The sequence below is a fragment of the Stenotrophomonas sp. STEN022 genome (assembly GCF_056760155.1).
Genome location: NZ_JBRREG010000019.1, coordinates 1 through 54302, shown reverse-complemented (window position 1 = coordinate 54302; position 54302 = coordinate 1). Strand labels below are relative to the sequence as shown.

Here is a 54302-nt window from a genome sequence, read left to right as displayed (position 1 = left end):
GGGCTATTTGTGTTTTCTTTGAGTCCCCCGCCGGCCTCCTCGCCGCCCCGCCCGCTCCCTCCCCGCGCCCGGCCCCCCCCCCCCCCCCCCACTACAGGTTACGCATCAGGACTTCATGCGTTCCCAGAAGCCCTTTACGCCGTCGATGAAGGTCGCCGACTTCGGCGAGTGCTTGCGCGCTTCTTCGCCGATGAACGTAGCTTCAAACTGCTCCAGCAACTTGCGCTGCTCGGCCGTCAGGTTGACCGGGGTTTCCACCACGACGCGGCAATACAGGTCGCCTTCGGTGCGGCTGCGCACCGACTTGACGCCCTTGCCGCGCAGACGGAACAGCTTGCCGGTCTGGGTCTCGGCCGGGATGCGGATTTCCGCTTCGCCGCCCAGGGTTGCGACGCGGATAGCGTCGCCCAGCGCGGCCTGCGAGATACGCACCGGCACTTCGCAGTGCAGGTCGTCACCATCACGGGTGAAGATGGCATGCTCACGCACGCGCACTTCCACATACAGGTCACCCGCCGGTGCGCCGGCCGGGCCGGCTTCGCCCTCGCCCTGCAGGCGGATGCGGTCGCCGGTATCAACGCCTGCCGGTACCTTGACCGACAACACCTTGTCTTCCTCGACACGGCCATTGCCATGGCAGGTCTTGCACGGCTTGCTGATGATCTGACCGCGACCATCGCAGTTGTGGCAGGCCTGCTGCATGGCGAAGATGCCGCGCTGCACGCGTACCTGGCCGCGACCACCACAGACATTGCAGGTCTCGACCTTGCGGTCTTCCGAGCCACTGCCGTCGCAATCACCGCACTCGGCCAGGGTCGGAATCTCGATGCGGCGTTCAACGCCGGCCACCGCCTCTTCCAGGTCCAGCTCCATCACGTAGCCGATGTCGGCACCGCGACGCGGCTGACGCGGACCGCCGCCACCTCCGCCAAAGATATTGCCGAAGATGTCGCCGAAAATATCGTTCATGTCCGGACCACCCGGACCACCACCACCGCCCATGCCGTGCTCGAACGCAGCGTGGCCGTGGGCGTCGTACATGCGCCGCTTATTGCCGTCGGACAGGGTTTCGTACGCCTCCTTGCACTCCTTGAAGGCAGCTTCAGCAGCAGCATCGCCCGGGTTGCGGTCCGGGTGGTGCTTCATCGCGCAACGGCGATAGGCCTTCTTCAGCTCTTCATCGGTGGCGGTGCGGGCTACGCCCAGTACTTCGTAATAATCGCGTTTCATTGGCACATGAGGTTCTGTAATCGGGGTTGGAAATCAGGGACGGAAAGCCTGGTATTGCAGATACCGGAAGGGGATCCGGAAGCCGGAACAGTTGTTCCGAATCCCGAATCCCCAGGTACAACACCGGCCTTGCTTACTTCTTGTCGTCCTTGACTTCGGTGAACTCAGCGTCCACCACGTCGTCATTAGACTGGGCACCGGCATCGCCGCCCGGAGCCGGACCGCCCTGCTCACCAGCCGAAGCGGCGGCAAACAGCGCCTGACCGGCTTCTTCCAGCGACTTCGACTTGGCTTCGATCTGCGCCTTGTCGTCACCCTTCATCGCGGTTTCCAGATCGGCCAGTGCGGCTTCAACCTTGCCGATCACGTCGCCGCCAACCTTGCTGCCATGCTCGGTGATGGCGCTGCGAGTGGCATGGATCAGACCGTCAGCCTGGTTGCGGGCCTGGACCAGCTCCTGGAACTTCTTGTCTTCTTCGCGGTTGGCTTCCGCGTCGGCGACCATGCGTGCGATCTCTTCCTCGGACAGACCCGAACCGGCCTTGATCTCGACCTTCTGTTCCTTGTTGGTCTTCTTGTCCTTGGCCGACACGTGCAGGATGCCGTTGGCGTCGATGTCGAAGGACACCTCGACCTGCGGCATGCCGCGCGGTGCCGGCTCGATGCCGGACAGGTCGAACTTGGCCAGCGACTTGTTGTAACGGGCCTGCTCGCGCTCACCCTGCAGCACGTGCACGGTCACGGCCGACTGGTTGTCCTCGGCGGTCGAGAAGGTCTGCGAGGCCTTGGTCGGGATGGTGGTGTTCTTCTCGATGATCTTGGTGAACACGCCACCCATGGTCTCGATACCCAGCGACAGCGGGGTCACGTCCAGCAGCAGCACGTCCTTGACGTCGCCGCCCAGCACGCCGCCCTGGATCGCAGCACCCAGTGCCACGGCTTCGTCCGGGTTGACGTCCTTGCGCGGTTCCTTGCCGAAGAACTCGGTAACAGCCTGCTGCACCTTCGGCATGCGGGTCTGGCCACCGACCAGGATCACTTCGCTGATGTCGCTCGAACGCAGGCCGGCGTCATTCAACGCAACGCGGCACGGCTCGATCGACTTCTTGATCAGCTCTTCGACCAGGCTTTCCAGCTTGGCGCGGGTCAGCTTGATGTTCAGGTGCTTCGGACCGGAAGCGTCTGCAGTGACGTACGGCAGGTTCACTTCGGTCTGCTGCGCGGACGACAGCTCGATCTTGGCGCGCTCGGCGGCGTCCTTCAGGCGCTGCAGGGCCAACGGGTCCTTGCGCAGGTCGATGCCCTGGTCCTTCTGGAACTCTTCAACCAGGTATTCGATGACGCGGTTGTCGAAATCTTCGCCGCCCAAGAAGGTGTCACCGTTGGTGGCCAGCACTTCGAACTGCTTCTCGCCGTCGACGTTGGCGATCTCGATGATGGACACGTCGAAGGTGCCGCCGCCCAGATCGTAGACAACGATCTTGCGATCCTTGTTGTCACCCTTGTCCAGGCCATAGGCCAGGGCAGCAGCGGTCGGCTCGTTGATGATGCGCTTGACGTCCAGACCGGCGATGCGGCCTGCGTCCTTGGTCGCCTGGCGCTGGCTGTCGTTGAAGTAGGCCGGCACGGTGATGACCGCTTCGGTGACCTTTTCACCGAGGAAGTCCTCGGCGGTCTTCTTCATCTTTTCCAGCACGCGGGCGGAGATTTCCTGCGGTGCCATCTTCTTGGCATCGCTGGTCTGTACCCATGCGTCGCCGTTGTCATGCGCCAGGATGGCGTACGGCACGTGGGCGATGTCCTTCTGCACTTCGGCGTCGGTGAACTTGCGGCCGATCAGGCGCTTCACCGCGTAGAAGGTGTTCTTCGGGTTGGTGACGGCCTGACGCTTGGCCGAGGCACCCACCAACACTTCGCCGTCCTTGGTGTAGGCGACGATGGAGGGCGTGGTGCGATCGCCTTCCGAGTTTTCAATGACGCGGGCCTTGCCGCCGTCCATGATCGCCACGCACGAGTTGGTGGTGCCGAGGTCGATACCAATGATCTTGCCCATGGGGGACTCCTGAGATTCGTTTGCCGGCAGCCGCCGGGGATGAATGGGATATGGGGAAGGACCTGATGACATTCAAGTCATCCCCGGAACACTGTTTGCCGGCGACCGCGCCCGGTTTAGGCAGCGGCCAGCCAGCGCGGCCGATCAGTCGGCCTGGGCCACAACAACCAACGCCGGCCGCAGCAGGCGTTCGTTGAGCAGGTAGCCCTTCTGGAACACGGTCACCACCGCGCCCGGGGCCACGCCCGCCGGCGCCGGCACCTGGCTGATGGCCTGGTGGTGCTCCGGATTGAAGGCCTGGCCGGCCGGGTCCAGCAGGACCAGACCGTTGTCAGCGGCTACTTTGAGTAGTTGCTTGTAGGTCAGTTCCATACCTTCGCGCAGCGGATTGGGCTCGCTGCCAGCGGCAGCCAGACCCGCATCGAGGCTGTCGAACACCGGCAGCAGGTCGCCAAGCAGCTTCTCGTTGGCGAACTTGCGGGCCTGGTCGATGTCACGGGCCACGCGCTTGCGCTGGTTCTCCAGGTCGGCGCGTTCACGCAGCGATTCGGCCTTGACCTGCTCCAGCTCGGCACGCAGCGCCTCGATCTGATCGTGCTGCGCATCGTCACCGCCCATGGCGGCGTTCTCGGGGTCGAATTCAGTGTGCTCTTGGTTCATTTCCGGTTCCTTGGCGGATGTTCTGCCGCCTACCCCGACCCGTATGTGGGCTGTACCGAGAGTTTCAAGGCTCCGGCTCACTCCATGAGACGCTTTGTTCCTAATCTGTGCCGGTCACCGTCTGTCCTACATTGACCTATCCAGCCCGCATGCTAGTTTTGCGCGGCCCCTAGACCTGCCCGCCATGCTCAGACATCTATCGATCAAGGATTTTGCCGTTGTCCGCGCCACCGAACTGGAGTTCGGGCCAGGCATGACTGTTGTTTCCGGCGAGACCGGCGCCGGCAAGTCATTGATGGTGGACGCATTGGGCTTCCTGTCCGGCCTGCGCGCCGACTCCGGCGTGGTCCGCCACGGCGCCAGCCGCGCCGAGCTGTCAGCCGAATTCAGCCTGGACGACGGCGCCCCGGCACGCAGCTGGCTGCGCGACAACGAGCTGGACGACGAGGAGCAATGCCAACTGCGGCGGGTGATCCGCGCCGACGGCGGCTCCCGCGCCTTCATCAATGGCCGCCCGGTGCCGGTGTCGCAACTATCTGAACTGGCGGGCTTCCTGGTCGAGATCCACGGCCAGCACGACCAACAGGCGCTGCTGTCGCGCCCCAGCCAGCTGGCCCTGCTCGATGCCTTCGCCCGCAACGAGGCCGAACGCGGCGCCGTGCGCAACGCCAGCACCCAGTGGCAGGCATTGCTGGATGAGCGCGATGCGCTGTCGCAGCAAGGCGACGTCTCCGACCGGATCGGCTTTCTTGAGCACCAGCTCGGCGAGCTGCAGCGCGAAGACCTGGAGCCGGCAGCCATCGCGGCGCTTGGCGCCAGCCACCGCCGTCAGGCCCATTCCACCGCATTGATCGAAGCCTGCCAGCGTGCCGGCGGCCTGCTCAATGGCGATGAAGACGGTCCGTCCCTGCTCTCGCTGCTGCAGCAGGTGCGAAACGAGCTGGGCAGGGTCAGCCAGCACGACGCCCGCCTGGGCGAGGTCGACGCCATGCTCGATGCCGCCGGCATCCAGCTGCACGAGGCGCTGGCCCAGCTGGACCGGGTCCAGGACGACCTTGACAGCGACCCGGAAGCCTTCGAGGACATCGAGCGTCGGCTGAGCCGCCTGCACGACCTGGCCCGCAAGCACCGCGTGCCGATGGAAGAGCTGGCCGCCACCCGCGACCGCCTCGAAGCCGAGCTGGAGCAGCTGCGCGGCGCCGACGAGCGCCTGGCCAAGCTGGCCGGCGAGATCGACAAGGCCGCTGCCCGCTGGCAAACCGTGGCAGCGACGCTTTCCAGCAGCCGCCGAGCGGCCGCCGCCTCCCTTTCCGATACCACCACCGCACTGATCGGCGAGCTGGGCATGGGCGGCGGCCAATTCCTGATCGAACTGGAGCCACAGGCACAGCTGCGCCCCGACCCGAATGGCGCCGAGCGGGTCGAATTCCTGGTCGCTGCCAACGCCGGCCAGCCGGCCCGCGCCCTGCGCAAAGTGGCCTCGGGCGGTGAGCTGTCGCGCATCTCGCTGGCCATCGAAGTCGCCGCACTGGGCATGGACGCCGTGCCGACCATGGTTTTCGACGAAGTGGATTCAGGCATTGGCGGCGCGATTGCCGACATCGTCGGCAAGAAGCTGCGCGCCCTGGGCGAGCGTCGTCAGGTCTTGTGCGTGACCCATTTGCCGCAGGTCGCCTCCAAGGGCCATTCCCATTACCGGGTCAGCAAGGCACCGGTGGAAGGCATGACCCAGAGCGCGGTTGAGCTGCTGGATGCCAAGGGCCGCGAGGAAGAGCTGGCGCGCATGCTGGGCGGTGCTGAAGTCAGCAAGGAAGCACGGGCGGCGGCGCGGAAGTTGCTGACGGAGGCCTGAGGCTCTGGCTCTGGCTCTGGCTCTGGCTCTGGCTTTGGCTTTGGCTCTGGCTTTGGCTTTGGCCGCAGCTGTGGCTCTAAAGCCCCTCTCCCGCCTGCGGGAGAGGGGTTGGGGTGAGGGTAGCTCTTGGCTCTTAAGGCTCCGCTCCAAAAGCACCCCTCCCAGCCCCCCTTCGCTGCGCGAAAGGGAGGGGGTGGATACCAAAGCGGAAACGCCGCCTGGTGAGGCCCTTGCCGAGCATGGCTCGGCACTACAACGGACCTGACAGTGCCTTGGGAAAGCCCCTGCCGAGCATGGCTCGGCACTACATCCCAACCCTTAGCCTTTGGCATAGGGCCAGACACAAACAAAAACACCGGCCACTGGCCGGTGTTTTCAATTCAACAGCAACAGCCCGAAGGCCGCGCCGCCAAAGCCTTATTTACGCTTTTTACGCACGTAGAGCACCAACGAGTGCTCTTCCAGCTCAAAACCGTGCTCCGCCGCGATCTTCCGTTGCAGCTCCTCGATTTCCGGGCTTTCGAATTCGATGATTTTGCCCGAGTCCACATCGACCATATGGTCGTGGTGGCCGCCGCGGTCCAGCTCGTAAACCGCCTGGCCGCCTTCAAAATTGTGCTTGAGGACCAGCCCAGCCGCCTCGAACTGGGTCAGCACACGGTAAACCGTGGCCAGCCCGATCTCATCGCCGCAATCAAGCAACTGGCGGTAGATGTCCTCGGCGGTGAGGTGGTGGTGTTGGGGGGTGTTCTGTTCAAGCAGGGCAAGGATGCGCATCCGCGGATGCGTTACCTTCAGGCCGACTTTGCGCAGGTCATTGGATTCCATAGCCATCGTGTTCATTGGCGGTTTAACGCCAGTTATCTCCGGTCAGATCGCGCTGGGTGCCGGGGAGTGTATCATCGACCTGATTTCCTCAACTGCCCTACCTAATGCGCAACCTCCTGTTGATCGCCGTTGTCGCCCTGTCCACTACTGGCTGCGGCATCATCTACAAGCAGCCCATCTATCAGGGCAACCTGATCCGTGAACAGTCCGTGGCGCAGTTGCAGGTCGGCCAAAGCAAGCAGCAGGTCAACGCGCTGCTGGGCACGCCGTCCATCGCTGACCCGTTCCACGCCCAGCGCTGGGACTACACCGCCAGCCAGCGCGTGAACCGTCTGGGCAAGACCGAAGTGAAGAACTTCGTCGTGTTCTTCGAGAACGACCTGGTTACCCGCTGGGAAGGTGAGTACTTCCCGACCCAGGATGCCGATCTGGCCCGTAACAGCGTGCGTCAGTTCGGCCGCAACCTGGCCAAGGACAAGAAGAAGGGCCGCTGATCCAGCGCCCCCTTCGCAGGGTCAATCGCCGCCGCGCGCCCGCCGGCGGCGATTTTCTTTGGGGTCAGCCAGCAAGGGGCGTAGCAGCTCCACCCGGTCACCGTCCTGCAGCAACTGCTGCGGACGCGCCAGCACGCCGTGCACCGCCATTGCCGCCGCCTCGGCAGCGCCATCCAGCTCCGCCGAGGCCACCGCATCAGCGACCGTGCAGCCCTCCGGCAGCTCAAGCTGCCGCAGCTGGTAACGGTCCGGCCAGGCCAGTACCACCTCTACCCGCATCACTCAGGCTTCCTGATCGGCCACACGCACGAAGTCGTTGACCATGCGATCGGCCAAACCCTGGAAGCCCAACGCCAGAGCCGGCCCGAGCAGGCGCGAGGTCGGCTCGAACTCCAGCTCCAAGGTGACCTTGCAGGCACTTTCGGACAGGGCATGGAACTCCCAGCGGCCGTGCAGGCGTTTGAACGGGCCTTCGCGCAGCTTCATATCGATGCTGTGCGGACGCTGCAAGGTGTTTTCGGTCATGAACCAGGTACGGAACGAACCCAGCCCTAGATCCAGCCGGGCAACCAGTCGCTCCTCGCCCTGCTCCAGGATTTCCGCTTTGTCACACCAGCGGAACCGGCCAGGATAGGCGGCGACATCATTGACCAGGTTGAACATGCGCTCGGCGGAGTGTTCGACCAGCGCGCTGCGACGAATGGTAGTCATGGCAATACAGAAAGTGTTCGGGGAGCCCCCGAATCGGAGACAATACGGAAATGAGCACGAAACACAGCAAGGATAAAGCAAAGAACGGGACGGCCGACAAAACCATCTCGTTGAACAAGCGCGCGCGCCACGAATACCACCTGGAAGAGCGGGTCGAAGCAGGCCTGGTGCTGCAGGGCTGGGAGGTCAAGGCCATCCGTGCCGGTCGCGGCAACATGACCGACGCCTACGCCTATGTGAAGGATGGCGAGATCTACCTGATCGGCGCGCAGATCACGCCGCTGATCCAGGCCTCCACCCACACCATTCCGGAAGACCGCCGCCAGCGCAAACTGCTGCTGCACCGTCGCGAGATCGACAAACTGATCGGCCGGGTCGAGCGCGATGGCTACACACTGGTGCCAACCGCGATGTACTGGAGCAAGAACAAGATCAAGATCGAGATCGCGCTGGCCAAGGGCAAGCAGAATCACGACAAGCGCGACACCGCCAAGGAACGCGACTGGGCCCGCGAAAAGCAGCGCGCGATGCGTGCCCACAACCGCAACGCCTGATGTCGACACAGCGCGCGGTGCAGGCAGCCAGCGCGCAGGATGTGCAGGCGCTTTGTGCAAAGCTGCTGGCCTTCAATCGCAAGGCCAGCGGCAATAGTTTCGATGAGCTGCCACTGCAGCTGGCCAGCCATGACCGGGACGGAACCCTGCGCGGCGGATTGTTCGGCGACGTCTGCGCAGGCTGGCTCGCCATCCATGTGCTGTGGGTCGATCCGGAGCTGCGCGACCAAGGATTGGGTAGCCAGTTGCTGCTGGAAGCCGAACATCAGGCCAAGGCCGCAGGCGCACACAGCGTGGTGCTGGACACCTTCGACTGGCAGGCGGAGGGCTTTTATCTGCGCCACGGCTACGAAGTTTTCGGCCGCCTGCCAGACTTTCCGCCCGGCCATGAGCGCATCTACCTCCGCAAGACGCTTTAACCCATCAAGATCCGGCGCAGATCCCGGCGTTGCGTGCCGGGCGATTGCAAGCTCGCATACAGCACACTCAGACTGACCACTTCACTCAGCTCAGCAGCTTTGCGCTCATCACCAGCCAACCACTGCCGCGCGTCCTCGGCAGCTTCAGGCGTCAGCAAGGCAAGAATCACAGCATCGTCCAGACCATCAACCTGCAACTGCAGCGCGCGTGAGAACCGCAGCACCCGCACTGTATGAACCAACAACTGAGCCAAGCCCAAGGCCATCGCGACGATAGCTACCCGCTCCACCCCGGCAGGGGCAAGCCCGGACCAAGACGACTGCAGCAACAGCAGCAACACAGCCGCCAATAGATAGACGCCCAGCCAGCGTCGACGCACTTGCCGCACCCAGCCTAGCAACCCGCCACAAAGCAGCAACACCAACGGCGCAAGCTGCAGCCAATGGCTGCGTCCAAGCCACACCGTGATCAACACCACAACTGTCAGCACCAGATACAACATGACGGGCGCCAACGCGCGCCGCCGAAACCCGGCCCCAACGCCACCCGCCAACAATCGCAGGCTGCGCAAACCGCACTGCTGCATGACGGCCCTCACTTTCACGAACTTGATGGCGGGCATGGTCCAGCGACAAACGTCGCAGAAAGGTCGGCGCGGCGTTAAGCCTCACTCGACACCTTCAAATTGATGCGACGTCGCAGCCGCAAGTATTGTGCAGATAACTGGCTAGGCTGCGGCCCCACCAAGGAGCGCTTTGACGATGGATCGCTGGTATACCGCAACACTTCTGTCGCTGATCGTTCACCAGATAGACGCTGCGTACTGGCACGAATGGGACATGTTCCATGTGCCCGGCAGCATTCAAGGCTTCCTGCTGTTCAACGCGCTGGCAGTTGGCCTGCTGCTCCACGGCTATCGACAGGTCATTCTCAGCACGCCACAAGCAAGACGCTACGCCCAGTTCTGCGGCGGCATTGGTGTTCTCACCGCCCTGCTCCATGCCGGCTTTGCCGCCGTAGGAAACCAGCAGTTCGGCCTGCCGCTATCCATCGCGACCATCGCCGCCTGTCTGGTAAGCGGCACCGGCCTTTTGCTAAAGACCCGCCACAACCCCAATTCACACGGGTGACTGTTCAGGGTTTTCCTTGTAGCATTCGTTTCGTCAGCGAGACTGTGGTCAGAACATCGTCTACAGCCCTCATGAATCAACGTCTTACCGGGGGTGCACTGTCGCCGACAGGCTGACTACCAGCCCCGATAAAAAGACAGAAAAACGAAGCCCGCCAAGCACTTACGCCCGGCGGGCTTTTTCGTTCCAGAGGACCAACAGGGCATGCTTGGGCATGTATTGGCAGCGTTTGGTCAGTTTCTTGGTCAGCTTTTGAAGATGACTAACAACCAATGTCAGCCCATAGACACTCTGCTGAATGGGAGTCTGATACCCCACTCCTCACCCACACACTATCCCATTGGACAGACCAACTCAGATGGGAAAGTTTCGCACTTCGGTCCTGCACCGACATCTACACAGCCAGTCCCTCCCGGCGAGTTGAAACACATGTCCCAATCAATCCCACCCTCACCCCAGCCACCAGGAGGAATACCGCCACCGCCACCGCCGCTAGGATTCCGCTGAGTACCGGGTACAGGTTGAACACATACGGTCCCTGCCAGGCAAAGGACCTTGCCATCTTCCTTGCTGCCGTCGTGCCAAGTCACCTTCACAATCGAATTCGGCGGCAGGGACAATACCCCATGAAGTGATCGATACTCTCCCGCTAATGCGGTCAAACCCGCGATACGGTCGCCACTCGCGCTATAGATTGTATTTTCCTTAGCCGCGGGCACCATGTTGTACGGAAAAATCGGGAATCGATACTTACAGTGGCAGCAATTGCAACTCCCGCAAACAAAATGGCCGCCCCAAAAAAATAGTGACTTCGCCTGCGATTTTTCATTCAAATCCCTTTGATTATTTAGACGAACCATTGACATTATTTACGATAAATTCTATCGCCTGATCAAGCTTTACCTGTTCGCCGCGAGGAATAAACTCCCCCCTAATAAAATCTTCATAGGAGGAATAACTGCACTTCCCTGTGTTAAGACATAGAGAATCCATAATCAACGAAGACGGGCCGCAGTTCAGGCCCATACGGCAAGCTACAACTCCCCACGCATACGCCCCAACACCAGGACCTGAAACTGCCTGATACGCCCCTAGCGCACCACTATCCTCGACTCGCGCCATAAGCTCGCCGGTCTCAAACAATGCTTTCGCATCTTTACCGGCAATGGCTAAATCAGCCACTTTTTTTACGTTATCAGGGTTAGGCGTCTCGAAGGAGCGTGTCATCAAACGAGCATTGGCAGTCAAACTTCCGCTCTGAGCAGCTCTCATCAACCATTCTTGATAGTCCAGGCCTGAGAATGAACCAGCATTAGAAACTGCCCTGCATCGTTCCGAAACTCTTTTCGCAAGATTCTCAACAGCTGCTCGCTGGCTCTCATTTGCGGTTGCCAGTGACTCTATCCCCTCCACGTACTTTTCGGGTGATGCAGCGTAGCCAGCACACCTCTCGTAGATTTCTGACAACCCCAACTGAGCAACAGTATCGCCCTGCTCAGCAGCTCCTTTAAGGCGATGAAACTCCATCAAGAAGTCTTCGCCGCCACGCCAGCCCCCCTGCCGACCTTCCTGCCCCGGACTCCTATCATTCGCAACAACAGCTGCGCTTCTAGCGGCGCTCTCAGTAGTAGCGCTATTCAAGCCCGCATCTTTTCCAGGCCACTGCCACCAAATTCCAACTGCAAGCGCGACACCTAGAACACAAACCCCAATAAGTTCTTTTTTCATAGTCACCCCTTCCTAGTTGACATACCGCCACACTAAAGCGCGCACTACCACTGAAACAGCAAAACATTTCTATCAATTGTCAGCTTGTTCGTCTGGAACAATCAGTTTGTTCGTCTGGAACAACCTAGACGTGGAACAAGGCAAAGAACGCAAGGAAAGCTGGCACGAATCGAAAACATCACGAGTTTTTCGACTATAACGCGAAAATCCGGTCAGATGCGCCGGGCGTGCGTCGATAATGGCGCACTTCCGCCCAAGAAGGAATGCCTCAGTAGACAGCTCCGCCGTCTCGGCTACCAGCCTGTCCCAATGTCGCTTGGCTTGGTGACGGCCTCCCAAATCTTGAGCCGATCTAAGGTAGAAAAATCGGCGTATTTGGGGCTGTCCGAAATGCCTCGGCGAACTGCGCTGGCGCGGCATTTCCCAGAGACGAATGCGGACGGAAATGATTGTAATCGGTTCTCCAGTTTTCGATCTTCTGGCGGGCGTCGTCAAGGGACAGGAACCAGTGCACGTTCAGACATTCGTCGCGGAATGAACCATTGAATGATTCGACGAACGCATTATCGGTCGGCTTGCCAGGGCGCGAAAAATCGATCGTGACACCGTGATCGTAAGCCCATTTATCCAGCACGATACTAATGAATTCAGGCCCATTATCAGCCTGAACCCGGCGCGGTGAACCGCGTTCCTGCCGCAGGTGTTCCAGCGTTTCGACAACATCTTCGCCGCGCAGGCTCTGCCCCATGACAATGGCCAGGCATTCCCGACTGAAGTTGTCGACCACGGTCAGCGAGCGGAAACGGCGTCCATCGAAGAGTGCATCGCTGACGAAGTCCATGCTCCAGCTCTGGTTGGGTGCAGTGAGTGTTGGTCGATCCAATCGATCCGCCGCGGCCCTGCGCCGGCGAGGCCGCTTTGAGCGTAGGTTGAGCCCTGCCAGCTTGTACAGCCGATGCACGCGCTTGCGATTGATCGGCCAGCCTTCGCGACGCAGCAGGATATGGATGCGCTGATAGCCGTAACGCACCCGCGTCTGGGCTATCTCCTCGATGCGCCGGGTCAATGGCGCATCCAGAATTCTGCGCACCGGTTTTGTACACCAGCCCAGAACGGGCCTGGCCCATCACACCGCGTGCCCGCCGCTGGCTGATTCCGTATGCACGCTGCAGAAAGCCGATGAGCGTATGTCGCTGCACCGGCCTCAGAGCTTTTTTTGAATGACGTCCTGTAGCATCACTTTGTCCAGGCTCAGATCCGCGACCAGCTGCTTGAGCTTGCGGTTCTCCTCCTCGAGCTGCCGCAGCCGGCGCAGCTCGGACACGCCCAGCCCGCCGTACTTCTTCTTCCAGTTGTAGAACGTGGCCTCGGAAATTCCCATCTTCCGGCACGTCTCGCCGACCGATGTACCGCCCTCAACCTGGCGTAGGGCGAACGCAATCTACTCTTCGGTGAACTTCGACTTCTTCATGGCAAAACCACCTCTCTGCTTGGGGTTAGTTTCGCCGAATTTCTCTACTTTTGAATGGCTCAAAAAGCTGGGAGGTGGTCAGGACAGAGGAATTGGATCGGCACGATGACGGAAGCAGTGACTGTTCAGGCTTTTCCCTGTAGGATCCAATCCGTCAGCGAGGTCTTTAGTCAGCTTTTGGTCAATCCGGGGCTAAAAACCGTTACAAATCAACGCTTAACCGGGGGTGCACTGGTTTCGACGGGGGTTGTGAAGTCGCTTGGCGCATGCCGAGGGGGTAGCTTTCCTCGTAAATCCAGCTGCAAAACTCTAGTTGCCAACGACGACAACTACGCTCTCGCCGCTTAAGGCGTAAGCCCCGAACCCACTTGTGCCCGTGCTCGTGGATGTAGGGTCATTATCACGGAACCGGCTGTGACGGCTGCCTGTCAGTCATGGCTTAACCAAAACAGGCTGGTCCTGGGGTGCGCTTTGCACACCGTGCTGCCACGGGACGAGACCCAACGGTGAGCTAAGCATGTAGTGCCGGGGATGGAGTGCCTTCGGACGGCGGTTCAATTCCGCCCACCTCCACCATTAGATGGGCCGTCAAGGTCCCGATCAGGCCGGAAACCCAACAGCAACAAGGGTTTCCGGCCTTTTTTGTGTCCGAGCCTGTGCGACGGCGGGGGTAGGGAATCCACAGAATCGATACCCCTTATCGACCCTGGCTACCAAAGAGGCACTGTCGCCGGGCTATGCACCCGCTGGCATGCCATTCAACCGGCGCCCAAACAAGAAAAGCCACCAAAGGTGGCTCTCCGTTTCTACCGACTATTCCATCAACCCGGTGCGGGTGGTTGCGTCGTGCCGTAAGGCTTACAACCAGTGAGACCACACACGTACCAAACTCCACCGATCTGGATCGTGAAGGCTGCTGCCGTTCCTGCAATTCCCAAGAGGCTCAAGCCCAGAAGCAAGCAAGCAATCTTCCTGCGAGACTTCAACATGGTGCTGTCCTTGTCATTGCGCCAGTTCCTTACTGGCAGGCCGAGATTAGCCCAGCTTCCCCGGATCTTTGCAAGTTACTCATCAATCAAAGGTGCCTAACGTCCTGAGTGCCTTTCTCTGGCCCTCGGCCGCACAACATCGTTCGATGCGGCTGCAGGTTGGAGTGTCGACCAGAGTCGCAATCGGCTACAGAGCAGGATTGTCTACTCCCCACAACTCAATGCCAGTCCAAAGACGGCGCCCACTCAGCTTCACTGGAGAGCGACGTTGGTTTGGATGCCTCACCTGCAGGCGCGCGCATCATTTCTGTGCTGGACAATGCCGGCACTGAGCTTGCGCCACCAGCTTTCCGGGTAGGGATGCAGCCATTTGCGAGGTAAGGGTTTGCCGAACCGGGATTTGCGAAGCACACGCTCTTTGAGCCATTCGATCTCAAATCCGACCCACTCCGGCGCAGGAAGCGCTCCCATGTTGAATGAAACAGCAGGACGCACTTCGTTCCAGAAGATGGCCTCCAGTTCGGCAAGCGAGTACTTGGACTCCGCGCAGGCGCGAGCGACATCTGCGAGAAAGATCGACGGATCGGTGTCCATCCAGAAATTCTGCATGTGATCCCACACCGGAGCGCGGTCCTGAATGTCCTCGTGTGGCGGCCTCATGCCAGCAAGCTACCAGATAGCAGAACCCTTGGTCCCGATCATGCGACCCACCCCAAACAGGCTGGATGATGGGCTCTTCCGTGGGTACGGCTTTGTCCGAGGGTAGCCGGGTCCGGCCAACACATTGACAAACAACGGGACCGAGCAAGCTGCGTTCACCCTCGTATGCTGCTTCCGGGCCACCGTTGTCATAGCTGGTGCCCAGCATCTGCAGTTTGATTGAGTCACGCCATCCGGCCCGTATCCAGCAGCTGCGCTACCCGCATCAAACTATCAGGTTGATTCCCGTCGAAGCCATCAGAACCAATCGCAAGGAGATAGAAGTGGAAATTTCCGTTCGTCCTGCCACTGCTGCTGACATGGAACCCGTCGCCTCGCTCTTTGATCACTACCGGCAGTTCTATGGTCAAGTTTCCAATCCCGGCTTGGCCCGGGAGTTCATTGGCGCCCGTCTGCGGGAGGGATCCTCCCTGATCCTGGTTGCGGCTGATTACACCTGCAGTCTTCTCGGCTTCACCCAACTCTATCCGCTGTTCGACTCCGTTGATGCTACGAAAAGCTACGTTCTCTACGACCTGTTCGTGTCTCCAGACGCTCGCCGCCTGGGCGTGGCCAGAAAACTGATGGTTGCTGCGGTTTCTGTTGCGAAGGGGCTTGGTGCTGGACGCATTGAGTTGCAGACCGCGAAGGACAACATTCCAGCGCAAAGACTCTATGAGGCTCTCGGGTGGGCGCGGGATAACGACTTCTACATCTACGCCATCACGCCGTAAGACAACATCGACCTTGGTTGCACAGGCGAGCCGCCCGGGATCAATCCATCCCCACGACGCTGATGTCGATATCGACGCCGGCGCATGATTGGCAATGCAAGCCCCCAGGGCGCCCTTCCAGCCCCTCGACAACGGCTTTGTCAGATAAATCCTAGGTCAAGTAAGGTGTATCCCTCATTGAGGTAGTGGTATCCCCGACAGCACCATTACAGGCTATTGGCTGGCAGTCATAACAGCAGGTGCTGTATGGACTACGAGAAAATGCGCGATCACTTCGACGTTCTGGCACAGCAGGTCGTGCAGGACGCTACCGCGCTTGGCGAATACGAGCGCAAACAGAAGCTGCTGGAGATGCACCAGCTTGTCGATCGGATTGTCGAAGTGGTGCCGGACGATGATGAGCAGGCCGACGTCCTGTGCAGGCTGGAAGATCTGGTCTACCGCGCCAACAGCGCCATCAATGCCGCCGAGCAACTTGAGAACCTCAGGAAGAAATGCGCGCTGGCCTATGGCTGGTCATCGCTGCCGGACTGAGCGTCGCGCTGACCGCTACGGGATTGCGCCAGCTACGGCGCGCGGCCCCTACACCTGCAAAGGATCCACTACGCATTCAGCCTCCAACTCCGGCACCATAGCCATTGAGGCCGCCTCCTGGCGCGCACTGGATGCAGCACGGTCAGCTTGGCCGTGCTGCCATACCCACCGTCATGGATTACGGCAATGGCAGCCCAACGCGGTTCCCAGCATTCCCCTACCCGGCTGATGAAAGCCGTCGCCAACGTGTTGTTGGCAGCCTGTGCGGCCTGGCCTGCATTCGCCAGCGCCGCGCCAACACCCGAGCGGCAAGCCACCACACCCAAACTTGAAGGCAGCCAGCTCACGATGCTGGACGCCGCATTGGCGGGCTTGCCAGCCCAGCGCCCCGGCGTCACCGACATCTACGTGCTCGGCGTGGCCGGTGATGCCGACGAAGACGTGTTCCCCAATGAAGTGGCCTACCTGCGGCAACTGTCAGCAACACGCTGGGGTGCCGAAGGCCGCATGATCAGCCTGGTCAACCAGCCTGCCCTGGGCCATGGTGGCCCGCCGCAGGTTCTGGCTACCGCCGACAGCATCGGCCATGCCCTCAATGGACTCGGGCAGAAGCTGGACCCAAATGAAGACGTGTTGTTCCTCTACCTGACCAGCCACGGCCTGCATGACAACAGCGTCTACCTGCACACCGGCCGCGACCAGGAGGACTATCTGGCGCCGGCACAGCTCGCGCGGATGCTGGATCTAGCCCAGATCGGCAATGCGGTGATCGTGGTCTCGGCCTGTTTCTCTGGCGCCTTCGTCCCAGCGCTGATGTCTCCGCAGCGCATGGTAATCACTGCCGCACGCAAGGACCGTCCATCCTTCGGCTGCGGCAATACCGATAGCGCCACCTGGTTTGGCCGCGCCTTCCTGGTCGAGGCCCTGAACGCCACCAATGACTTCGCCCACGCCTACACACTGGCTGCAGGCAGCGTCCGCCGCCGCGAAAAGGAGCAAGGCGAGCTCCCCTCCGAACCGCAGTTCAAGAACGGCAAGACGGTGGCTACCGTGCTCGAACAGTGGCGTGCAGGCTTGCCGGACACACCTGCCGTGCCCTATCCCTTCGTTTACCAGCGCCCAACCGGGGCCAAGACCGTCACGCCCAAGAGCAAGCCCGTCAGCAACAATCGCAAGGATTGAGTTCGTCCCACGGACGCTAGATGAAGCCGCCGGTGCTACCCATTCAGGATGGCAAGCGCCGCCGCCCGGCTTCTGCGAAAATATGGCATGACTGACTTCTCTTCCCTGCCGCTGTCGCCGGCACTCGCTCCTGGCATCGACGCGCTGGGCTATACCTCGATGACGCCGGTACAGGCGCTGGCGCTGCCGCCGATCCTGGAAGGCCGCGACGTGATCGCGCAGGCCCCGACCGGCAGCGGCAAGACCGCCGCCTTCGGCCTTGGCCTGCTCAACCGGCTCGACCTGTCCGTCAGCCGCACCCAGGCGCTGGTGCTGTGCCCTACCCGCGAACTGGCCGACCAGGTCGGCAAGCAGCTGCGCAAGCTGGCCACCGGCATCCCCAACCTGAAGCTGCTGATCCTCACCGGCGGCATGCCGCTGGGCCCGCAGCTGGCCTCGCTGGAAGCCCATGACCCGCAGGTCGTGGTCGGCACCCCCGGCCGCGTGCAGGAACTGGCGCGCAAGCGTGCATTGAACCTGGGTCAGGTCCGCAGCTTCGTGCTGGATGAAGCCGACCGCATGCTCGACATGGGCTTCGAGGAGCCGATCCGCGAAATCGCCGGCCGCACCCACAAGGAACGCCAGAGCCTGCTGTTTTCGGCCACCTTCCCGGAAGCGATCCGCGAACTCGCCCGCGCCCTGCTCAACGAGCCGGCCGAAGTCACTGTCGATGGCCAGGCCGAGGCACCGGCCATCCAGCAGCTGTTCTTCGAGACCGAGCCGGCCAACCGCCAGAAGGCACTCGGCGGCTTGCTGCTGAGGTATACGCCGGAATCGGCGGTGGTGTTCTGCAACACCCGCAAGGACGTGGACGAAGTGGCCAACTCGCTGCGCCAGTTCGGCTTCTCGGCGTTGGCGCTGCATGGCGATATGGAACAGCGCGACCGCGACGAAGTGCTGATGCAGTTCTCCAACCGCAGCTGCAACGTGCTGGTCGCCAGTGACGTGGCCGCACGCGGCCTGGATGTGGAAGACCTGGCTGCGGTGGTCAACTACGAGCTGCCGACCGACATCGATACCTACCAGCACCGCGTAGGCCGTACTGGCCGTGCCGGCCGCAATGGCCTGGCATTGAGCCTGGTTGCCGGCCGCGAGCGCAGCCGCGCCGACGCACTGGAGACACAGCAGGGCAAGCCGCTGAACTGGCAGAAGACCCCGCTGGCAACCGCGCGTCCGGCAGAGCTGCCGCAGGCGGCGATGACCACCCTGCGTATCGATGGCGGCAAGACCGACAAGCTCCGCGCTGGCGACATCCTCGGTGCTTTGACCGGCGATGCCGGGCTGTCGGCCAAGGCGATCGGCAAGATCGATATCTTCCCCACCCGCTCCTACGTGGCTATTGCCCGTGAGCAGGTTGGCAAGGCCTTGGCACGCCTGGAAGCCGGCAAGATCAAGGGCAAGCGTTTCCGCGTTCGCAAGATGTAAGCAGTCGCCGGCCCAGCCCGGCGCTTGAGCGCGCACATGACTTCCCAGCCGGACACCCGCTCTTCCTGCATTGCGGCTGATACGCACGCCACGGCCTTTCCGTGGCGTGCGGTATCTGCGGGTTGGCTGCTGATCCTGGTCACCCTGCCGGCAGTACAGCTCACCGGCCCCTCCGCTGGCAGTCTGGCTCCCGTCGAGCTGTTGCGTTCCCTGCTGTTCCTGCTTGGCATCTACAGCCCCTGGCTGCTGGCAACGCCTGGTCTTTGGCGGCTGTGCGCACGCTGGCCACTGGGCATGGGCCGCGACGCCCAGGCAGCGGGCAAGCTGTTGGCAGCCGGCATCTGCATCATTCCTGCGCTGTCGCTGACGGGCTGGATGTTTGGTTATCACCTCTCGCAACTGGCGCGGCCCCGTGCGCTGCCCGACAGCTGGCTGCATGCGGTTGTCGCCACCAGCCTGTTCGCGCTCCCAACCTATGTCGCCGTCATCGGCATCGGCCAGGCACTGACCTATATCCGTCGCTATCGCCGCCGTGGCGAACTGCTGGCACAGGCGCGCGAACAAGCCTTGCGGGCACGGCTGAATCACCATTTCCTGTTCAACGCACTCAATGCGATCGGCGCGCTGGGTTATCGCGATGCCGAGCGTGCTGACGCGGCCTTGGCGCAGCTGGGTGAGTTGCTACGCAACCTGCTGCAGAGCGAACCCTTCGTCGCCCTGCGCGAGGAAGTGGCGCAGGCGATGGCCTTCATCGAACTGCAGCGACTGCTGCAGCAACAGCCATTGCAGGTGCAACTGCAGGCCAGCGCCGATGCCTGGGATGCGCGCGTGCCCAGCCTGCTGCTGCAGCCATTGATCGAGAACGCCGTGCGCTTCGCCAGCACCTCGGACACAGACGACGTCACGATCAGCCTGCAGTTCGAGTCGCGCGATGAACTGCTTCACCTGCAGATCCGCAACCCGCTTGGCGACGCGGCCGCCGGCATGGGGATTGGTCTGCAAGCCAGCCGCGAACGCCTGCAGGCAATCTACGGCGAGCATGCCACGCTGCACGCGCAACGCGACGGCGCGCACTACCAGGTCAGCATCCGGCTACCGCTTGCCAGCAGCGAGCCCGCCGCATGATCCGCACGCTGCTGATCGACGACGTCGCACTGGCCCGCGAAAAGCTGCGCCACCTGTTGGGCGCGCATGCGGATATCCAGATAGTCGGCGAAGCGCCCAGCATCGCCCAGGCCCGTTCGCTGCTGGCTATCGAACCGGTCGAGCTGTTGTTGCTGGACATCCAGCTGCCCGATGAAGACGGCCTGCAACTCGCGCGCAGCCTGGCCGCGCCTGCACCGGCGATCATCTTCACCACCGCCCATGCAGAACATGCACTGGCCTCCTACGAACTGGGCGCGGTCGACTATCTGCCCAAGCCACTGGATGCCAATCGCCTTGCCATCGCACTGGACCGGCTGCGCAGGCATCTTGCACGCGAGACCATCAACCCGCTGGCACCGCTATGCATCCGCAATGGTGGCCGCAGCGACTACGTGTCCCCCACCGACATCGACTACATCGACAGCGCCGGCCACTATGCCTGCCTGCATGTCGGCAAGCAGGTGCACCTGTTGCGCGACAGCATCGGCCGGCTCGCCAAGCAGCTGGCGCCGGCCGGCTTCGTGCAGATACAGCGCGCGGTCATCGTCAATTGCACACGGGTGCGCTGTCTGCTGCCACGTCGCAATGGCGATGCGACGCTGGAACTGCTGGATGGCACCCAGCTGCCGCTGAGCCGGCTGCACCGCGACGCCTTCGAAGCGAAGATGGGCAAGGCCGGCTGAGACGCACGGCTCATGCCAAGCCCGGCACCGCCTGCGCCATTGGTGGCGTCCAGCTGTTCCGTTGCATTTCCAGCAGCGGCAACATCCCGGGCCGCTCCTCGCTCACCACGCCCATGCTCAAGCATCTCCTGCTTCCGCTGCTGCTCAGCTGCAGCTCCCTGGCCCTTGCCGCCGAACTGCGCGTACATCCCGTGGACGGCCCAGCCGATCAACCGGTGCAGATCAGCGTTGCCGGGCTGCTGCCAAGCCAGGCCGTGAAGCTGCAGCTTTCCATGCAGGACAGCAGCGGCAACCGCTGGCTTGCACACGCCAACTACCGTGCCGATCACAACGGTATCGCCGATACCGCCGCTGCAGGCGCCGAGGCCGGCAGCTACGCGGGTGTCGATGCGACGGGATTGTTCTGGTCGATGCGGCCGGAATCGGGCAAGGGCCGACCCACGCCACTGCCCATGCGCAATGAAGCCGACGGCCTGCGCCATGCGCCAGCGACGATGCAATTGGAGGCGTTCGTCGATGGTAAACGGATCGGCCAACAGACATTGCTACGGCGGATCAACGCGGCGGACGTCATTGCCACGCCATTGCAACTGCACGGCGTGGTGGGAAATCTCTATCACCCTGCAGGAGCCCTGGGCGATGGTCGCCAACATCCTGTCGTGATCACCCTGGGCGGCGCCGAAGGCGGCATCGATACCGCGAATCTGTATGCCGCCTGGTTGGCGTCAAACGGTTTCGTCGCAGTGGCTGTTGCCTACTACCGGATGCCCGGACTACCCAAGGATCTGATCCGCGTCCCCATCGACCCGGTCAGCAGCACGGTCGACTGGCTGCGCGCCCAGCCCTTTGCCGGCAAGGTCGGGGTGATGGGGGGGTCCTGGGGTGGCATCGTGGCGATGGCGGCGGCGGCACATGATCCGCGCCTGCAGGCAGCGGTGTCGTGGGTAGGCAGTCCTGCGCCATTCCGCGGCATCCGCCGTGATGTGCCGCCGGCCGATTTCCGCGCAGTGGACGCGCCCGCATTGAGCGTTGGTGGCCGCGACCTGCCATTCCTGCCCTATGTGGAACAGCTCAACTGGAATCAGCCTGGCCCGCACGCGGCAGCATTGGAGCAGGCGATGCTGCCGATCGAACGCATCAACGGGCCGCTACTACTGGTCGCAGGTGGCGACGACCAGCTCGGTGTTTCCGGCGAGATGGCGGCATTGGCGATGCAACGCCTGAAGCGCCGCAGCGCGCCGCAAGCGGACGCCCTGCTGTATTACTCCGACGCAGGCCACCTGATCACGCCCTTCCTGCAGCCCACCACCTTCCGCAGCGACACCGGCCCTTACATCCCGGTTGGCGGCACTGCCGAAGGTTATGCCCGCGCCGACCGCGAAAGCGGCCCGGCAGTGTTGGCATTCCTGCGGCTCGCGCTGAGCGAAGGGGAAATCAGGCTGACCCGCTAGACCCGCTTCAGGCGGCGGGAGCGCGCAGCGTCACCCGGAATGCTGCGGCAACAACCGCTACGCTGGCTGCGACAAACAGCGCCAGCGCAGTGGCCTCGCCGACGCCACGATGGATCAGCAGCAGGTACATGCCGATGCAGCTTGCCTGTGCAAACAATGGCCAGGCAACACGGCGAAGACCGCTGCGGAACACGCGCCAGGCCAGTACCACGCTCAGCAGCCCGCCACAGGCAAACGCCACCGGGTCCAGTGCTGGCGAGAATTCATACACGTTGCAGATCACGAACCACGCGCTCCAGCCCAGCATCGCCAGCAGCAGCGCCAGTCCACCCAACACCCGCACGGCGCGCATCAGGCAAACACCGCCACGCTCTGGCGGCCGCGCATCACCACCCGGCCCTGCTCGTCCCATACCTGCATGTCCTGCGACGAATAGCCGTCACCCGCATGCTGGCTGAAGGAACGCAGCAGGAACCATTCGCCCTGCGGCGAAGGATCAAGCAGCTCAACGTTCCAGGTGATGGAACTGATCGGCGCAGCAGCACGGAAGCTGGTGAATGCTGCCGGCGGCATCGCATCACCCATCGCGATCAGGGCTACCGCCGGATTTACTCCGCCGGCGTCGCGATGGCGGATCCAGGTCAGCAGCTCGGGAATCTCCGCAGCCGACACCGGCATCGCACCGCCGGCAGGGCGCATCTGGAAGTTACGGGTAAAGGCCGGTGCGAACGGCATCGCCGCCATGTCGAAATCGCGGTACGCGGCTGGCCCCTGGGCCGGGAGCTCGCCACCGAAATCATGCGCAACCGCGCTTTCGCGGGCGCGGCCGAACACCAATGACAAGCGCGCCGCCAAGGCATCGTCGGAGAACACATCCACACCGACATTCACCACCGACTTGCCTTCACGCAGTAGCGCCGGAACGAAACGCAGCAGGCCGGCTGCAGGCCCGATGAAGGTCACCTGCATCGCGCGCAATGGCGGCAACGCGCCTGCATGGCTTTGCATCGCCGCGGCCACCGCCAGCGCACTGAGCACGCCGCCGTAGGCGGTGCGTCCTTGTCGCCAACTGTCAGGGAGCAGCAGCCCTTGTTCACCATCGAAGGAAGACAGCAGCTCGCTCAACGTCGGCATTCGGGACTCCGCAGATTGGGATGGATCAGGTACTCAGTACACCAGTGTAGCGGCCAGCGGCAAACCATCAGGCCAGCGCTCACGGCCACCCAGTCCGTCCAGCTCCACCAACACCGCGCCGCCAACAACCTGCGCCTCAAGCTGCGCAGCCAACTGCAAGGCGGCAAGCAAGGTACCGCCGGTAGCCAGCACGTCATCGACCAGCAGCACGCGCGCGCCCGGCGGGGTTGCGCCGACGCTGACTTCGATGCGATCGGTGCCGTATTCCAGCGCATACTCCTGCTTCAAGGTCGCACCCGGCAACTTGCCCGGCTTGCGTACCGGCACGAAGCCCACACCCAACTCCAAGGCCAGCGCGGTGCCGAGAATGAAGCCGCGCGCCTCGACACCGAGTACCGCATGCAGGCCGGCATCGCGCCAGGGTTCGGCCATGGCCTGGACGGCGGCACGGAAGCAGGCACCATCACCCAGCAGCGGGATGATGTCCTTGAACAGGATGCCGGGCTTGGGGAAGTCGGCGATGTCACGGATCGGGCGCGACCATTCGGGGTAGGCAGGAGAAGTCATATCAGTCATTCGTGGAAAGGTGCTCAGGAGCTGCACGACAGCATCGAGCAGCCGGCGCGGTCGCGCGCCCATTCCGGGCGTTTGCCGGCAAATGCCTCGCGCCTGGGTTGTTCGTCATAAGGATGCCGCATCACGTCCAGCAAGTCCGTGATTCCGGCCAGATCGCCTTGTTCGGCACGGTCGATGGCCTGCTGGGCCAGCCAGTTGCGCAGCACGTACTTGGGATTTGCCGCCTGCATGGCATCACGGCGCTGCTGCGGCGACTGCCCAGCGTCCCGGACCCGCGCGGCATGGCGCTGCAGCCAGTCGGTCAGCGCCGGCAACACCTGTTCGCGGGCAGCCGGGGAATAGAAAGCCTCCTCCAGGGTTGCGGCCTGCGGCACGTCGATATCGACGGACGCCAAGGCGCGGAACGCCAGCGTCATGTCCATCTCACCTTCTTGCAACAGCTGCTGGAACTGCGTCATCAGCTCGGAATCGCCGTCCCGGTACTCGCCCAGACCAAGCTTGGCGACCAGATGCGCGCGCTCTTCGACTTCATACCGCTCACGGAAGCCGTCCAATCCCGCCTGCAGCGGCGCCACCTCGGCGAACAACGGCGACAGCGCTTGCGCCAGCCGCACGAGATTCCAGTACGCCACCTGCATCTGCGTACCAAAGCGGTAGCGGCGGCCCTGCGCATCGGTGGTGTTCGGCGTCCAGTCCGGATCGTAGTCCTCGACCCAGCCGTAAGGGCCGTAGTCCAGGGTCAAACCAAGAATGGACATGTTGTCGGTATTCATCACCCCATGCACGAAGCCGACCCGCATCCACTGCGCCACCATCACCGCGGTGCGCGTGCAGACCTGCGCGAACCAGTCGGCGTACAGCGCCTCGCCACCGCCAGGCAGTTCGGGGAAATCACGGGCGATGCAGAAATCGACCAGTTGCCGCAACAGCGCGACATCGCCGCGCGCTGACGGCAGCTCGAATGTGCCGAAGCGGATGAAGGACGGTGCGACCCGACACACCACCGCACCGGGTTCGGCCTGCGGATGGCCGTCGTAGAACATGTCGCGCATAACCTTGTCACCGGTGCCAACCAGGCTCAGTGCGCGTGTGGTGGGCACGCCGAGATGATGCATGGCCTCCGAGCACAGGAACTCGCGCAGTGACGAACGCAGCACCGCGCGGCCATCGGCTCCGCGCGAGTACGGGGTCGGACCAGCACCTTTGAGCTGCAGCTCCCAGCGCTTGTCGCCGGTCAGCAACTCGCCCAAGGAGATGGCGCGGCCATCACCGAGCTGCCCAGCCCAATGGCCAAACTGATGGCCGCCGTAATTGGCCGCCCACGGCTGCATTCCGGCAAACAAGGCGTTGCCACCGAAGACCTCGGCAAACTCCGGACTTGCGATCATGCTCGGATCGAAGCCAAGCAGGCCTGCCACCTCGGCCGAGTGCGCCAGCAAGCGCGGTGCAGCCACCGGCGTCGGCATCACCGCCGACCAGGCGGCACCCAGCACCTCGCGGCGGCGCGCGCCGGTTTCAGGATCGCCGGGCAGCTCGCGCTGGAAGCGGTTGTCAAATTGCGGGGGCGTGTTGTTCATCGTCTCAACGTGGGGGCTGGCGGGCCGGGCTGCAAGATTGACGCGCCGTGCTCAGCGAGCGCCGCCGATCAGATCCAGCGCGCCACCACGCTGCTCGGCACGCCGATAGGCCGGTCGTTCGGCGATGCGGGCCAGGAAAGCCTGCAGCTTTGGATAGTCGGTCATGGGACCGGCGCGGACTGCCGCCGCCTGGACCGGGAAACTCATCTGGATGTCAGCCGCGCTGAAGCGCTCGCCGGCAAACCAGGTGGACTGGTTCAAGGCCTGCTCCATCCAGCCCAGGTGCAGACGCAGCTGCGGGCTGATGAAACTCTTCATCACCTTGTCGACGATGCTGTGGGCAATCGGCTTGGCGAAAAATGGCAGCGGTGCCTTGCGCACCTTGGCGAACACCAGGCTCATCACCAGCGGTGGCATCGCCGAGCCTTCGGCGTAGTGCATCCAGTAGTGATAGTGCAGGCGCTCCGGCGCCTCCACCGGCAGGGGCTGCGGCGACAGGCTGCGCTGCAGGTCATAGCGGTCAGCCAGGTATTCCAGGATGGCTCCGGATTCGGCCAGGATCAGCGCGCCGTCCTGCAGCACCGGTGATTTGCCGAGCGGGTGCACCTTGCGCAGTTCCGGCGGCGCCAACCAGGTCTTGGGGTCACGCTTGTAGCTGACCACGTCGTAGGCCAGGCCCAACTCTTCCAGCATCCACAGTACGCGCTGCGAACGCGATTGTTCCAGATGGTGCACGGTGATCATCGCTGGCTCCAACGTCATTCAATCGACACGAGACAACATCCTAGCCAACACCTGCAGAACGCAGCGTCAGTGCAAGGCGAAGCACGATGCGAAAACACAAATAAAAACGCCGGAAGCTTTCGCTTCCGGCGTTCCAAGCAACCTTACGGTAGCAAGGGGTCGATTAGACCGCCTGCACCTGGTCAGCCTGCATACCCTTCTGGCCCTGCACGGCGACGAAAGTCACCTTCTGGCCTTCCTGCAGCGACTTGAAGCCGTTGCCCTGGATGGCGCGGAAATGCACGAACAGGTCCGGGCCGCTTTCCGGGGTGATGAAGCCGAAGCCCTTAGCGTCGTTGAACCACTTGACAGTGCCGGTCTGACGATCAGACATGTACTAACTCCTGAAACATAAGTTGAAATAATCGCGACCACCGGGTATCGGGGCCGAGACTGAGTTGCAGGCGTTGGTAAAGCGGATCGATGAGCCGATCAAGAAGATCAACTGCATCAGGCCACGATTCACGGTGACCCTTGCAAGCACAGTGGGATGGACGATACGCCGCTTTGTTCCAAAAAGCGATATTTACCGCATTCAGAAACCAAATATGGTTCAGTTCGGCCATTAAGTTGCTGAAATCAGTCAATTTTCTGACGATAGCCCGATAACAGCAAAGTCGGCAAATCCAATAGACTGCGCGGCATGAGCCCTGAAGACGCCGTTTCCGCCACCCGTCCGGCCACCCAGATCTGGGTAGATGCCGATGCCTGCCCCGTGGTGATCAAGGAAATCCTGTTCCGCGCCGCCGAACGGGCCAAGGTCGAGACCGTATTGGTCGCCAACCAATGGCTGCGTACCCCGCCCTCGCGCTTCATCCGTGCCATGCAGGTGCCGGGCGGGCCGGATGTGGCCGACGACGCCATCGCCGAACGGGTCAACGCCGGCGACCTGGTCGTTACCCAGGACATTCCGCTGGCAGCGCGCGTGCTGGAGAAACACGCCGTCGCACTGAATCCGCGCGGCGAACTCTATACCGCCAATACCATCGCCGAACGACTATCGGTACGCAACTTCATGGAAGAACTGCGTGGCGCCGGCATCCAGACCGGCGGCCCGGCCACCTTGCATGCACGTGATCGCCAGGCCTTTGCCGCCCAGCTCGACCGTTGGCTGGCACAGCGGCGCTGAAGCTCACAGCAGCTCGCGCGTGCTGCGGAATTCCCGCTGCTCGCCAATGAGCGGATCCACGAAGGCCAGCCGTCGCGCCAATAACTGCAGTGGCTGCCGATAGTCATCCGGCTCACGCTCAAGCACCTGCGGGTAGAAGTCGTCACCGAGAATAGGTGCACCCAACGCCGCCATGTGCACGCGCAACTGGTGCTTGCGCCCGCTCACCGGCTCCAGCGCATAGCGCCACACATTGCCACGCCGCTCGATGACATCTACCCGGGTCAATGCATTGGCCTCGCCCGCCAGCTCGGCCATGCGGAAGAACGGATCGCCGCGGCCAATGCGACTGTTCCGGTGCAATGGAAACTGCAATGCCGGCATGGCCGGCGCCAAGGCCTCGTAGCCCTTGTCGATGCGACGCTCGGCGAACAGCCGTTGATACGAAGCACGCGTATCCGGGTTACAGGAGAACAGCACCAGGCCGGCGGTACCGCGATCAATCCGGTGCAGCGGCACCAGCTCGCGATTGCCGGTGCTGGCGATCAGACGTGCCAGCAGGGTCTGCCGCACGAAGCGCCCGGCCGGGGTGACCGGCAGGAAATGCGGCTTGTCGGCCACCAGCAGGTGTTCGTCCTGATGCAGGATCTGCTCGGCGAACGGCACTTCCGGCTCGTCGGCGACCTCGCGGAAGTACTGGATCTCCTGCCCTGCCCGCCACGGCTGCGCCGGTGCCAGCGGCTGGCCATCGCTGCCCAGCACCCGCCCGCGCGCAAACCGGTCCAGCCATTGCACCTGGCTTATCGCTGGGAACCGTGCGCACAGCCCCTCCAACAGGCTGGCCCACGGGCCTGGAGCGAGTTGCAGATGGCTGGGCAGATCATGATCAGGCACGTTGAAACGGGTCCGTTGCGGGGCCAGGCATTATGATGGGCAGTCTTTGTACCCGGTATTCCCATGGCCCTCACCGCCACCATCCGCAAGGCCGAACTGCAGATCAGCGACATGGACCGCGGCTACTACGCGACCCATAACCTGACCCTGGCCCAGCATCCCTCCGAAACCGACGAGCGTCTGATGGTGCGCCTGCTCGCCTTCGCCCTCAATGCCGAGGACCGGCTGGAGTTCGGCAAGGGCCTGAGCAGCGAGGACGAACCGGACCTGTGGCAGCTGGACTACACCGGCGATATCGAGCAGTGGATCGACCTCGGCCACCCGGACGAATCCCGCGTGCGCAAGGCCTGCAACCGCAGCCGCCGCGTGCAGATCGTCAACTACGGCGGCAATGCCTCCGATATCTGGTGGCAGAAGCAGAGCAAGCACCTGACCCGCTTCAACAACCTGTCAGTGGTCGACCTGCCGTCCGCGTTCGTCGAACGCTGGGGTGAACTGGTGCAGCGGGCAATGCGCTTCAGCGTGCTGATCCAGGATGGCGAGGTGCAGATCCTCAATGATCAGATCCAGCTGGACGTGATCCCGGTCTGGCGCAAGCGTCCGGCGGAGTAAGCAGTAGTGGCAGACAAGGTAATCCGCTGCGACGTACTGGTGATCGGCGCAGGCGCGGCCGGGCTGATGTGTGCGCTCACCGCCGGCCAGCGCGGCCGCATCGTGCAGGTGATCGACCATGCCAACAAGGTTGGCAAGAAGATCTTGATGTCCGGCGGTGGCCGCTGCAACTTCACCAATACCGGCACCACCGCAGCGAACTTCATTTCGAACAACCCGCATTTCTGCAAATCGGCGCTGGCGCGCTACACACCAGCCGATTTCATCGAGATGGTCGAACGTCACGGCATCGCCTATCACGAGAAGGAACTGGGCCAACTGTTCTGCGACATCTCCTCCAAGCAGATCGTGAAGATGTTGTTGGACGAATGCTCCGACGCCGGCGTGCAGATCCGCACCGACTGCGGCGTGCAGCAGATCGAGCGCGGTGCCGATGGCTTCCACGTGCGTACCGCGCAGGGGCAATTCCATAGCGCATCGGTGGTGATCGCCACCGGCGGCCTGTCAATTCCCAGCATGGGTGCCAGCGGCTTCGGTTACGAGGTGGCGCGCAACTTCGGCCATGAGCTGCTGCCGACCCGCGCCGGCCTGGTCCCACTGACCCTGAGCGGCACCCACCAGGAGCGCTTTGCCGAGCTCAGTGGCGTTGCGCTGCCAGTGGAGGCACGCTGCAACGGCCAGAGCTTCCGCAACTTCATGCTGATTACGCATCGCGGCGTCAGCGGTCCGGCGATCCTGCAGATCTCCTCTTACTGGCAGCCAGGCAATGATCTGCGGCTGGACCTGCTGCCCGATCACGATGCAGCTGAATGGCTGCGGCAGATGAAGCGCGAACGCGGTGCCTCCGAGCTGCGCACCGTGCTGTCGGAAGTGATGCCGCGGCGGCTGGCCCTGCGCCTGTGCGAGCAATGGCTGAAGGACAAGCCGATGCGGCAGATGGACGAGCCCGAGCTCAAGGCCGCCGCCAGCCTGTTGTCCGACTTCCCGCTGGTGGCCAGCGGCACCGAGGGCTACCGCACCGCCGAGGTTACCCTGGGCGGCGTGGACACGCGCAAGGTGTCCTCTTCAACGATGGAATCGCAGCTCGTGCCTGGCCTGCACTTTGTCGGCGAGGTACTGGACGTGACCGGCTGGCTGGGCGGCTACAACTTCCAATGGGCCTGGGCCTCCGGCCGCGCCGCCGGCGTGGCCGTGTAAGCGGATGCTTCAAGCGTATCCATCGAATCACGATGTCCACCACACGGCCGAGCGCCGCACCTGCTGACATGCGCTGCGGCCGGCGACAACAACACCCTGAAGCCGGCCTTGAGACTACACTCACGGGAGTACGTCACAGGCAAGCGATCTGCGCATAGACGCCAGCGCCGTGCATCGTGTATTAAACCCCGTCCCCCGGGAGTCCTGAATGCAGAACGCCAAAGACATCACCTTGCGCTTGCTGATCGTTGACGACAGCGCCGAGAACGCCGAGGCCATCGTCAGCACCTTGCGCAACAGCGGCATCGCAGTGCGCCCGTCACGGCCGCAAAGCCCCGACGAGCTGAACCAGGCGCTGAGCCAACCCATCGACCTGGTGCTGGCAGCCAATTCTTACGTTATCCCGCAATTGCTGCTGACCCAGCAGGTCGCGGCCAGCGGCAAGGACATCCCGATGATCCTGCTGACCGACAGCATCGATGCGCAGATGCTGCTGGACTCGGCCGCCAATGGCATCCGCGCCATCGCACTGCGCCATCAGCCGGATCACCTGTTGTCGGTGGTGCAGACCGAATGGACCGACCTGCAGGCCCGTCGCGGCCTGCGCCGGATCGAAGCGCAGATGCGCGAGACCGAGCGCCGCTGCGATGCGCTGATCTCGTCCTCGCGCGACCCCATCGCCTACATCCACGAAGGCATGCACATCCGCGCCAACGAAGCCTATCTGGACATGTTCGGATTCGAGTCGTTCGAGGATGTGGAGGGTATCTCGCTGTTGGACATGGTGGCACCGCAGCATGTGGAGAACTTCAAGCAACTGCTCAAATCCCTGAGCAAGGGCGAAGCACCGCCACCGCAGTACGAAGTGCACGCACGCAACCAGGACGGCGACACCTTCCCGGCGACGATGGAGTTCACCGCTGCCACGTATGAAGACGAGAGCTGCTTCCAGGTCGTGTTCCGACGCCGCGAAGAGTTCGATCCGGAACTGGCGCGCGAAGTCGAAGCGCTGCGCCAGCGCGACCAGGTCACCGGCCTGCTCAACCGCCCAACCTTCATGGTGCAACTGGAGAAGGCCGTGGCCCAGGTCGGCCGCAGCGATGGCCAGTACGGTTTCCTGCTGGTCGAGCCGGATCACTACGCGCGCCTGCTGCCCGACATCGGCCTGGATTCGGCCGATGCACTGATTGCTGCCCTGGGCCTGACGCTGGCCCAGGCCATCGGCGAAGACGCGCAGTTGGCGCGCTTCGGCGAACACAACTTCGCCCTGCTTACCGAAGGCGACTACGCACACACTTCAGAGATGGCCGAACGTGTGCGCAGCGCCTTCGCCTCGTCGGTATTCAGCATCGGCGAGCGCTCGGCAACCGTCACTGTCAGCATTGGCGGCGTGCAGGTAGGCGAGAAGATTGCCAGCGTCGGTCAGGTCCTGAACCGCGCCAATGACTGCGCGCGCGCTGCGATCGAGCTGGGTGGCAATACGTTCAAGGTATTCGACCCGGGCGCGGCCGACCGTGTCGAAGAAGAACGCATCCAAAGCTGGGTGCAGCGCATCCGCCAGGCGGTGGCCGGTGACGGCTTCCATCTGCGTTTCCGCCCCGTATTGAACCTGATGGGCGAGCCGATCCAGCTGTACGACACCTCACTGCAGATGGAAAACAACGGCGAGATGGTTGGCCCCGCAAGCTTCCTGCCGATCGCGCAGGAACACGCGCTGCTGGCTCCGATCAACCGCTGGGTGGTGGCCAACGCCATCCGCGCGCTGGGTGAGCGCCGCCGCGCGGGTCATCGCACGCACCTGATGGTGCGCATCACCCCGGAGTCCTTCTCCGACCCCGAGCTGCTGACCGTGATCCGCAGCGGCCTGCAGGCCGAAGGTGTGGAAGGCGCGCAGTTGTGGCTGCAGATTCCCGAAGCCAAGGTATTCACCCACCTGCGCAATGCGCAGCAGTTCCTGGCCGATGTCACTGCACTTGGCTGCAAGGTGGGTCTGGAGCAGTTTGGTTCTGGACTGGATTCGTTCCAGCTGTTGGCGCATTTCCAGCCGGGCTTCCTCAAGCTGGACAGCGCGTTCACGGCTGACCCGACACTGGCCAAGGAGCAGCTGGAGAAGACCCAGGAGATCACTACCAAAGCGCAGTCTGCGGGCATTTTGACCATCGCCGAATTTGTTGCCGATGCATCGACGATGAGTTTGTTGTTCAGTGCCGGCGTGGACTACGTGGAAGGCGATTTTGTCGGACCGCCGACGGCCCATATGGATTTTGATTTTGGTTGATGGGTTGCTGTGGGCTGCTTGTTTGCGCCAAGAGCTGCCCTCACCCCAACCCCTCTCCCGCAGGCGGGAGAGGGGCTTAGCAATGCGTGGGCTCGTAGGTGCACTGGCAGCCAGCGCGATCCGAGCCCCTCTCCCGCTTGCGGGGTGAAAGGAGCAGCTTGCGAACCACAGGTTCGCTGCTCCTTGAACGACCTTGCGCCAGCGCAAGGGCCGGGGCGCGGGAGCGGGGGTTGGGGTGAGGGGAAGCTCCTAGCTGAAAATGCAAAAAAAAAAGGCCGCGCAAAGCGCGGCCTTCTCACAACTACGAAACCAGCAAACTTAGACTTCGACAATCCCCGGAATCGCCACATCCGGATTCACATCGGCTTCGTAATCCACGCCGTCGATGCCGAACCCGAACAGGCGCAGGAAGTCGGCCTTGTAGCCGGCCAGGTCGCTGATCTCGTACAGGTTCTCATTGGTCACCTGCGGCCACAGCTCCAGCACCTTGCCCTGCACTTCCGGTGCCATTTCCTTGTAGTCCGCACGCAGACGGCCTTCGCCGTCGACGAGCGCGATCTCACGGCCCTGCGCGTCCTGCAGCTGCTGGCGGATATGATCGGCCGCGTTGGTGCCGCCCTGCGGGCCGTTGTACAGAATGTCGTACAAGGTATCGAGCTGCTCGATGCAGCCTTCGTGCGTGCCCTGCTCCTTCATCACCTTGAACAGCAGCGAGAGATACAGCGGCATGGTCGGGATTGCCGAGCTGGCCTGGGTCACAACCGCCTTCAGCACCGACACGCGCGCATCGCCACCGAGCCCCTGCAACTTGTCGCGGATGGCCAGCACCTTGTTGTCCAAGTCCTTCTTGGCGGCGCCGATCGAACCATTCCAGTAAATGGCCTGGGTGATCTCCTCGCCGACATAGGTGAACGCGGTGGTGGTGGCACCCGGTGCCAGCACGCCAGCCTCAAGCAGGGCGTCAATCCACATCTGCCAGTCTTCGCCACCCATGACCTGCACGGTGCCGGCGATTTCCTCGGCCGTTGCCGGCTGCAGCGTGGTTTCGGTCAGCACTTCTTTGTCGGTGTCCAGGCCACGCAAGGTGATCGGCGCACCGATCGGCTTCAGCGTGGAGCTGATGATCTCGCCGGTCTTGGGGTGCTTGCGGCGCGGCGCGGCGAGGCTGTAAACCACCTGATCGACCTGGCCCAGATCGGCCTTGATGATCTCGATGACCTTCTGCTTCACCTCGTCGGAGAACGCATCGCCATTGACACTGCGCGCATACAGGCCGGCCTGGTGTGCGTACTTCTCGAACGCAGCAGTGTTGTACCAACCCGCCGTACCTGGCTTGGTCTCGCTGCCCGGGCGTTCGAAGAACACGCCCAGCGTGGCGGCATCGCTGCCGAACGCAGCCTTGATGCGGGCGGCCAGACCGTAACCGGTGGAGGCACCGAGCACCAGCACCTTCTTCGGGCCATTGGCCAGCTTGGGCTGGGCCTTTATGTAATCGATCTGTTCCTTGACCGCCGCATCGCAACCAGTCGGATGGGTGGTGACGCAGATGAAGCCGCGCACACGCGGTTTGATGACCATGAAAACCTCGGTTGGCTAAACAGAAGACAGCTGCACAAGCAGTTTGCGCGCTGAACCGGGAGGATCGTAGTGCGCTGCCGCATCGAAAACAACCGACGCCACCGCATGGACCGCCCTGCCCTCGTTCGGATTGCAGGCAAAAGAAAAGCCGCGCAGGGCGCGGCTTTTCAGCAAGGCAGTGCGGGTCCGTCAGGGACGACGGGCCAGCTCTTCCTCGTCCTTGGCCTTGGGCAGCAGATCCTGCTTGGTGACCTTGAACGGACCAATGCTCAGCAACGGCACGGCCACGATGATCGAGGAGATGACCACGATCACGGCACCCACCATGTGGGTTTCGGCCAGACCTTCCATCGACTCGCCACCGAACATGTACAGCGCCAGTGCGGACAGGAAGAACAGCACCGCTGTAATGACCGTACGCGACAGCGTCTGGTTGATCGAGCGGTTAAGCACTTCCAGCGGCTCCACGCGCAGGCTGCGGAAGTTTTCGCGCACACGGTCGAACACCACGATGATGTCGTTGATGGCAAAACCCATCACCGACAACATACCGGCCAACACGGTCAGGTCGAACTCACGGCCAACCAGCGACATGTAGGCGATGGTCAGGATCAGGTCGAAGAACGCAGTGACGCTGGCGACGATGGCGAACTTCCACTCGAAGCGCGCGGCGATGTAGATCAGGAAACCGATGACCATGAACAGCGTGGCGTAGATGCCGTTCATCGCCAGGTCCTTGCCGACCTGCGGGCCAACGAACTCACCCGGCTGCACGGTGGCGACGTTGTCCGCCGCGGTCACCGCAACGCGAACCTTCTCGGCAACCTGCTGCGCGGCATCGGCGGCATTGTTGTGCTCACCCTCTGGCGGCAGACGGATCATCAAGTCATTGCCGCCGCCGACGCTCTGCACCTGGGCGTTGTCGAAGCCAGCTTTTTCCAGACGCTCCCGCACCGTGTCGGCGTTGATGCTCTTTTCAAAGTGGGTACGCACAACCGTGCCGCCGGTGAACTCCAGGGCGTAGTTGAAGCCCTTGAAGCCGATGATGGCGAACGAAGCCAGCAGCAACACCACCATGATCGCGAGCACCGGCTTGCGGTGACTCATGAAGTCGATGTTGGTGTCGTTCGGAACGATGTGAAGTGGAAACAGTTTCATGCAAGGAGTTCCTTGGAAAACCCGCACCGGTCAGGTGCGGGCTTCTGCGAAGAGGTTCGCGTCAGATGGCCACGGAGTTCAGCTTCTTGCGCTTGGCGTAGATCAGCGTCGCCAGAGCACGCGACACGGTGATCGCAGTGAACATCGAGGCGAAAATACCGATGATCATGGTCAGCGCGAAGCCCTTCAGCGGGCCGGTACCGAACGCATACAGCGCCACACCGACGATCAGGCCAGTGAGGTTGGCGTCGAGGATGGTGCCCGAGGCGCGCTCGTAACCCTCCGCGATGGCCTTCTTCGCCGGCATGCCCAGGCGCAACTCTTCACGGATACGTTCGTTGATCAGCACGTTGGCGTCGACCGACAAGCCGACCGACAAGGCCAGGCCGGCAAAGCCCGGCAAGGTCATGGTCGCGCCGAACATCGACATCACCGCCACCACGATCAGCAGGTTGAACAGCAGCGCCACCGAGGTGATCACGCCGAACATGCGGTAGTAGATGGCGAAGAACACCAGGGTGAAGATGAACGAGAACACCACTGCCTTGACGCCGCGGTCCACGTTCTCCTTGCCCAGGCTCGGGCCGATCACGTATTCCTCGACGAAGTCCATCGGCGCAGCCAGCGAGCCTGCACGCAGCAGCTTGGCCAGGCCGTCGGCTTCGGTCTTCTCCAGGCCGGTGGTCTGGAACTCCTTGCCGAACACACCATTGATGTTGGCGACGGAAATCACTTCTTCCTTGACCCGGAAGCTGCGCTGCTCCACGCCGTTGACCATGGTCACCTGCGGAATCCGCTCGGTGTAGACCACCGCCATCGGCTTGCCGACATTGGCGCTGGTGAAATCAAACATGCGCTGGCCGCCGACGCTGTTCAGCGTCACGCTGACCGACGGCAGGCCGTTCTGGTCAGTGGAGGTTGCCGCCTTGACCATCTGGTCGCCGGTGACGATGGTGCGCTTGTTCAGCAGCACCGGGCGACCGGCACGGTCGCGGTAGAGCTTGGCTTCCGGCGGGATGCGGCCGGTGCTGGCGGCATCTTCGGCATTGCCGTCGACCACGGCGCGGTATTCCAGCGTCGCGGTGGCACCGATCATGCGCTTGGCTTCGGCGGTGTCCTGCACACCCGGCAACTCGACCACGATGCGGTCTTCGCCCTGGCGCTGGATGATCGGCTCGGCCACACCCAGTTCGTTGACGCGGTTACGCAGGGTGGTGAGGTTCTGCTCGATGGCGCCGGAGGCGATCTGCAGCATTTCCGCCTGCGGCACGGTTGCGGTGATGCGATCACCGCTTACCGAGTAGCTGAAAGTCGGCTGCGCCTTGGCCAGTGCAGCACGTGCCTTGTCGGCATCGGCCGCGTTGGTCAGGGCGATGGCGATATCGCTTTCGCCGCGACGCTCAACCGAACGGTAGGAGACGCGGTTGTCACGCAGGGTGGTACGCACGTCTTCGGTGAAGGCTTCGAAGCGCTTGTCCACCGCGGCCTTCTGGTCCACCTGCAATGCGAAGTGCACGCCACCAACCAGATCCAGACCCAGCACCATTGGCTTGCCGCCCAGATTGGCCAGCCAATCCGGAACGGTCGAGGCCAGGTTCAGGGCGACGGTGTAGTTCTCGCCAGCCGTCTCGCGCAGCACCTGATTGGCGCGCGACTGGGCGTCGAGCGAAGTCAGACGGACGATCAGATTGTTCTCGCCCTCCTTCTCCACCGACTTGGCGGTGACACCGGCCTCGCTCAGTGCCTTGTTGACGCGCTCTTGCAGCGCATCATCAATCTGCCCACCACGGTTGGCGGTGATCTGAACGGACGGATCCTTCTGGTAGATGTTGGGCAGCGCGTACAGCGCGCTGACCGCCAGAACGATCAGAATCAGGAAGTACTTCCAGCGCGGAAATTCAAGCATTGCAGGATCCTGCGCGACGCCGGTGCGGCGTCACGACGTGACGGAAAGGGATCAGTCTCAGGCGGCGTTCTTCAGCGTGCCCTTGGGCAGGACGTTGCCGACCGAGCCCTTCTGTACGCGGATGCGGACGTTGTCAGCCACTTCCACGGTGATGAAGTTGTCGCCGATGTCGGTGACCACGCCAGCGATGCCGCCGGAGGTCAGCACTTCGTCACCCTTGGCGATCTTCTCCAGCATTGCCTTGTGTTCTTTCTGGCGCTTCATCTGCGGACGGATCATCAGGAAGTACATCACTGCGATCAGCGCGATGGGCAGCAGGAAGGTGCCCATGCCCGGTGCGGCCGGAGCGGCCTGGGCGACGGGGAGCAGGATAGCCATGAGAGTCATATTGTAATCCTTGATGTTGGGCGGCACCCATGCAGGCCGGATGGCCTGCAGCAGTTACCGCGAAACGGGGTCAGCCGTGAAGTATGCCACGCGTCCGGGAGCACGTCCCGGACCGTGTGAAGACCGCTACTCCCCCGACAACGCCGGGACGTTCAGGCCCCGGGCTGCATAGAAGGACTCGCGGAAGGCCAGGAAGGTTCCCGCCTCGATGGCCGCACGCATGTCGGCCATCAGCTTTTCGTAATAGAACAGGTTGTGCAGGGTGCCCAGCATCGGCGCCAGCATCTCGTTGCAGCGGTCCAGGTGACGCAGGTAGGAGCGGGTGTAGCCACCGGTGCAGGCATGGCAGCCGCAGCCGGGCTCGATCGGGTTCATGTCCCGCTCGTACTTGGCATTGCGGATGCGAACGGTGCCGAACGAGGTGAAATAGTGGCCATTGCGGGCATTACGGGTCGGCATGACGCAGTCGAACATGTCCACGCCACGGGCAACGCCTTCGACCAGGTCCTCCGGCCGGCCCACACCCATCAGATAACGCGGACGGTCAGCAGGCAGGATCGGATGCATGTGGTCGAGCATGGCATTGCGCTCGTGCTCGGGCTCGCCCACCGCCAGGCCGCCGATGGCATAGCCATCGAAGCCGATCTCTTGCAGGCCTTCGGCCGAGCGGCTGCGCAGTTCGGTGTGCACCCCGCCCTGGACGATGCCGAACAGCGCCGCATCGTTGCCCATGGCGTCATGTGCGTTGCGGCTGCGCTGGGCCCAGCAGGCTGAGCTCCATCGACTTGCGCGCCACCGGCTCGGTCGCCGGGTATGGGGTGCATTCGTCGAAGATCATGACGATGTCCGAATCCAGCACCTTCTGGATTTTCATGCTCTCTTCCGGGCCCAGGAAGACCCGGGCACCGTCGGTCGGCGAGGCGAAGGTGACACCTTCTTCGGTGATCTTGCGGCGATGCGCAAGCGAAAACACCTGAAAACCACCCGAATCGGTCAAGATTGGACCATTCCACTGGCAGAAGCCATGCAGGCCGCCGTGGTCGGCGATCACATCCAGGCCCGGGCGCAGGTACAGATGGAAGGTATTGCCGAGGATGATCTCGGCCCCGAGCGCGCGCACCTGCTCTGGCAGCACGCCCTTGACCGAGCCATAGGTGCCAACCGGCATGAAGGCCGGGGTCTGCACGGTGCCGCGCGGGAAGGACAGCTGGCCACGGCGGGCGCGGCCATCGGTGTTCTGGAGCTTGAACTGCAATCTGGACATGGAAGCATTGAGGCGTCAGTTGCGCCAATTGTCGCGGATATGGGCCAGCAGGGCGAACTTTCGCCCCGAATAGTCAGTCAGCGAAGCGGACTGGCGCTGGATCGTGCCAGACAAGGCCGATCTCAGCGCCGATCTCGGGCAGTTGGCCGGAGCCGAAGTCCAGCTCCAGCCGCTCGCCACCGGCCAGGCGCACCCAGCCGCTGCTGCTCGGCCCGCGGAACACCACGCCCTCAACCCGCGCACGCAGTGCCGCGGCCGGGTCCAGCAGCAGGCTGTGTGGGCGCACCAGCACCCGCCCGCCCCCAGCAATGCCAAGCTGCGCAGCCTGGATCAGCGTGCCACGGCCGATGAAACCGGCAACGAACGGATCCTGCGGCGTCTGGTACAGCGCCTGGGCGCTGCTCCATTGCAGCAAACGGCCCTCATGCATGACGCCGATGCGGTCGGCCATGGCAAAAGCCTCACTCTGGTCATGGGTCACCATCAGCACCGTGGTGCCGGCCGCCTTGAGCAGATCGCGCAGTTCGCCCGCAAGGCGCTGGCGGGTGTCCACATCCAGATTCGAGAATGGCTCGTCGAGCAGCAACAGGTCCGGCGCTGGCGCCAGCGCGCGCGCCAAGGCCACGCGCTGCTGCTGTCCGCCTGATAGTTCATGCGGGTAGCGCTGCTCCAAGCCAGGCAAGCCCACGTACTGCAACAAGGCCTGGACCCGGGCCTTGCGCTGAGCACGCTGCAAGCCGCGCAGACCAAAGGCGATATTCGCTGCCACATCCAGATGCGGAAACAGCGCGTAGTCCTGGAACATCATCCCAACCCGACGCTGCTCAGCCGGAAGCGCCTGCTGCGCTGTAGCCAGCTGCCGCCCGGCAAGCACGATGCTGCCCTGCTGCAGCGGCTCAAAGCCGGCAATGCTGCGCAGTACCGTGGTCTTGCCGCAGCCAGAGGCGCCCAACAGGCAGCCGATATCACCGCGCCCGAGTTGCAGCGACAAGCCCTCCACCACCAGCTTGAAACCGCCTGCGACGGGATAGCCGATATGCAGGTCTTCCAGTGCCAGCTGTGCGTCAACGTGCATCTTCCACTCCATAAGCTGCGCCGGCACGCGCCAGCAGGATCACCGGCAGCAGGCCACTGACGACAATCAGCAAGGCCGCCACCGCTCCTTCTTCATACGTCCCGCGAGCTGCCTCGGCATACAACCAGGTGGCAAGCGTTTCGAAGTTCATTGGTCGCAGCACCAAGGTGGCCGACAGCTCTTTCATCGTGTCGACGAACACCAGCAATGCGGCAGCAGCCAGTGCCGGACGCAACAGCGGCAGATGCACCCGCCGCAGCATGCCCGTCGCACCCTCGCCCAGATTTGCAGCAGCCTGATCCAGCGACAGCGGAATGCGCGCAAGCCCCGACTCAATCCCGCCCACCGACACTGCAAGAAAGCGCAGCGTATACGCCAGCACCAACACGATCACCGAACCCATCAACAGCATCTGCGGCTGGCCGCCAAACAACACCAGCAATCGGCTGGCCATGGCATCCAATCCGCCCAGCGGCAGCAACAAGCCGATCGCAAGCACCGTGCCCGGGATTGCATAGCCAAGCGTGGCGGTGCGGCTACTGGCCATGGCCAAACCATGACGTCGCCGCACCTGCGCCAACCGCAATGCCCAGGCCACCAGAAGGCCGAACGTCATCGCCGCAACCGTTGCCAGCAAGGCCACCCGCAAGGTATTCCACAGCGCGACCAGCAACTGCGGCGAGAAGCCTGCAACATGCAGTCGCTCCACCGCCTCCCAGAGCAGATAGGCCGCTGGCACCACAAAGCCGAGCAGCACCGGCAGCAGCCCCAGCAGCAACGCGAGCAGAGCGCGAGCGCCACGCAGCTGCTGCGGCTGCAACGGGCGCGGCCGCAGCACGCTTGCGTAGCGCTGCCGACGCCGGCCATAACGTTCCAGCGTCAGCAACACGGCCACCACACCGAGCATCGCCAGCGCGATCTGGGCCGCGCCGGCCAGATCGCCACGACTCACCCAGGTGGTATAGATCGACACAGTGAGCGTCTGCACGCCGAGGAACTCGGAGGCGCCGATGTCGTTGAGGGTTTCCAGCAAGGCCAGCGCCACGCCTACTGCAATTGCCGGCCGCGCCAAAGGCAGCGCCACCCGCCAGAACACCTGCAGCGGCGTCGCGCCCAGACTTCGCGCCGCTTCCAGCAAGCCAGCGGCCTGGGTCATGAACAAGGCGCGGGTAGTCAGGTACACATAGGGATAGAGCACGAAGCCCAGCAGCACGATGCAACCAAGCAGATGGCGGATATCCGGCAGGCGGAACTGACGCGGGCTGTCATAGCCCAGCAGATCGCGGATCAAGCCCTGCACCGGGCCAAGCGGATGCAGCACATCCAGATACGCAAAAGCCGCGATATACGTGGGCACAGCCAAAGGCAGCAGCAGCGCCCAGCCCAGAAGTTTGCGGCCTGGAAATGCAAACGCCGTAACCAACCACGCACTGCCGGTACCAAGCACGCCGACCAATACGCCAACGCCCAGCAACAACAGGCCGGTATTGAGCAGCGCAGTCGGCAACACATTGGCCCATAGATGCGCCCACAGCCCCGCGCTGCCATCGCTCGCCGCCCACGCCAAGCCCAGTACCGGCGCCAACATCAGCACCGCCACCGATGCCGCGCCCAGCAGCCACGGATTCCATCGCCACGTCATCAAGCACTATCCATTACAAAGCAGCAGGCCGGCACCGCATGCACGGCGCCGGCCTGTCGGGAACCATCAGGTTCAGTTATCGAAGCCGACTTTGTCCACCAGCTCACTGGCCAACTTGCGATTGGCGACCACCTCGGCCAACGGCAGCGGGTCCACCTTCATCGGCCCGAAGCTGGCGACCACCGGGTCCAACGCAACACCCGGCTTCACCGGGTATTCGTAGTTGGCACGCGCGTACAGGCTCTGCGAACTGTCGCTGACCAGGTACTCCAGCAGCTTCACCGCATTGTCGTGATTTGGCGCATGGCGGGCGACAGCGGCACCGGAGATGTTGACGTGGGTGCCGGTATCGGCGGCGCTGGCGAACACCGGTCGCACCACCTGGATGGCATCGCCCCAACCGCGCTGCTCAGAGCCTTCCTCGGCGTTCTTCATGCGGCCGACGTAGTACGCATTGGCCACGCCGATATCGCAGATACCAGCAAGGATGTCTCGCGCCACGTCGCGGTCACCGCCGGCAGCCTTGCGTGCCAGGTTGGCCTTGACGCCGCGCAGCCAGGCTTCGGTCTTCTCCGCGCCATCATGCGCGATCATCGCTGCGAACAGGCTGGTGTTATAGGGGTGCTGGCCGGAGCGGATGCATACCCGCCCCTTCCACTTCGGGTCGGCCAGATCTTCATAAGTGAAGCCAGTCAGATCCAGATCCTTGTCGGCATAGACCACGCGGTCACGCAGCGACAACGCGAACCACTGCCCTTTCGGCGAACGCAGGTGTGCGGGGATGGCTGCTTCCAGCACCGGCGACTTCACCGCCTGGGTGTGGCCGGCTTCGACCACGTCGAGCAGGCGCCCGGTATCCACCGTGATCAGCACGTCGGCCGGCGAACGCTCACCTTCGGCAGCGAGCCGCTCGGTCAAACCATCCTTCAGCAACACGGTATTGACCTTGATGCCGGTGTCGGCGGTGAAAGCGTCCAGCAGCGGCTGCACCAGGGCGGGTTCGCGCGTGGTGTAGAGGTTGACCTCACCAGCGACTGCCTTCGGCGCGGTAGCAGAGGCGGGGGGTTCACCTGTCTTGGCGCAGGCGCCAAGCAGGACGAGGGAACACAGGGCAGCCAGATGGCCGGCGGCACGCTTCGGATGACGCATGGATTACTCCGGAAGTGGTCGTCGGTCCCGGCCACGATGGCCGGACACGGATCAAATGAGAACTTATCTCATTTGATCCGTCCGTGCACTGCGTCAAACAGCCGCACCCTCGCCGGCCGGGAACAACAGCATCGCATCACCATAGCTGAAGAAGCGGTATTTCTGTTCGATGGCATGCGCATAGGCCTCGAACACACGCTGCTTGCCAGCAAACGCACTGATCATCATCAGCAAGGTACTTTCCGGCAGGTGGAAGTTGGTGACCATCGCATCAACGCTGCGGATGCGGTAACCCGGAGTGATGAAGATCTGGGTTTCGCCTGCATACGGATGCAGTTCGCCCTCACGCATCGCGCTCTCCAGTGCCCGCACCACGGTGGTGCCAACACCGATCACGCGCCCACCAGCTGCGCGCGTACGCCTCACCTGCTCGACCAGCTCGGCACCGACATTCAGCCATTCGCGGTGCATCACGTGCTGCGAAAGATCGTCCACCCGCACCGGCTGGAAGGTGCCAGCGCCGACATGCAGGGTGATGTGGCCGAACTGCACGCCACGTTCGCGCAGCTGCGCCAGCAGCGCTTCATCGAAGTGCAGACCGGCGGTCGGCGCAGCCACGGCACCTACCTGCTTGGCGAACACCGTCTGGTAGCGCTCACGGTCGTCCACGCCCGGCTCACGATGGATGTAAGGCGGCAACGGCAGGCGACCTTCGTGCACCAGCCAGGATTCCAGCGACTCGGGGATATCGAAGCGCAGCACATAGAACTCGCCGTCGCGGCCAAGCACCTCGGCTTCGCCGCCGGCATCAAGCTGAATGCGGCTGCCGGGCTTGGGCGACTTGCTGGCACCGATCTGGGCGCGCGCCTGCTGGCCACCGAGCAGGCGTTCGATCAGGATTTCGACCCGGCCGCCACTGGTTTTCTGCCCGAACAGGCGCGCCGGGATGACGCGGGTGTCGTTGAACACCAACAGATCACCGGGCTGCAGCAACTCGGCCAGATCACGCACTTGGCGGTCATCAAACGCGGCCGGTGCCGGCGGAACCAGCAGCAGGCGACTGGCCGAACGTTCGGCCAAGGGAGCCTGGGCGATCAATTCCTCAGGCAGGTCATAGGAAAAATCGGACTTCTTCAAGGCCGGAACTTCGTGCGGGGAGCCGGCTATTGTAGCTCCCGAGGACGGAAGAGCTGGTTTCTGGGCTTGGCCTTGGCTTCGCTTTATGCCGTCATTCCCGCGAAGGCGGGAATCGCTCTGGCTCTGGCTTGCTCCTGAATTCGCACTGGCCAGGCCAAATCAACAGCGAACAGCCAAAGCGAGAGCGACTCCCGCCTTCGCGGAAATGACGGCTGTAGAGCATGGGCAAGGCAGCGCCAAAGCAACGCTGCCAGCTACCTCACCGTTCAAACTTGGTAGAGAGAATGATCGCGCTGTTGGTCCGCTCCACCCCATCCACCGCACCGATGGCATCGGTCACCACATCCATCTCACTGACCCCGCCGACCACCACCATCGCAATCAGGTCATGGTTGCCACTGACCGAATGCAGCGAGCGCACCTCGGTGATATCGCGCAGCGCCTTGACCACCGCCGGCATCTTCTTCGGCAACACAGTAATCAGCACGTGCGCACGCACTTGCCCCTGCTCGTAGTCCTCGTGGGTGCGCACCGTATAGCCGGCAATCACCCCCACCTGCTCCAGACGGTCGATGCGGCTCTGTACCGTGGTCCGCGACAAGCCAAGCCGGCGCGCGATCTGCGCGGTGGAGGCGCGCGCGTCCTCGCGCAATACGGACAACAGGCGTTCGTCGGCAGGAGAAATATTCACATTGCAAACCAGCTTCGTCGATTCGACGAAATTACCCGAAAATCCGTCGAGATCATAGCTGCCATATGTCCAGAATCTCCAGATAATGGGTATATACAAGAAACTTCTGGAGATGAGCATGACCGTACTCGGCCCCCTCGCCCCGCTTCGCGCGCACGCCGGCCAACGCCTGACCCAAGGCCTGGACGACGCCAGCGTTGAACGCCTGGCCGTCGCTCACCCGGACCTGGCCGGCGCCATCGCCGCTGCCGCCAGCGAATACGCCCGTATCAAGGACGAAGCCGCCGACCTGCTGGATCTGGACGAACAGGACCAGATCGACGCCATGCAGGCCGGCTTCGTCAATTTCTACGCCGACGACGCTGTGGTCCCCTACATCGCCCTGGCCGCCTGCGGCCCGTGGGTGGTCTCGCTCAAGGGTGCCGTGCTGTACGACGCCGGTGGCTACGGCATGCTCGGCTTCGGCCACACCCCGGCCGATGTGATGGCCGCTGCGGCCAAACCGCAGGTCATGGCCAACATCATGACCCCGAGTCTGGCCCAGCGCCGCTTCGTGCAGGCCATGAAGAAAGAGATCGGCCACAACCGCGGCGGCTGTCCGTTCACCCACTTCATGTGTTTGAACTCCGGCTCCGAAGCCGTCGGCCTGGCCGCACGTATCGCCGATATCAACGCCAAGCTGCAGACCGACCCGGGGGCACCGCATGCCGGCGCCACCATCAAACGTGTCGTGATCAAGGGCAGCTTCCACGGCCGCACCGATCGCCCCGCGCTGTACTCCGATTCCAGCCGCAAGGCCTATGACCAGCACCTGGCCAGCTACCGCGGCGAGAACAGCGTCATCACCGTGCCACCCTACGACGAAGCGGCGATGCGCAAGGTGTTCGCCGATGCCAAGGCCAACAACTGGTTCATCGAAGCGGTATTCCTGGAGCCGGTGATGGGCGAAGGCGACCCGGGCCGCGCAGTTCCGGCCAGCTTCTACAAGCTGGTCCGCGAACTGACCCGCGAGCACGGCAGCCTGCTGCTCATCGACTCTATCCAGGCCGCACTGCGTGCGCACGGCACCCTGTCCTTCGTCGACTACCCGGGTTACGAGACGCTGGACCCGCCGGACATGGAAACCTATTCCAAGGCCTTGAACGGCGCGCAGTTCCCGCTGTCGGTACTGGCCGTCACCGAGCATGCTGCCAAGCTGTATCGCAAGGGCGTGTACGGCAACACCATGACCACCAACCCGCGTGCGCTGGATGTCGCCGTTGCCACCCTCGCCCGCCTGTCGCCGGAAGTCCGCCAGAACATCCGCCTGCGCGGCGAACAGGCCGTGCAAAAGCTGGAAGCCCTCAAGACCAAGCTCGGCGGCCTGATCACCAAGGTGCAGGGCACGGGCTTGCTGTTCTCCTGCGAGCTGGCCCCGCAGTTCAAGTGCTATGGCGCCGGCTCCACCGAAGAGTGGCTGCGCATGCACGGCGTCAACGTGATCCACGGCGGCGAGAATTCGCTGCGCTTCACCCCGCACTTCGGCATGGATGAAGAAGAACTCGACGTGCTGGTGGACATGGTTGGTCGCGCGCTGGTTGAAGGCCCGCGCCGGGCGCAAGCTGACGCTGCCTGAGTTCAGGGGCGATGCAATGCAAAGAGGCGGCCATTGGCCGCCTCTTTCCTTTTGTTGCGCTGGAAGCCCCCCCTCTCCCCTTGCCCGAGAAGGGTTGGGGAGAGGGGAAAGGGCGTAGCCCTTCTCAACGCACGCTGGTAACCGCCAGCGCAGGACCCGGCTGTCCACCCCAGCCACCCAGCGCCTTGTAGACAGCAACGACACTGACATTCACCGACGCTTCCGCTGCGGCCAGTGCATCGTCGGCAGCCAGTTGATTGCGCTGCGCATCCAGCAAGGCCAGGAAGTCTTCCGATCCCTCGCGATAACGCAGCTGCGCTAGCGATTCCGCCTTGCGTGCGGCCTGTGCCTGCTCAGCCACGATACCCAATCGCGCCTGCTGCTTGGCATATCGTGTCAGTGCGTTCTCGGTATCTTCCAATGCCAGCAACACCGCCTTCTCGTACTCGGCTGCCGCTCCATCGGCCTGCGCCTTGCTCGCACGCAGGCGTGCACGCACGGTGCCGAAGTCGAATGCCGCCCAGCTGATCGACGGGGTCAGCGACCACGCCTTGTTGTTGCCATTCACCAGACCCGAAGCATCACCGCCGAGGAAGCCCACAAAACCACTCAGGCTGATACGCGGGAACAGATCCGCAGTTGCCACGCCTACGCGTGCCGTAGCCGCCGCCAGCCGGCGTTCAGCCATGCGTACGTCCGCACGCTGCCGCAACAAGTCACTGGTATCACCCAGCGGCAAGGCCTTGGCGAACGCCGGTACCTCGCGTGGCTGTAGCAGTGTGTCCAACGAGCCCGGACGCTGCCCAACCAACACGGCAAGACGATGCCGTGACTGCACCTCGGCAACTTCCAGCAACGGAATATCCGCCTCGATCGCCTTCAAACGGGCGCGACTGCTCTGCACGTCCAACTCGCTACCTGCACCCAGCTCCAGCCGAGTTTCGGTCAGGCGCTGGGTCTCACGCAGGTTCAACAGCGTGTCGCGGGCAACGGCAATCCGCTTCTGTGATCCGCGCAGCTCGAAGTAGTTGCGTGCCACTTCGGCTGCCACCATCACCTGCGCGTCGGCCAGATTGTCCCGCTCCGCGCCAAGGTCGGCACGCGCAGCCTCAGCGGCACGACGCTGCCTGCCGAACAGGTCCAGCTCCCAACCGGCATCGAAGCCGAGCTGGTAGGTTTCGCTGAAAACACGCTCCCCACCCAGCGAGGCATCCGGCTGCGTGCGCCTGTCCTGGCTGCCACCTGCAGTGATATGCGGCAGCTGATCCAGGCGCTGTTCGGTGAACACCGCACGTGCAGCGCGTACGCGGGCCATGGCGATCTGCAGATCCAGGTTGTCGCCCAGCGCATCGTGCACCAGCTGCCCCAGAACCGGATCATCAAACTGTGCCCACCAATTGGCTACTGGTGGTGCGGTAGAGAACGCCGCATCTGCTGCGCCCTGCAGGCTGACCGGCTCCACTGGGGCTGCCTTGTAGTCGGGCCCCACCGTCATGCAGCCGGCCAGCAAGGCACTGGCCATTGCGGTCACCAACAGGCGCATCACCACGGCAGCACCTCACCGAGGTAGCTGAAGCTGCCGGTCGGGCCATCGTCAGCAATCAAGGCCATGCCCACGCTGGAGCGCGCGCCTTCGGCGACATCGATCTCACCTTCGCCACCGTTCATGTCGGTCTTGACGTAGCCCGGATGGACCGCGTTGACCTTGATCGGGCCTTCGCGCAGTTCATGCGCCAACTGCACGGTCCAGGCGTTCAGCGCGCTCTTGGAAGCGTTGTAAGCCGGCACGATGAAACCATAGATCGAAGAGCCAGGCTGCGCATGCAGGGTCACCGAGCCGAGGATGCTGGACACATTGACGATGCGTCCGGCCGGCGCAGCGCGCAGCAGCGGCAGGAAAGCCACGGTCACTTCAACCACGGCGAACAGATTGGTGTTGAAGGTGCTGCGCCAGGTTTCCAGCGACTGGCCGCTGGCACCGGCCTGCAGGTCATCGACCAGCACGCCGGCGTTGTTGACCAGGATATCGAGCTTGCCGTGCTGTTGCGTCACGCGCTCAACCGCTACCGCGATGCTGTCGGTGTCATTGACGTCGAGCTGGATGGCTTCCACAGGCAAGCCTTCCGCCTTCAGTTCCTGCGCCTTTGCGGCGGCAGTGTCGTAGTTGCGCCCGGCCAGCAGCGTATGCACGCCCGCGGCTGCGAGCTGGCGTACGGTCTCAAGACCGATGCCGCGGGTGGCGCCGGTAACCAGGGCAACTTTGGTGTTCTGGGTATTCATCTTCTTTTCCTTGGGGGAATGATTTCAAACAAGCCCGATAACATTTCAGATCGTCGTTGCCGGTGAAGATGGCAAGGACCTGCGGGAGGCAGCACATCTGCAGCCTCCCGCAACGCGTATACACCTGCCATCAATGATGGATGGTCGGCTCACCGTGCTGTACCAGCTTGCCACCGCCGTTACGTGACACGAACTTGCGCAGCGCCACGTAAAACACCGGGGTCAGGAACAGGCCGAACAAGGTCACACCCAACATGCCAGCGAATACGGTAATGCCAGTCACCGAGCGCACCTCGGCACCTGCGCCATGCGAGAAAACCAGCGGCACAGTGCCGGCGATGAAGGCGATCGAGGTCATCACGATCGGGCGCAGACGCAGACGGCAGGCTTCCAATGCCGCCTCGACGATACCCTTGCCGCCCATCTCCAACTCGCGGGCGAACTCGACGATCAGGATCGCGTTCTTGCATGCCAGGCCCATCAACACCACCAGGCCTACCTGCACGAAGACGTTGTTATCACCGCCGGTGAGCCATACCCCGAACAATGCCGACAGCAGGGTCATCGGAACGATCAGGATCACCGCCAATGGCAGCGACCAGCTCTCGTAAAGCGCGGCCAGCACCAGGAAGGCCAGCAGGATCGCCACCGGGAACACGATGAAGGCAGCCTTGCCCTGGGTCGCCTGCTGGTAGCTCAGGTCGGTCCATTCGGTGACCATCCCGGCCGGCAACACCTGCCCAGCAATCTCGGTCAGCTTGTTCATCGCCTCGGCCGAGGACAGCATGCGCGGATCGGCCTCACCGGCCAGATCAGCTGCCGGGTAACCGTTGAAGCGCAACACCGGGTCCGGGCCATAGGTTTCCTTGACGGTCACCATCGAACCGATCGGCACCATCTCGCCACGATCATTGCGGGTACGCAACTTGCCGATATCTTCCACGCTGTCACGGAACTGGCCATCAGCCTGCGCGATCACCTGCCAGGTACGGCCGAACTGGTTGAAGTCGTTGACATAGGCCGAACCCAGATAGGTCTGCAGCGTGTCGAACAACTCGGTCAGCTGCACACCTTGTGCCTTGGCCTTCACCCGGTCGACCTCCGCGTCCAGCTGCGGCACATTGGCCTGGTAGCTGGTGATCGGATAGGCCATGCCCGGCGTCTGTGCGACGGCGCCCTGCATGCTTTGCACCGCGTTCTGCAAGGCGCCATAGCCGAGATTGCCACGGTCCTCGATGAACATCTGGTAGCCGTTGCCGTTACCCAAACCAAGGATCGGCGGCGGCATCATCGCGAAGGCAAAACCTTCCTGCAGCCCGGCGATCTTCTGGTTGATCTCGGCATTGATCTGCGCGGCGGTACGGCCCTTGCGCTCGTTGAACGGCTTGAGCGGGATGAAGGCCACGCCGGTGTTTGGCGTATTGGTGAACTGCAGCGCATTCAAGCCGGGGAACGAGATGGTGTGGGCAACACCGTCCGTTTCCTGGGCAATCTTGGCCACCTTGCGCAACATTTCATCGGTACGTGCAATCGACGAGCCTTCCGGCAGTTTCACACCGGCAATCAGGTACAGCTTGTCCTGGGTCGGGATGAAGCCCGGCGGCACCAGCTTGAAGATCACGCCGGTACCCACCAGCAGCACCGCGTACACCACGAACACCGCGCCGCGACGGCCGAGGATGCGTGACACACCGCGCTCATACTTCTCCGAGCTGGTCTTGAAGAAGCGGTTGAACGGACGGAACACCCAGCCGAACAGCTTGTCGATCACACGGCTCGGCGCATCCTTGGCTGCACCATGCGGCTTGAGCAGGCGCGCAGCCAAGGCCGGCGACAGGGTCAGCGAGTTGATCGCCGAGATCACCGTGGAAATGGCAATCGTCACCGCGAACTGCTTGTAGAACTGGCCGGTGACGCCGGACAGGAACGCCATCGGCACGAATACCGCACACAGCACCAGCGCAATCGCGACGATGGGGCCGGACACTTCCTTCATCGCCTGATGCGCAGCCGCCGTGGGCGACAGGCCTTCCTCGATATTGCGCTCGACGTTCTCCACCACCACGATCGCGTCATCGACCACGATGCCGATCGCCAGCACCAGGCCGAACAGGCTCAGCGTATTGATCGAGAAGCCCAGCAGGTACAACGCTGCAAAGGTACCCACAATCGACACCGGCACCGCGATCAGCGGAATGATCGAGGCACGCCAGGTCTGCAGGAACAGGATCACCACCAGCACCACCAGCGCGATGGCTTCCAACAGCGTGGTAACGACTGCCTTGATCGAGTCACGCACGAAGATGGTGGTGTCGTATACGGCTTCGTACTTCACGTCGGCCGGGAAGCTCTTCTGCAGCTCGTCCATGGTGCCGATCACGGAATCGCGGATGTCCAAAGCATTCGCACCCGGCGCCTGGAAGATGCCGATACCAACCGCGTTCTTGCCATCCAGCTGCGAGCGCAAGGTGTAATCGCCCGCGCCCAGCTCGATGCGGGCAACGTCGGACAAACGCACGACTTCGCCATCGGCACCACTCTTGAGCACGATGTCACCGAACTCCTGCTCGCTGCGCAGGCGCCCCTGTGCATTGATCAAGGTCAGGAACTGGCTGTTCGGCATGGGCTCGGCACCCAGCTGGCCGGCAGATACCTGCACGTTCTGCTCACGCATCGCGCGCACCACGTCGCTGGCGGTCAGCCCGCGCGAGGCAACCTTGTCCGGGTCCAGCCAGGCACGCATGGCGTAGTCACCGCCGCCGAAGATCTGCGCATCGCCAACGCCAGGAATACGCGCCAGCCCGTCCTTGACGTGCAAGCGGGCGTAGTTGCGCAGGTACAAGGTGTCGTAGCTGCCCTTGGGCGAAGTGAGGTGCACGACCATCAGGAAGGTCGGCGATTGCTTCTGGGTCGTCACACCCTGCCGCCGCACGTCTTCAGGCAAGCGCGCCTGCGCCTGCGCCACGCGGTTCTGCACCTTCACCGCCGCTTCGTCCGGATCGGTGCCCGGGCGGAAGGTGACGGTCATCTGCAGCACGCCGTCGGAGCCGGCCACCGACTTGAGGTACATCATGCCCTCGACGCCGTTGATCGCCTCTTCCAGGGGTGTCGCCACCGTCTCGGCGATCACCTTGGGATTGGCGCCCGGATACACAGTACGCACCACCACCGACGGCGGCACCACTTCCGGGTACTCACCAATGGGCAGGAACGGAATGCTGACCAGGCCAGCAGCAAAGATCACGATCGACAACACCGCCGCGAAGATCGGCCTGTCGATGAAAAATCTGGAAAAATCCATGGGAAGTCCTTGGAAAAGCCGAGGTCAGGCTGCAAGCGCCCTGCCCGCCCCCGACGGGAGCAGGCAAGCACGGCCAGCAGCTGCGCCGGCAAAGGTAGATAGCGACTTAGTTGATGCTGCTCACGGCCTGGCTGGCTGGTGCAGGACCACGCTGCATCGCAACCGGCTTGGCCTGCACCGGCATGCCTGGCATGAACACCTTCTGCACGCCGTCGACGATGACCTTGTCGCCGGCAGCCAGACCCTGCTCGACGATGCGCAGGCCCTCGGCATTGCGGCCGAGCTGTACATCACGACGCTGCGCCTTGTTGTCCTTGTCCAGCACGAAGACGTACTTGCGATCCTGGTCCGTCAGCACCGCCTTGTCGTCAACAAGCACCGCCTGGAATTGACCGCTACCCAGCAACTGCACGCGAGCGAACAGTCCCGGAGTGAACTGGCGACTGGCGTTGTCCAACAGCGCGCGCACGCGGATGGTGCCCGTGCTGCGGGTGATCTGGTTATCAAGGAAATCAACCTTGCCTTCGTGCGGATAGCCTTGTTCACCGCTCAAGCCAACCTTCACCGGCAAGGCCTGGTCACGTTCGCTCGGGCGCTCGCCATTGCGCGCCATCTGCGCGTAGCGCAGGTAGGTGGACTCGTCGGCGTCGAAGTAGACATGCACCGTGTCCAGTGACACCAGGGTGGTCAGCACGCTGGCGGCATCACCGGCGGTAACCAGATTACCTGCTGTGACCATCGCGCGTCCGGCACGGCCATCGATCGGCGCGCGCACCTTGGTGAACTCCAGATTGAGCCGCGCCGAATCCAAAGCTGCCTGGGCCGCCTGCACCTGCGCACCGGCCTGATCTGCACTGGCGCGGCGTTGCTCAGCGGTTTCAGCAGCAATTGCCTGTTGTTCGGCCAGTCGACGGGCACGCTCGGACTCGCTGCGTGCAAGACCAGCCTGCGTGCGTGCGCGATTCAATTCGGCCTGCGCCCGGTTGAACTCGGCCTGGTAGCTGCGCGCATCGATGGTGAACAGTACATCGCCCTTCTTCACCTCATCGCCTTCGACATAGTTCACCTTGTCGATGTAACCAGACACGCGCGGACGCAGCTCAACGCTCTGTACGGCCTCGACGCGGCCACTGAACTCGTCCCACTGCGCAACCTGCTTGACCAGCACTGGCGCAACACTTACTTCGGGTGCCGGCGGCGCGGCGTTTTCCGCGTGGCCGCCGCTGCAGGCGACCAAGACGGCCAGACTCAGCGCTGACATGCCTGCCAAGGCGACGCGGCGCAGCTTGGGTGATGGGGAGATGCCTTTCATTTCGTGCTCCAAGGGGGAGGTGATCAGGGGATTGCGAAAAAAGATGGAGCTCGACATCGCCGTGCCGGCAGCCCATCGCGCGACGATTTGCGCAACTGGGTCTTGAATGGCCAGATCAGCAGCGGTAGCGGCGGGGTCACTGTCCCGTCCGCGGAAATTTTTGGACCATCAGTGGGACAAAGAGCCCCAGGGCGCGTCGCAGCGTCGCAGCCCCCCGAGACTTGGCGCCTCCAGCGGCAGCCGCCGGCAACTCGCCAAGCAAGGCCTCAAACTGCAATGGATTCAATTGATTGCAGGCTAACCTTGAAGGCAAAGCATTGCGGTAACTGGGTTCGCGGCGTGGCGCTGGCAGGGCCATGGGAGAGCGCATACGCATGACGGCATGTCCGGATTGGATACAGGCGTACAAGATAGGCCTCTAATCCAGACTTGATTAGTACGGATTGAAGGGAATAATCATCCCGTCGCCGGCACAATTCCGTTGCCGCAAGAGTCCTACCCATGGCCAACGATCTCAACGACACCCTGATCTTCGTCAAAGTGGTCGAACAGGGCAGTTTCACTGCCGCTGCGCGTCTGCTCGGTCAACCCAAGACCACGGTCAGCCGCAAGGTGCAGGAGTTGGAGACCCGCCTGGGCGCGCGCCTGCTGCATCGGACCACGCGTCGCCTGGGCCTCACCGAAGCCGGGACGGTCTACTACGAGCACTGCCAGCGTATTGCCCGTGAACTGGATCAGGCCGAAAGCGCGGTCAGCCAGTTGCAGTCCGGCCCCCGCGGCTGGCTGCGATTCACCGTACCGTACTCAATCGGCACCTGCTGGATTGCACCGCTGCTGGGCCAGTTCCAGAGTGAATACCCGGAGATCCGGGTCGACATGCACCTGGGCAATGAAACCTTGGACCTGATCTCAGGGGAGGTGGACCTGGCACTGCGCGTTGGTGCACTGCCCGACTCCAACCTGATCGCGCGCAAGCTGGGCAGCCTGCGCACCCAGGTATTCGCCAGCCCGGCCTATCTCGCCGTGCACGGCGAGCCCCAGCACCCCGATGAGCTGCAGTTCCACCGCACCTTGGCGATCCGCAAGACCCATCAAGGGCAAACCCAGCGTTTTACCTGGACCTTGGCAGAAAATGGCGGCGAGATGCGCGAATTTCCGGTCAACCCGCTGCTTGTGGCAAATGACCCGTCAGCCCTGAATGCCGCCCTGGTTGCCGGCGAGGGCCTGATGCTGAGCAGCGACGTGATGGCCAAACCCTTTGTCGAATCCGGCATGGTGCGGCAGATCCTGCCGGGCTGGACCGGCCCGGATTACGACTTCAATGCGGTGTTTGCCGGCGGACGCCTGGTATCACCCAAGGTGCGCGCGTTCATCGACTTCCTGGTCGCCAAGCTCAACTTCGACGCCAACTACATGATGTTGCAGTGCCCCAACGCCAAGCGTCTGGCCGATATCGAGCAGGAATATCAGCAGCGCTCGAAGGGACACCCCAAGCTGCGCGTGGTCGAAGCGCTCAGCGCCTGAGCGCACTACAACGCGTCATACGGAAACGGGGGCCCGCGCGCCCCCCCCGGGATTTACCCGGAAACCAATTTATTATAAATAAACCCGGTAAAAAGCCCCCCCCCGCCCAAA

The 54302-nt window shown here is 62.9% G+C and carries 47 protein-coding genes, 1 other RNA gene and 2 pseudogenes; 19 read left to right on the top strand and 31 right to left on the bottom strand.

Features of this window, described 5'->3' with window-relative positions:
* Positions 1 to 105: 105 nt before the first annotated feature.
* The 3 genes from dnaJ to grpE all read right to left on the bottom strand — a co-directional run bounded on the left by dnaJ (position 106) and on the right by grpE (position 3943).
* Entirely contained in the window at positions 106 to 1230 is a 1125-nt protein-coding gene (dnaJ, locus tag ACVOMF_RS06335) for a molecular chaperone DnaJ (RefSeq protein ID WP_296246235.1), read from the bottom strand.
* 133 nt (positions 1231 to 1363) lie between these two features.
* Positions 1364 to 3283 (bottom strand): molecular chaperone DnaK, encoded by a 1920-nt coding sequence (gene dnaK / locus ACVOMF_RS06330; RefSeq protein WP_303746658.1) that lies wholly within the window; start codon positions 3281 to 3283, stop codon positions 1364 to 1366.
* 144 nt (positions 3284 to 3427) lie between these two features.
* Positions 3428 to 3943, bottom strand: a complete 516-nt coding sequence (gene grpE, locus ACVOMF_RS06325; RefSeq protein ID WP_481508501.1) for a nucleotide exchange factor GrpE — start codon at positions 3941 to 3943, stop codon at positions 3428 to 3430.
* A 184-nt stretch (positions 3944 to 4127) separates the two neighbouring features.
* On the opposite strand from grpE, the gene recN reads away from it, so the two are divergent.
* Complete coding sequence (gene recN / locus ACVOMF_RS06320; protein WP_481508500.1) at positions 4128 to 5795, top strand: DNA repair protein RecN; 1668 nt, start codon at positions 4128 to 4130, stop codon at positions 5793 to 5795.
* Between the two features lie 417 nt (positions 5796 to 6212).
* Here recN and fur read toward each other — a convergent pair whose 3' ends face one another.
* Positions 6213 to 6623 carry a ferric iron uptake transcriptional regulator gene (fur, locus tag ACVOMF_RS06315; RefSeq protein WP_282271992.1) on the bottom strand — a complete coding sequence of 137 codons (411 nt, stop codon included), beginning with the start codon at positions 6621 to 6623 and terminating at the stop codon, positions 6213 to 6215.
* Positions 6624 to 6727: 104 nt separating this feature from the next.
* Between fur and ACVOMF_RS06310 the strand changes: the two genes are divergently transcribed.
* Complete coding sequence (locus ACVOMF_RS06310) at positions 6728 to 7117, top strand: outer membrane protein assembly factor BamE (RefSeq protein ID WP_303746661.1); 390 nt, start codon at positions 6728 to 6730, stop codon at positions 7115 to 7117.
* Between the two features lie 21 nt (positions 7118 to 7138).
* On the opposite strand, the gene ACVOMF_RS06305 is transcribed toward ACVOMF_RS06310, so the two are convergent.
* Together ACVOMF_RS06305 and ACVOMF_RS06300 are read right to left on the bottom strand one after the other, a co-directional pair.
* Positions 7139 to 7396 (bottom strand): RnfH family protein, encoded by a 258-nt coding sequence (locus tag ACVOMF_RS06305; protein WP_481508504.1) that lies wholly within the window; start codon positions 7394 to 7396, stop codon positions 7139 to 7141.
* A gap of 3 nt (positions 7397 to 7399) precedes the next feature.
* Positions 7400 to 7828, bottom strand: coding sequence for a type II toxin-antitoxin system RatA family toxin (locus ACVOMF_RS06300; protein ID WP_481508499.1), 429 nt, complete (start codon positions 7826 to 7828; stop codon positions 7400 to 7402).
* 50 nt (positions 7829 to 7878) lie between these two features.
* On the opposite strand from ACVOMF_RS06300, the gene smpB reads away from it, so the two are divergent.
* On the top strand, positions 7879 to 8382 hold the full coding sequence (smpB, locus tag ACVOMF_RS06295) for an SsrA-binding protein SmpB (protein ID WP_481508498.1): 504 nt from the start codon (positions 7879 to 7881) through the stop codon (positions 8380 to 8382).
* The gene (locus tag ACVOMF_RS06290) at positions 8382 to 8801 is read left to right on the top strand and encodes a GNAT family N-acetyltransferase (RefSeq protein ID WP_481508497.1); all 420 of its coding nucleotides are present in this window, start codon (positions 8382 to 8384) and stop codon (positions 8799 to 8801) included. Before smpB ends, ACVOMF_RS06290 begins: the two co-directional genes overlap by 1 nt.
* Here ACVOMF_RS06290 and ACVOMF_RS06285 read toward each other — a convergent pair.
* Positions 8798 to 9304, bottom strand: coding sequence for a hypothetical protein (locus tag ACVOMF_RS06285; protein WP_481508496.1), 507 nt, complete (start codon positions 9302 to 9304; stop codon positions 8798 to 8800). The two genes, ACVOMF_RS06290 and ACVOMF_RS06285, sit on opposite strands and share 4 nt — an antisense overlap.
* Positions 9305 to 9563: 259 nt before the next feature.
* Here ACVOMF_RS06285 and ACVOMF_RS06280 point away from each other — a divergent pair, with 259 nt between their 5' ends.
* Positions 9564 to 9932, top strand: a complete 369-nt coding sequence (locus ACVOMF_RS06280; protein ID WP_481508495.1) for a DUF6713 family protein — start codon at positions 9564 to 9566, stop codon at positions 9930 to 9932.
* Positions 9933 to 10775: 843 nt separating this feature from the next.
* Here the strand turns inward: ACVOMF_RS06280 and ACVOMF_RS06275 are convergent.
* Positions 10776 to 11660 (bottom strand): hypothetical protein, encoded by an 885-nt coding sequence (locus tag ACVOMF_RS06275; protein WP_481508494.1) that lies wholly within the window; start codon positions 11658 to 11660, stop codon positions 10776 to 10778.
* 352 nt (positions 11661 to 12012) lie between these two features.
* A pseudogene (locus ACVOMF_RS06270) lies at positions 12013 to 13101 on the bottom strand (IS3 family transposase).
* A gap of 252 nt (positions 13102 to 13353) precedes the next feature.
* On the opposite strand from ACVOMF_RS06270, the gene ssrA reads away from it, so the two are divergent.
* Positions 13354 to 13707, top strand: a transfer-messenger RNA (tmRNA) gene (gene ssrA, locus ACVOMF_RS06265).
* A 695-nt stretch (positions 13708 to 14402) separates the two neighbouring features.
* Here ssrA and ACVOMF_RS06260 read toward each other — a convergent pair.
* A complete protein-coding gene (locus ACVOMF_RS06260) occupies positions 14403 to 14780 on the bottom strand; it encodes a DUF7079 family protein (RefSeq protein WP_481508493.1) in 378 nt (125 codons plus the stop codon).
* A gap of 215 nt (positions 14781 to 14995) precedes the next feature.
* Between ACVOMF_RS06260 and ACVOMF_RS06255 the strand changes: the two genes are divergently transcribed.
* The 7 genes from ACVOMF_RS06255 to ACVOMF_RS06225 all read left to right on the top strand — a co-directional run bounded on the left by ACVOMF_RS06255 (position 14996) and on the right by ACVOMF_RS06225 (position 22013).
* Positions 14996 to 15553, top strand: coding sequence for an N-acetyltransferase family protein (locus tag ACVOMF_RS06255; protein ID WP_481508492.1), 558 nt, complete (start codon positions 14996 to 14998; stop codon positions 15551 to 15553).
* A gap of 246 nt (positions 15554 to 15799) precedes the next feature.
* Positions 15800 to 16087 carry a hypothetical protein gene (locus ACVOMF_RS06250; protein ID WP_481508491.1) on the top strand — a complete coding sequence of 96 codons (288 nt, stop codon included), beginning with the start codon at positions 15800 to 15802 and terminating at the stop codon, positions 16085 to 16087.
* 186 nt (positions 16088 to 16273) lie between these two features.
* A complete protein-coding gene (locus ACVOMF_RS06245) occupies positions 16274 to 17269 on the top strand; it encodes a C13 family peptidase (protein WP_481508490.1) in 996 nt (331 codons plus the stop codon).
* An 87-nt stretch (positions 17270 to 17356) separates the two neighbouring features.
* A complete protein-coding gene (gene dbpA, locus ACVOMF_RS06240; protein WP_296246288.1) occupies positions 17357 to 18733 on the top strand; it encodes an ATP-dependent RNA helicase DbpA in 1377 nt (458 codons plus the stop codon).
* 36 nt (positions 18734 to 18769) lie between these two features.
* Entirely contained in the window at positions 18770 to 19858 is a 1089-nt protein-coding gene (locus ACVOMF_RS06235) for a sensor histidine kinase (protein WP_481508489.1), read from the top strand.
* The gene (locus ACVOMF_RS06230; RefSeq protein ID WP_481508488.1) at positions 19855 to 20562 is read left to right on the top strand and encodes a LytR/AlgR family response regulator transcription factor; all 708 of its coding nucleotides are present in this window, start codon (positions 19855 to 19857) and stop codon (positions 20560 to 20562) included. The genes ACVOMF_RS06235 and ACVOMF_RS06230 overlap by 4 nt, the downstream gene beginning before the upstream one ends.
* 113 nt (positions 20563 to 20675) lie before the next feature.
* A complete protein-coding gene (locus tag ACVOMF_RS06225) occupies positions 20676 to 22013 on the top strand; it encodes an acyl-CoA thioesterase/bile acid-CoA:amino acid N-acyltransferase family protein (RefSeq protein ID WP_481508487.1) in 1338 nt (445 codons plus the stop codon).
* A gap of 7 nt (positions 22014 to 22020) precedes the next feature.
* Here the strand turns inward: ACVOMF_RS06225 and ACVOMF_RS06220 are convergent, their stop codons facing one another.
* From ACVOMF_RS06220 to ACVOMF_RS06195, 6 genes are all read right to left on the bottom strand, one after another.
* Complete coding sequence (locus ACVOMF_RS06220) at positions 22021 to 22365, bottom strand: hypothetical protein (RefSeq protein WP_481508486.1); 345 nt, start codon at positions 22363 to 22365, stop codon at positions 22021 to 22023.
* Entirely contained in the window at positions 22365 to 23147 is a 783-nt protein-coding gene (locus tag ACVOMF_RS06215) for a thioesterase family protein (RefSeq protein WP_481508485.1), read from the bottom strand. The genes ACVOMF_RS06220 and ACVOMF_RS06215 overlap by 1 nt, the downstream gene beginning before the upstream one ends.
* Positions 23148 to 23180: 33 nt before the next feature.
* Positions 23181 to 23723, bottom strand: a complete 543-nt coding sequence (locus ACVOMF_RS06210) for an adenine phosphoribosyltransferase (RefSeq protein WP_296246299.1) — start codon at positions 23721 to 23723, stop codon at positions 23181 to 23183.
* A 14-nt stretch (positions 23724 to 23737) separates the two neighbouring features.
* Positions 23738 to 25300 (bottom strand): protein adenylyltransferase SelO, encoded by a 1563-nt coding sequence (locus ACVOMF_RS06205; protein WP_481508484.1) that lies wholly within the window; start codon positions 25298 to 25300, stop codon positions 23738 to 23740.
* A gap of 51 nt (positions 25301 to 25351) precedes the next feature.
* Positions 25352 to 26044: a glutathione S-transferase family protein gene (locus ACVOMF_RS06200; RefSeq protein WP_481508503.1), complete on the bottom strand. Its 693-nt coding sequence runs from the start codon at positions 26042 to 26044 to the stop codon at positions 25352 to 25354.
* 163 nt (positions 26045 to 26207) lie between these two features.
* Positions 26208 to 26417: a cold-shock protein gene (locus ACVOMF_RS06195; RefSeq protein ID WP_054659637.1), complete on the bottom strand. Its 210-nt coding sequence runs from the start codon at positions 26415 to 26417 to the stop codon at positions 26208 to 26210.
* A 309-nt stretch (positions 26418 to 26726) separates the two neighbouring features.
* Between ACVOMF_RS06195 and ACVOMF_RS06190 the strand changes: the two genes are divergently transcribed.
* A complete protein-coding gene (locus ACVOMF_RS06190; RefSeq protein WP_481508483.1) occupies positions 26727 to 27212 on the top strand; it encodes a YaiI/YqxD family protein in 486 nt (161 codons plus the stop codon).
* Positions 27213 to 27215: 3 nt separating this feature from the next.
* Here ACVOMF_RS06190 and ACVOMF_RS06185 read toward each other — a convergent pair whose 3' ends face one another.
* The gene (locus ACVOMF_RS06185; protein WP_481508482.1) at positions 27216 to 28085 is read right to left on the bottom strand and encodes a pseudouridine synthase; all 870 of its coding nucleotides are present in this window, start codon (positions 28083 to 28085) and stop codon (positions 27216 to 27218) included.
* 63 nt (positions 28086 to 28148) lie between these two features.
* On the opposite strand from ACVOMF_RS06185, the gene ACVOMF_RS06180 reads away from it, so the two are divergent.
* The 3 genes from ACVOMF_RS06180 (at position 28149) to ACVOMF_RS06170 (ending at position 32172) form a co-directional block, all read left to right on the top strand.
* Positions 28149 to 28697: a YaeQ family protein gene (locus tag ACVOMF_RS06180; protein WP_481508481.1), complete on the top strand. Its 549-nt coding sequence runs from the start codon at positions 28149 to 28151 to the stop codon at positions 28695 to 28697.
* A 6-nt stretch (positions 28698 to 28703) separates the two neighbouring features.
* Positions 28704 to 29894 carry a BaiN/RdsA family NAD(P)/FAD-dependent oxidoreductase gene (locus tag ACVOMF_RS06175; protein ID WP_481508480.1) on the top strand — a complete coding sequence of 397 codons (1191 nt, stop codon included), beginning with the start codon at positions 28704 to 28706 and terminating at the stop codon, positions 29892 to 29894.
* Between the two features lie 208 nt (positions 29895 to 30102).
* Complete coding sequence (locus tag ACVOMF_RS06170; protein WP_481508479.1) at positions 30103 to 32172, top strand: EAL domain-containing response regulator; 2070 nt, start codon at positions 30103 to 30105, stop codon at positions 32170 to 32172.
* A 318-nt stretch (positions 32173 to 32490) separates the two neighbouring features.
* Here ACVOMF_RS06170 and fabV read toward each other — a convergent pair whose 3' ends face one another.
* The 10 genes and pseudogenes from fabV to ACVOMF_RS06120 all read right to left on the bottom strand — a co-directional run bounded on the left by fabV (position 32491) and on the right by ACVOMF_RS06120 (position 44159).
* The gene (gene fabV / locus ACVOMF_RS06165) at positions 32491 to 33750 is read right to left on the bottom strand and encodes an enoyl-ACP reductase FabV (RefSeq protein WP_481508478.1); all 1260 of its coding nucleotides are present in this window, start codon (positions 33748 to 33750) and stop codon (positions 32491 to 32493) included.
* Between the two features lie 189 nt (positions 33751 to 33939).
* The gene (secF, locus tag ACVOMF_RS06160) at positions 33940 to 34908 is read right to left on the bottom strand and encodes a protein translocase subunit SecF (RefSeq protein WP_481508477.1); all 969 of its coding nucleotides are present in this window, start codon (positions 34906 to 34908) and stop codon (positions 33940 to 33942) included.
* A 61-nt stretch (positions 34909 to 34969) separates the two neighbouring features.
* A complete protein-coding gene (secD, locus tag ACVOMF_RS06155; RefSeq protein WP_481508476.1) occupies positions 34970 to 36814 on the bottom strand; it encodes a protein translocase subunit SecD in 1845 nt (614 codons plus the stop codon).
* 57 nt (positions 36815 to 36871) lie between these two features.
* Complete coding sequence (gene yajC / locus ACVOMF_RS06150; RefSeq protein ID WP_282271731.1) at positions 36872 to 37201, bottom strand: preprotein translocase subunit YajC; 330 nt, start codon at positions 37199 to 37201, stop codon at positions 36872 to 36874.
* Positions 37202 to 37327: 126 nt separating this feature from the next.
* Positions 37328 to 38465, bottom strand: a pseudogene (gene tgt / locus ACVOMF_RS06145) (tRNA guanosine(34) transglycosylase Tgt).
* A 73-nt stretch (positions 38466 to 38538) separates the two neighbouring features.
* The gene (locus ACVOMF_RS06140) at positions 38539 to 39540 is read right to left on the bottom strand and encodes an ABC transporter ATP-binding protein (RefSeq protein WP_481508475.1); all 1002 of its coding nucleotides are present in this window, start codon (positions 39538 to 39540) and stop codon (positions 38539 to 38541) included.
* Positions 39530 to 41182 carry an ABC transporter permease gene (locus ACVOMF_RS06135; RefSeq protein WP_481508474.1) on the bottom strand — a complete coding sequence of 551 codons (1653 nt, stop codon included), beginning with the start codon at positions 41180 to 41182 and terminating at the stop codon, positions 39530 to 39532. The genes ACVOMF_RS06140 and ACVOMF_RS06135 overlap by 11 nt, the downstream gene beginning before the upstream one ends.
* A gap of 72 nt (positions 41183 to 41254) precedes the next feature.
* Positions 41255 to 42331: a Fe(3+) ABC transporter substrate-binding protein gene (locus tag ACVOMF_RS06130; protein WP_481508473.1), complete on the bottom strand. Its 1077-nt coding sequence runs from the start codon at positions 42329 to 42331 to the stop codon at positions 41255 to 41257.
* Between the two features lie 93 nt (positions 42332 to 42424).
* Positions 42425 to 43468: a tRNA preQ1(34) S-adenosylmethionine ribosyltransferase-isomerase QueA gene (gene queA / locus ACVOMF_RS06125; RefSeq protein WP_481508472.1), complete on the bottom strand. Its 1044-nt coding sequence runs from the start codon at positions 43466 to 43468 to the stop codon at positions 42425 to 42427.
* 259 nt (positions 43469 to 43727) lie between these two features.
* Positions 43728 to 44159 (bottom strand): Lrp/AsnC family transcriptional regulator, encoded by a 432-nt coding sequence (locus ACVOMF_RS06120; protein ID WP_481508471.1) that lies wholly within the window; start codon positions 44157 to 44159, stop codon positions 43728 to 43730.
* Positions 44160 to 44277: 118 nt separating this feature from the next.
* Here ACVOMF_RS06120 and ACVOMF_RS06115 point away from each other — a divergent pair, with 118 nt between their 5' ends.
* Complete coding sequence (locus ACVOMF_RS06115; RefSeq protein WP_481508470.1) at positions 44278 to 45774, top strand: aminotransferase class III-fold pyridoxal phosphate-dependent enzyme; 1497 nt, start codon at positions 44278 to 44280, stop codon at positions 45772 to 45774.
* A 124-nt stretch (positions 45775 to 45898) separates the two neighbouring features.
* Here ACVOMF_RS06115 and ACVOMF_RS06110 read toward each other — a convergent pair whose 3' ends face one another.
* From ACVOMF_RS06110 to ACVOMF_RS06095, 4 genes are all read right to left on the bottom strand, one after another.
* The gene (locus ACVOMF_RS06110; protein WP_481508502.1) at positions 45899 to 47317 is read right to left on the bottom strand and encodes an efflux transporter outer membrane subunit; all 1419 of its coding nucleotides are present in this window, start codon (positions 47315 to 47317) and stop codon (positions 45899 to 45901) included.
* Complete coding sequence (locus ACVOMF_RS06105) at positions 47317 to 48054, bottom strand: SDR family oxidoreductase (protein ID WP_481508469.1); 738 nt, start codon at positions 48052 to 48054, stop codon at positions 47317 to 47319. The genes ACVOMF_RS06110 and ACVOMF_RS06105 overlap by 1 nt, the downstream gene beginning before the upstream one ends.
* Positions 48055 to 48184: 130 nt before the next feature.
* A complete protein-coding gene (locus ACVOMF_RS06100; RefSeq protein ID WP_481508468.1) occupies positions 48185 to 51355 on the bottom strand; it encodes an efflux RND transporter permease subunit in 3171 nt (1056 codons plus the stop codon).
* 106 nt (positions 51356 to 51461) lie between these two features.
* Positions 51462 to 52667 carry an efflux RND transporter periplasmic adaptor subunit gene (locus ACVOMF_RS06095; RefSeq protein ID WP_481508467.1) on the bottom strand — a complete coding sequence of 402 codons (1206 nt, stop codon included), beginning with the start codon at positions 52665 to 52667 and terminating at the stop codon, positions 51462 to 51464.
* Between the two features lie 501 nt (positions 52668 to 53168).
* Between ACVOMF_RS06095 and ACVOMF_RS06090 the strand changes: the two genes are divergently transcribed.
* The gene (locus ACVOMF_RS06090) at positions 53169 to 54191 is read left to right on the top strand and encodes a LysR family transcriptional regulator (RefSeq protein WP_481508466.1); all 1023 of its coding nucleotides are present in this window, start codon (positions 53169 to 53171) and stop codon (positions 54189 to 54191) included.
* The last annotated feature ends 111 nt before the right edge of the window (positions 54192 to 54302 follow it).

Coding starts and splice junctions, on each gene's coding strand:
- dnaJ (WP_296246235.1), bottom strand. CDS start 1,230: ATGAAACGCGATTATTACGAAGTACTGGGCGTAGCCCGCACCGCCACC.
- dnaK (WP_303746658.1), bottom strand. CDS start 3,283: ATGGGCAAGATCATTGGTATCGACCTCGGCACCACCAACTCGTGCGTG.
- grpE (WP_481508501.1), bottom strand. CDS start 3,943: ATGAACCAAGAGCACACTGAATTCGACCCCGAGAACGCCGCCATGGGC.
- recN (WP_481508500.1), top strand. CDS start 4,128: ATGCTCAGACATCTATCGATCAAGGATTTTGCCGTTGTCCGCGCCACC.
- fur (WP_282271992.1), bottom strand. CDS start 6,623: ATGGAATCCAATGACCTGCGCAAAGTCGGCCTGAAGGTAACGCATCCG.
- ACVOMF_RS06310 (WP_303746661.1), top strand. CDS start 6,728: ATGCGCAACCTCCTGTTGATCGCCGTTGTCGCCCTGTCCACTACTGGC.
- ACVOMF_RS06305 (WP_481508504.1), bottom strand. CDS start 7,396: ATGCGGGTAGAGGTGGTACTGGCCTGGCCGGACCGTTACCAGCTGCGG.
- ACVOMF_RS06300 (WP_481508499.1), bottom strand. CDS start 7,828: ATGACTACCATTCGTCGCAGCGCGCTGGTCGAACACTCCGCCGAGCGC.
- smpB (WP_481508498.1), top strand. CDS start 7,879: ATGAGCACGAAACACAGCAAGGATAAAGCAAAGAACGGGACGGCCGAC.
- ACVOMF_RS06290 (WP_481508497.1), top strand. CDS start 8,382: ATGTCGACACAGCGCGCGGTGCAGGCAGCCAGCGCGCAGGATGTGCAG.
- ACVOMF_RS06285 (WP_481508496.1), bottom strand. CDS start 9,304: ATGTTGTATCTGGTGCTGACAGTTGTGGTGTTGATCACGGTGTGGCTT.
- ACVOMF_RS06280 (WP_481508495.1), top strand. CDS start 9,564: ATGGATCGCTGGTATACCGCAACACTTCTGTCGCTGATCGTTCACCAG.
- ACVOMF_RS06275 (WP_481508494.1), bottom strand. CDS start 11,660: ATGAAAAAAGAACTTATTGGGGTTTGTGTTCTAGGTGTCGCGCTTGCA.
- ACVOMF_RS06260 (WP_481508493.1), bottom strand. CDS start 14,780: ATGAGGCCGCCACACGAGGACATTCAGGACCGCGCTCCGGTGTGGGAT.
- ACVOMF_RS06250 (WP_481508491.1), top strand. CDS start 15,800: ATGGACTACGAGAAAATGCGCGATCACTTCGACGTTCTGGCACAGCAG.
- ACVOMF_RS06245 (WP_481508490.1), top strand. CDS start 16,274: ATGGCAGCCCAACGCGGTTCCCAGCATTCCCCTACCCGGCTGATGAAA.
- dbpA (WP_296246288.1), top strand. CDS start 17,357: ATGACTGACTTCTCTTCCCTGCCGCTGTCGCCGGCACTCGCTCCTGGC.
- ACVOMF_RS06235 (WP_481508489.1), top strand. CDS start 18,770: ATGACTTCCCAGCCGGACACCCGCTCTTCCTGCATTGCGGCTGATACG.
- ACVOMF_RS06230 (WP_481508488.1), top strand. CDS start 19,855: ATGATCCGCACGCTGCTGATCGACGACGTCGCACTGGCCCGCGAAAAG.
- ACVOMF_RS06225 (WP_481508487.1), top strand. CDS start 20,676: ATGCTCAAGCATCTCCTGCTTCCGCTGCTGCTCAGCTGCAGCTCCCTG.
- ACVOMF_RS06220 (WP_481508486.1), bottom strand. CDS start 22,365: ATGCGCGCCGTGCGGGTGTTGGGTGGACTGGCGCTGCTGCTGGCGATG.
- ACVOMF_RS06215 (WP_481508485.1), bottom strand. CDS start 23,147: ATGCCGACGTTGAGCGAGCTGCTGTCTTCCTTCGATGGTGAACAAGGG.
- ACVOMF_RS06210 (WP_296246299.1), bottom strand. CDS start 23,723: ATGACTGATATGACTTCTCCTGCCTACCCCGAATGGTCGCGCCCGATC.
- ACVOMF_RS06205 (WP_481508484.1), bottom strand. CDS start 25,300: ATGAACAACACGCCCCCGCAATTTGACAACCGCTTCCAGCGCGAGCTG.
- ACVOMF_RS06200 (WP_481508503.1), bottom strand. CDS start 26,044: ATGATCACCGTGCACCATCTGGAACAATCGCGTTCGCAGCGCGTACTG.
- ACVOMF_RS06195 (WP_054659637.1), bottom strand. CDS start 26,417: ATGTCTGATCGTCAGACCGGCACTGTCAAGTGGTTCAACGACGCTAAG.
- ACVOMF_RS06190 (WP_481508483.1), top strand. CDS start 26,727: ATGAGCCCTGAAGACGCCGTTTCCGCCACCCGTCCGGCCACCCAGATC.
- ACVOMF_RS06180 (WP_481508481.1), top strand. CDS start 28,149: ATGGCCCTCACCGCCACCATCCGCAAGGCCGAACTGCAGATCAGCGAC.
- ACVOMF_RS06170 (WP_481508479.1), top strand. CDS start 30,103: ATGCAGAACGCCAAAGACATCACCTTGCGCTTGCTGATCGTTGACGAC.
- fabV (WP_481508478.1), bottom strand. CDS start 33,750: ATGGTCATCAAACCGCGTGTGCGCGGCTTCATCTGCGTCACCACCCAT.
- secF (WP_481508477.1), bottom strand. CDS start 34,908: ATGAAACTGTTTCCACTTCACATCGTTCCGAACGACACCAACATCGAC.
- secD (WP_481508476.1), bottom strand. CDS start 36,814: ATGCTTGAATTTCCGCGCTGGAAGTACTTCCTGATTCTGATCGTTCTG.
- yajC (WP_282271731.1), bottom strand. CDS start 37,201: ATGACTCTCATGGCTATCCTGCTCCCCGTCGCCCAGGCCGCTCCGGCC.
- ACVOMF_RS06140 (WP_481508475.1), bottom strand. CDS start 39,540: ATGCACGTTGACGCACAGCTGGCACTGGAAGACCTGCATATCGGCTAT.
- ACVOMF_RS06135 (WP_481508474.1), bottom strand. CDS start 41,182: ATGACGTGGCGATGGAATCCGTGGCTGCTGGGCGCGGCATCGGTGGCG.
- ACVOMF_RS06130 (WP_481508473.1), bottom strand. CDS start 42,331: ATGCGTCATCCGAAGCGTGCCGCCGGCCATCTGGCTGCCCTGTGTTCC.
- ACVOMF_RS06115 (WP_481508470.1), top strand. CDS start 44,278: ATGACCGTACTCGGCCCCCTCGCCCCGCTTCGCGCGCACGCCGGCCAA.
- ACVOMF_RS06110 (WP_481508502.1), bottom strand. CDS start 47,317: ATGCGCCTGTTGGTGACCGCAATGGCCAGTGCCTTGCTGGCCGGCTGC.
- ACVOMF_RS06105 (WP_481508469.1), bottom strand. CDS start 48,054: ATGAATACCCAGAACACCAAAGTTGCCCTGGTTACCGGCGCCACCCGC.
- ACVOMF_RS06100 (WP_481508468.1), bottom strand. CDS start 51,355: ATGGATTTTTCCAGATTTTTCATCGACAGGCCGATCTTCGCGGCGGTG.
- ACVOMF_RS06095 (WP_481508467.1), bottom strand. CDS start 52,667: ATGAAAGGCATCTCCCCATCACCCAAGCTGCGCCGCGTCGCCTTGGCA.
- ACVOMF_RS06090 (WP_481508466.1), top strand. CDS start 53,169: ATGGCCAACGATCTCAACGACACCCTGATCTTCGTCAAAGTGGTCGAA.